Below are 56,635 nucleotides of genomic sequence, written 5' to 3'. Positions count from 1 at the left end.
AAGGTCATCTCCTTCACCGGCTCCGACAAGGTCGGCCGCCACGTCGCCACCGTGTGCGCCGCGCACTTCAAGCGCTCGGTCCTCGAACTGGGCGGCAACAGCGCGCTGGTGGTCCTCGACGACGCCGACGTCGACTACGCGGTCGACGCGGCGGTCTTCAGCCGCTACGTCCACCAGGGCCAGGTCTGCATGGCCGCCAACCGCGTCCTGGTGGACCGCGCGGTCGCCGACGAGTTCACCGAGAAGTTCGTCGCCAGGGTCCGGGGCCTGAAGGCCGGCGACCCGCGCGACCCGGAGACCGTCATCGGCCCGGTGATCAACTCCCAGCAGGCGGACGCCGTCTCGGGCGTCGTCGAGCAGGCGCTGGCCGAGGGCGCCACGGCCCTGCTGCGCGGCGGGCGGACCGACAACCTGGTCGAGCCGTCCGTGCTGACGGACCTGCCCGCCGACTCGGCCCTGCTGAGGCAGGAGGTCTTCGGCCCGGTCGCCTTCCTCGTCCCGTTCGACGGCGAGGAGGAGGCCGTGCGCATCGTCAACGACACCCCGTACGGCCTCAGCGGCGCCGTGCACACCGGCGACGTCGAGCGGGGCGTGCGGTTCGCCCAGCGGATCGACACCGGCATGTTCCACGTGAACGACGGCACCGTGCACGACGAGCCGATCGTCCCCTTCGGCGGCGAGAAGCACTCCGGCATCGGCCGGCTGAACGGCGACGCGATGCTGGACGCCTTCACCACCCTGAAGTGGATCTCGGTGCAGCACGGGCGGAGCGGGTTCCCCTTCTAGCGCCGCCTTCCAGGACCTCCCGGATCTCCCGGCCGCGACGGGCCATCGAGGACGGGAGCTGGCCCATATGGCCCGTAGCTTCGTCGGCACCGGGAAAGAGGTCCCCTCTTCCCGGAGCGATCCGACGAAAGGCGGCCGGTCATGGTCACCCACGTTCCCGTAGAGGCACCCGGCGACGAGCGCGGGGCGCTGCTGTCCTTCCTGGCCGAGCAGCGCGGCGGCATCCGGCGGGCGGTGCTCGGGCTGACGGAGGAGCAGGCGAGCTCCCGCTCCACCGCCGGCGAACTCACCCTGGCCGGGCTGATCAAGCACGTCGCCGAGGTCGAGCAGAGCTGGATCGCCCGCGCCAGGGGCGAGGAGCCGGCGGTGGCTCGGGACGAGTCGAACTGGCAGGAGTGCTTCCGGCTGGTGGGCGACGAGACCGTCGCCTCGCAGCTGGCGTACTGGGCGGAGGTCGCCGCCGGGACGGAGGAGTTCGTCCGCTCGGTGCCGAGCCTGGACGACACTTTCCCGCTGCCCGACCGGCCCTGGTTCCCGCCCGAGGGCCGGGTCTCGATGCGCTGGCTGTGCCTGCACCTGATCCGCGAGACGGCCCGGCACGCCGGCCACGCCGACATCCTCCGCGAGTCGCTGGACGGCGCCACCGCCTGGGACCTGGTGGCCCGGGAGCAGGCCGGCGCCCGGAGCTGATCCGGTCCGCCGCCGGACCCCGCCCTCGGGACCGGGCCGGCCGGGAGGCGCCGCGTCCCCGGCCGGCCCGAGCGGGGTCCGGCGTGCGCGGCCGCGGGGCGGGGGAGCGCCGCCGCGGACGCGCGCGCCGGGCACCGCGACGCGGGAGGAGCCGGACGGCAGGACCTAGGCTGGACGGCATGTCAGCGATCCGTCTCCTGGTGCTGGGCGCCGTCCGCCAGCACGGGCGGGCCCACGGCTACCAGGTGCGCAACGACCTGGAGTACTGGGGCGCGCACGAGTGGTCCAACGCCAAGCCCGGCTCCATCTACCACGCGCTGAAGCAGATGGCGAAGCAAGGGCTGCTGCACGCGCACGAGAGCGCCCCGTCCACCGCGGGCGGCCCGCCGCGCGTGGAGTACGAGATCACCGAGCGGGGCACCGCGGAGTACCTCCGGCTGGTCCGCGAGGCGCTCACCTCCTACGACCAGCGGACGGACGTCAAGTCGGCGGCCATCGGCTTCATCGTCGACCTGCCGCGCGACGAGGCGGTGGCCCTCCTGAAGGAGCGGATCCGGCGGATCGAACAGTGGCGCTCGGCCGTCACCGAGCACTACGTGCCCGAGGGCGGCCCCGGACAGCTCGGCCACATCGGCGAGATCATGAACCTCTGGATCCACACGGCCGACGCCGAGGCCGAGTGGACCCGGGGGCTGATCGGACGCATCGAGGGCGGGGCCTACACGTTCGCGGGGGAGGGCGAGCCGTTCGTCGGCGTCCTCGCGGAGGGCGAGGAGAACCCGTACGCGACGGGTGAGCGGCATCCCGGGGACGCGCATTAATCAAGTTTGACCAGACGGAGGAGCGGGGATACCGTCGTCTGTGTAGTCAAGTTTGACTAGCGAGGGGGTTCCTGTGGCAGGCGCGGCGATCACCGTCGAAGGCGCACGCAAGACGTACGGCGCACGGCGCGGCGAGGACGCCGCACCCGCACTGGACGGGCTCGACCTGACGGTCGCGCGCGGCACGGTGCACGCGGTGCTCGGGCCGAACGGCGCGGGCAAGAGCACCCTGGTCCGGATCCTGTCCACCCTGCTCCGGCCCGACGCGGGCCGCGTCGAGGTGGCCGGCCACGACGTGGTGCGCGAGGCGTACGCCGTCCGCCGGCGCATCGGCCTGCTCGGCCAGCACGCGGCCCTCGACGAGGAGCTCGGCGGCCGGCAGAACCTGGAGCTGTTCGGCCGCCTGCACCACCTGGGCGCCCGGCGGGCACGCGCCCGCGCCGGCGAACTGCTGGAGCGCTTCGGCCTCGCCGGCACCGGAGGCAAGGCGGTGCGGCAGTACAGCGGCGGCATGCGGCGCCGCCTGGACCTGGCCGCCTCCCTGATCACCGAACCGGAGGTGCTCTTCCTGGACGAGCCGACCACCGGCCTCGACCCCCGCGGCCGCGCCGAGGTGTGGGACGCGGTCCGCTCCCTGGCCGGCGGCGGCACGACGGTCCTGCTCACCACCCAGTACCTGGAGGAGGCCGACCGGCTCGCCGACCGCGTCTCGGTCGTCGACGCCGGGCGCGTGATCGCCGAGGGCACCGCGGACGAGCTGAAGGCGGCCGTCGGCGGCGACCGCATCGACGTCGTCCTGCGCGACGCGGACCGACTCGGCGCGGCCGCCGCCCTGCTGCCGCTGGCCGGCCTCTCGGCCGACCCCGGCCGCCGGCTGCTCAGCGCCCCGGTCACCGACCGGATGGCCGCCCTCGCCGGCGTCGTACGCGCCCTGGAGGAGGCCGGGATCGAGGCGGAGGACATCGCCCTGCGCCGCCCCACGCTGGACGAGGTGTTCCTGCACCTCACCGGCGACCACCGAGTGAAGGAGACCGCGTGAACACGACCGCCCACGCGCTGACCGACTCCTGGACCATGACCCGCCGCGAGCTCGCCCGCTGGGCGCGGCAGCCGGGCCAGCTCGTCGTCAACCTGGTCTTCCCCGTCATGCTGCTGCTGATGTTCGGCTACCTGGTCGGCGGCGGCCGGGGCGTGAACGGCGACTACCTCGACTACCTCATGCCCGGCCTGCTCGCGCTCACCATGGCCTTCGGCCTGGAGGGCACGCTGCTCGCCGTCACCCGGGACCTCGACAAGGGCGTCGTCGACCGATTCCGCTCGATGCCCATGGCCGACGGGGCGGTGCTGGCGGGCCGCTCGGCCGCCGACATGCTCCAGTCGGCGCTGGGCCTCGCCGTGCTGATCGCCGTGGGCCACGCGCTCGGCTGGCGCGTGCACGGCGGATTCCCGGCCTTCCTGGGCGCGCTCGGCCTGCTCCTGCTGCTCCGGTTCGCGATGCTGTGGATCGGCATCCACCTGGCGCTGGTGGCCGGCCGGCCCGAACTGGTCCAGGCCGTGCAGATCCTGGTCTGGCCGGTCGGCTTCCTGTCCAACGCCTTCGCCGCGCCCGGCTCGATGCCCGGCTGGCTGGGCACGGCCGTCGAGTGGAACCCGCTGTCCCACACGGCGACCGCCGTGCGCGACCTGCTCGGCGGCCCCGGCGGCGAGGCCGGCCACGTGGGGCCGGCCGTCGTCTGGCCGCTGGCCCTGCTCGCGGTGTTCCTCCCGCTGGCGGTACGACGGTTCGCACGCCTGAGCCGCTAGGCCCGGTCGTCACGGTCCCGTCGTCCGCCCGCGGGACGGACCGCGCGGGGTGCCGGACCCCGGCCCGGGCTTGCACCTCACGTGGCGTCAGGGAGCACCGTGGAGGGCGTACCGAGAAGGGAGCGGAAGTGAGCTACTCCGTGGGACAGGTCGCCGGTTTCGCCGGAGTGACGGTGCGCACCCTGCACCACTACGACGACATCGGCCTGCTCGTGCCCAGCGAGCGCAGCCGCGCGGGCCACCGGCGCTACAGCGACGCCGACCTCGACCGGCTCCAGCAGATCCTGTTCTACCGCGAGCTCGGCTTCCCGCTCGACGAGGTCGCCGTCCTGCTCGACGACCCGGCCGCGGACCCGCGCGCGCATCTGCGCCGCCAGCACGAGCTGCTGACCGCCCGGATCGAGAGGCTGCAGAAGATGGCGGCGGCCGTGGAACAGGCCATGGAGGCACGCACGATGGGAATCGACCTGACGCCCGAGGAGAAGTTCGAGGTCTTCGGCGACTTCGACCCCGACCAGTACCAGGAGGAGGTCCAGGAGCGCTGGGGCGACACCGACGCCTACCGCCAGTCGCGGGAGCGGACGGCCTCCTACACCAAGGAGGACTGGCAGCGGATCCAGAACGAGGCCGACGAGCTGACCCGGCGCTTCGTCGCCCTGATGGACGCGGGCGAGCCGGCGGACTCCGAGGCGGCGATGGACGTCGCCGAGGACCACCGGCGGGGCATCTCCCGCAACCACTACGACTGCGGGTACGAGATGCACACCTGCCTGGGGGAGATGTACGTCAACGACGAGCGGTTCACGCGCAACATCGACCAGGCCAGGCCGGGACTGGCCGCGTACATGCGGGACGCGATCCTCGCCAACGCCGTACGGCACACCGCCTGACCGGTCGTGGCCCGGCCGCACCGGGCCACGACCGGCGGCGATCCGTCTCCGGCGCCGGCTCGCGGCTTTCCCCGGGGCGGGGCACAGTGCATCCTGGGTACCCCCGCGGAACCTGGGCTTCGACGGCTGCGTTCATAATTTGGGCAGCCAGCCCCGCCCTTGACCCCCAGCTGCAGGAGCCACATCCCCGTGACCACGCTTGCGCTCGGCCCCGAGTGGCTGAGCCCGGACTACCTCATCGAGACCTTCAGCCTCCCCGGCATCCTGCTGATCGTCTTCGCGGAATCCGGACTCTTCGCGTTCCTGCCCGGCGACTCCCTGCTGTTCACGGCGGGTCTGTTCGTGGCCGAGGGGAACTACATCAGCCAGCCGCTGTGGCTGGTCTGCACGCTGATCGTGCTCGCCGCCGTCCTCGGCGACCAGGTCGGCTACATGATCGGCAAGTTCTTCGGCCCGAGGCTCTTCAGCCGGCCCGACTCCAAGCTCTTCAAGCAGGAGAACCTGGAGAAGGCCCACGAGTTCATGGAGAAGTACGGCCCCAAGGCGATCGTCCTGGCCCGCTTCGTGCCGATCGTGCGCACCTTCGCCCCCATCGTGGCGGGCGCCGGCCGGATGAAGTACCGCACGTTCTTCACGTTCAACGTCATCGGCGGCATCGCCTGGGGCACCGGCGTCACCGTCGCCGGTTACTGGCTCGGCCAGATCGAGTTCATCAAGACCAACGTCGAGGCGATCCTCATCCTGATCGTCATCGTCTCCGTGGTCCCGATCATCGTCGAGTACCTGCGCGAGCGCTCCCGCAAGAAGCGCGCCGCGGCCGAGGCCCCCGCCGCCCACCCCGGCTTCCCGGTGACGGACGACGCCACGACCCAGCTCCGCCGCGTCACCCCCGCCCAGCAGCCCCAGCAGGGCCCCGCCCAGGGCTACGGCGACCAGGGCTACGGCAACCAGGGGTACGGCGGCCAGGGCCACGGCAACCAGGGGTACGGCGGCCAGAGCTACGGCGGCCAGAGCTACGGCAACCAGGGATACGGCGGCCAGGGCCACCCGCAGCAGCCGTACCAGCCCCAGCAGCCGCAGCCGTACCAGCCCCAGCAGCCGTACGGCCACCAGGGCGGCGGCTACGGCCAGCAGCAGCACTACGGCCAGTACCCCCACCAGGGCCAGGGCCAGGGCTACGGCGGGCAGCAGCCCCATGACGCGCAGCAGGGCGGACCGCAGCAGGACCGGCAGCACCCCTACAACCAGGGGTACTGAGCCGATCCCCCCGGGCGGGGGCCGCCGCGCCCGGGGTCAGAACCCTCGCGTCCGCTTGGCGGCCCGGCGCTTCTCCGCGGAGCCGATCCGCAGGAACAGCCGCGAGATCTCCGACCCGAGGTTCACCCCGATGGCGATGGCCATGGCGAGCGCCACGGCCTTCGTCAGCGACACCAGCCCGGCGTCGACATCGCTCCGGGCGATCGCCAGCAGCCCGAAGTAGGTGGCCGAACCGGGCAGCAGCGGCCCGATCGCCGCGGTGGTGTACGGCAGCGCGGACGCGAACCGGTACCGGGACAGCAACTGCCCGAACAGCCCGACCAGGCCCGCCGCCACCGCCGTGGAGGCCACCGCCGAGAGGCCGCCGGCGTAGTGCAGGGCGCCGTACACCACCCACGCGACACCGCCGTTGAGGGTCACCCACAGCACGGTCGAGCGCTCCTGCTGGAGCAGCACCGCGAAGGTCAGCGACAGCAGCATCGACGCGCCGATCTGCCACAGCGGCCGCTCGGAGACGCCGAGGGCCACGTCGGGGTTGAGCTTGGCGCCCAGCTGCACGCCGAAGTACAGCACCACCAGCACGCCGGTGACGATGCCCACGAAGAAGTACAGGACCTCCAGCAGCCGTGCGGAGGCGGTGATGTAGAAACCGGTCAGACCGTCCTGCACGCCCGCCACCAGGGCCCGCCCCGGCAGCAGCGCGAACAGCCCGCCGGTGATGACCGCGGACGCCTTCACGTCCACGTGCGCCAGCGTCAGCGCGACCCCGAGCCCGGCCGGCGGCATCGCGGCCACCGTGAACTGGTAGAACTCCGGCAGCCCGCGCCCCGCGCACAGCCACGCCAGCCGGTCGCCGAGCATCGCGCCGAGCGCCGCCGCGACGAACACCACCAGGTCACCGCCGACCAGCACGGAGGCCGCGCCCGCGAGCAGCCCGCTCGCCGAGGTCAGCACCCAGGTGGGGTACGGGTGCCGGTTGCGGCGGATCTCCGCCAGCCGCCGGTAGGCCTCCTCCAGGGAGATCTGCGTCTCCGGGTCGCTGAGGTCGTCCACCAGCCGGAACACGGCCGCCAGGCGCGTGTAGTCGGTGCCCCGGCGGCGCACGGTCCGCGACGCCGTCACCGGGTCGTCGACCAGCGACGGCTGGTAGGAGATCGACAGCAGCGTGAAGGTGACGGTCGGCTCGCAGCGGTCCAGCCCGTAGGAGCGGCAGACGGCGAACATCGCCGCCTCCACGTCCTCCGCGCCCTCGCCGCCCGCGAGCAGCAGCTCGCCGATGCGCAGCGTCAGGTCGAGCACGCGCGGGACGGCCGGGCCGCCCTCCTCCGCGCGCTGCACCGGCTCCGGCGCGGGCCGCTCGGCCACCGGCATGCGCAGCATCGTGCGCATCCGGTCCTGCCAGGGCACGTCCTTGGTCAGGCTGACCGCCGGTGTGCCGTTCGGCGGGGTGAAGGCGGGCGGGGCCTGCCGGACGCCGTACGTGCTCGGCGGGCTGAACGCCGACCCCTCCGGCTCCGCCTGCGGCGGCTGCGGGGCGTCGAGCCCCTTCGGCAGGGCGAACTCCGACGTCGTCTCGGACTCCGTGCCGATCCGGGGGGCGGCCAGGCCCCGCGGGATCGCGAACTCGGACGTGGTCGACGACTCGGAGTCGGCCGGCGCCTGCCCCGCCGCCCCGGCGGGCGGCATCGGCGGGAAGGCGCTCCTCGCCTCGTCCGGCTGCGGCTTGCGGTCCTCCACGTCCGTCACTGCGTAGTGCTCTCTGTACGACACCGTCCGTAGGTCTCCGTATGCGCGCAGACGAAACGAACGGGCCGCACGCGCACGCGTGCGGCCCGCGGGTACTGCCGAGACCTCAGTGGCCGCCCTGCTCCTTGAAGCGCTTGTAGGACCGCTCGATCTCGGCCTCGGCGTCGACGCGGCCCACCCAGTTGGCGCCCTCGACCGACTTGCCGGGCTCCAGGTCCTTGTACACCTCGAAGAAGTGCTGGATCTCCAGGCGGTCGAACTCGGACACGTGGTGGATGTCCCGCAGGTGCTCCACGCGCGGGTCCGTGGCCGGCACGCACAGCAGCTTGTCGTCGCCACCGGCCTCGTCCGTCATGCGGAACATGCCGATCGCGCGGCAGCGGATCAGGCAGCCCGGGAACGTCGGCTCGTCGAGGATGACCAGCGCGTCCAGCGGGTCACCGTCCTCGCCGAGGGTGTTCTCGACGAAGCCGTAGTCGGTCGGGTAGGCGGTCGAGGTGAAGAGACGGCGGTCCAGGCGGATACGACCGGTCTCGTGGTCCACCTCGTACTTGTTGCGCGAACCCTTCGGGATCTCGATCGTGACGTCGAACTCCACCGGTGGCTCCTCCATGATCAGCACATAGTTCTGGTGATTAAGTGTCCCTCACGCAGGTGTGTGATCGCGAAAGGGGCTGGTGGTCGTGCCGGAGCTGAGGCCTTGGCGGGCCGCGGGACCGCATGTGGCGCGGATCGCGGACGCCGTACGACCGGGGCTGTCGCGGGCCGTGGGGGTCGTACGGCCGCGCGTCGCGCGGGCCGTGGCGGCCGCCCGGCCGCGGGTCGCGCGGTCGGCGCGGGCCATGGCACCGCGTCCTGCGTGGATCACCGGGCCGAGGACCTGGCGTTACACCGCGGGCGCCGCCACCGCCGGGCTGGCGCTCGCCGCCGGCCTGGTGGCCGTCGCCGGCCCCTGGGACTCCTCGGGCCAGCGTACGGCCGAGGCGGACCGGGCCGCGGCCCTGGAGCGCACGGGTGGCGCAGATCACGGTCCGGGCACCGCCGGCGCGCCGCGGCCCGCCCCCAGCGCGGGCGCCGTCCTGGCCGGCCTGGGCGGCGCCGTCGGCACCGTGCGGACGGCACCGGACGAGAAGGCCCTCGCGGACGTCCTGGACCCCCTCCTGGCCGATCCGGCGCTCGGCACCCGCCGCGCCGCGTCCGTCGTGGACGTCGCCACCGGCCGACGCCTGTACGGCCGCGACGCCGGCCGGGCCCTGGTCCCCGCCTCCACCACGAAGATCGCCACCGCCGTCGCCGCCCTCTCCGCGCTGGGCCCCGGCCACCGCCTCACCACCCGCACCGTCCTCGAGCCCGACACCGGGGAACTCGTCCTGGTCGGCGGCGGCGACCCCACCCTCACCGCCCGCGAGGACGCCGACGGCCTCGCGAGCCTGCGCACCCTGGCCGACCGGACCGCCGCGGCCCTGAAGAAGCGCGGCGTGCGCGAGGCGACCCTGTCGTACGACACCACCCTCTACCCCGGCTCCCAGAAACACCCGATCGGGGTCAACGACAACCTCGCCCCCCTCACCCCCCTGATGGCCGACGAGGCCCGCACCGACGACTCCACCAGCGGCCCGGCCCCACGCCTGAGCGACCCGGCGGCGGACGCCACCCGCGCCTTCGCCGGCTTCCTGGCGGACCACGGCATCAGGACGACCGCCCCGGGCCCCTCCAAGGCCACGGACCGCGCCCGGCCCCTGGCCGCCGTCTCCTCACCGCCGCTGGCCGCCCTGGTCGAGCGGATGCTGACCCACAGCGACAACGACATCGCCGAGGCGCTCGCCCGCCAGACGGCCCTGGCGGCGGGCGAGCGCGCCGACTCCGACGGCGTCGCGACCGCCGTCGCCGCCCAGCTGAGGAAGCTCGGCGCCCCCCTGGCGGGCTCCGCCTTCCACGACGGCAGCGGCCTCAACCGCGCCGACCGGATCACCGCCGGCCTCCTCACCCACCTGCTGGCCGCGGCCGGCGACCCGGCCCGCCCCGGCCTCCGCCCGGTCCTCACCGGCCTGCCCGTCGCCGGCTTCACCGGCACCCTCGCCAGCCGCTACACCGACGGCGCCGCCGGCCTCGTCCGGGCGAAGACGGGCACGCTGACGGGCGTGAACGCCCTGGCGGGCACGGTGGTCGACCAGGACGGGCGGCTGCTGGCCTTCGCCTTCCTGGCGTCGGACACGACCGACCCGGCGGCGGCCCAGTCCGCGCTGGACCGGACGGCGACGGCCCTGGCGGCGTGCGGCTGCCGCTGACGCCCGCCGCCCGCACGGCCTGCCCCGAGTGGCGGGGCTCACGTACGGTTGACACATGACGAGCATCGGTGGTCCCGAGATGGTCGACTGGAATCTCGCGGTCGCGACCGCGACCCGGCTGGTGCGGCCGGGGCCCGAGGTGAGCCGCGACGAGGCCCGGGCCGTCGTCGCGGAGCTGCGCCGGCACGCGAAAGCCTCCGAGGAGCACGTCCGGGGCTTCACCCGGCTGGGCGCCGACGAGGCCGACGACACCCCGGTCCTCGTCGTCGACCGGCCGGGCTGGGTCCGGGCCAACGTCGCCGGGTTCCGGGAGATCCTCAAACCGCTGCTCGACAAGATGCAGCAGCGGCGCGGCGGCACCCCCGGCGGCGCGGTCCTCGGAGCCGTCGGCGGCAAGGTCACCGGCGTCGAGCTCGGCGTGCTGCTGTCCTTCCTCTCCGCCCGCGTCCTCGGCCAGTACGAGACCTTCGCCCCGGCCACCCGGGAACTGCCGGCCGGCGAGAACGGCGGCGGCCGGCTGCTGCTCGTCGCCCCCAACGTCGTCCACGTCGAGCGCGAACTCGACGTCGAACCGCACGACTTCCGCCTCTGGGTGTGCCTGCACGAGGAGACCCACCGCACGCAGTTCACGGCCGTGCCCTGGCTGCGCGACCACCTGCAGAGCGAGATCCAGTCGTTCCTGGCGGAGACCGACGTCGACCCCATGACCGTCCTGGAACGCCTCCGGGACGCGGCCCAGGCCCTCGTCGGCGGCCGGCCCGAGGGCGAGGAGGGCGACGGCGGGCGGTCCCTGGTCGAACTGGTGCAGACGCCCGCCCAGCGGGAGATCCTCGGCCGCCTCACCGCCGTGATGTCCCTCCTGGAGGGCCACGCCGACTACGTCATGGACGGGGTCGGCCCGGACGTCGTGCCGTCCGTCGCGGAGATCCGCGAGAAGTTCCAGCAGCGCCGCGCCAAGGGCGCCTCCCGGCTGGACCTGGCCCTGCGCAAGCTGCTCGGCCTGGATGCCAAGCTCCGGCAGTACCGCGACGGCGAGCGCTTCGTCCGCGCGGTCGTCGACGAGGTCGGGATGGACGGCTTCAACCGCGTGTGGACCTCCCCCAACACCCTCCCCACCAAGGCGGAGATCGCCAAACCGGCGGACTGGGTCACGCGGGTGCACCGCAGGCCCGAGACGGGCACGCCGTGAAGAGGTCGTGAAGCGAATCCGGTCGTCGGCAGGCGAACGCCCCCTCAATCACCCGTCCGAGGGACCGTGAGGCATGGGTAGGCGTGCAATGCTCGGGGAACGGCCCGTTTCTGTCACCATTTACACACTCTGAGTGACCAACCTCGGGTTCACATCCCTGAAAACTTCATGAAGGGAACCGGACATGGGTCCCCATCCCGCGGTCGCGGCGATACGCCTGGCGGTCCGCCGCGTCCTCCACGACATCCTCACCGACCAGACCCCCCCGACCCCGCACGAGCGCCCCCCCTCCCCGCTCGTGCTCGTCGCCTGCTCCGGCGGGGCCGACTCCATGGCGCTCGCCTCCGCCCTCGCCTTCGAGGCCCCCAGGCTCGGCATCCGCGCCGGCGGTGTCACCGTCGACCACCAGCTGCAGACCGGCTCCGGCGCGCGCGCCGAGGAGGTCGTCCAGCGCCTGCGCGACCTCGGCCTCGACCCCGCCGAGTCCGTCCGGGTGACCGTCGGCCGCTCCGGCGGCCCCGAGGCCGCCGCCCGCGACGCCCGCTACGCCGCGCTCGACGCCGCGGCCGTGCGCCACGGCGCCACCGCCGTCCTGCTCGGCCACACCCGCGACGACCAGGCCGAGACCGTCCTGCTGGGCCTCGCCCGCGGCTCCGGCATCCGCTCCCTGTCCGGCATGGCCGCGGTCTCGGGGGCCGGCGGCCGGTACCGCCGCCCCTTCCTCCAGCTCGACCGGCAGACCGCCCGCAGGGCCTGCATGGCCCAGTCCCTCCCCGTCTGGGACGACCCCCACAACAGCGACCCGGCGTACACCCGCTCCCGCCTGCGCCACGAGGGCCTGCCCGCCCTGGAGAAGGCCCTCGGCAAGGGCGTCGTCGAGGCCCTCGCCCGTACGGCCCAGCTCTCCCGCGACGACGCCGACGCCCTCGACACCTGGGCCCGCCAGGCCGAGGAGACCGTCCGCGACGACGCCGGTCTCCTGGAGTGCGCCAAGCTCCGCGCCCTCCCGCCCGCCGTGCGCCGCCGCGTCCTGCGCCGCGCCGCCATCGAGGCCGGCGCCCCGGCCGGCTCGCTCTTCGCCCGGCACATCGAGGAAGTCGACCGGCTGATCACCGCCTGGCGAGGCCAGGGGGCCATCAACCTCCCGGGCAGAGTCGTCGCCCGGCGGCAGGGTGGCAGACTGGTGATTCGGCAAGGCTGACTCCGGACGCTCCCACCGGCCCGCGCGAGCGGGCCGCCGCGGCGGCCGGACCGGCCGCGAGTGAGCCGAAGGGACACGCCGCCGCCGACCGGGACGCGCGCGGGCCGCCGGGCCCGGCACCGCCGGCAGCGGCGCGGACGCCCCCAGGCACACGGGCCACGACATGCGGGACGACCGAAAGTGATGCGGGTGGACGCGAAAGACATGGGTGCCGACCTCCAGCAGGTGCTCATCACCAAGGAAGAGATCGACGCCAAGCTGGCCGAGCTGGCCGCGAAGATCGACGCGGAGTACGAGGGCGAGGACCTGCTGCTGGTCGGCGTCCTCAAGGGCGCGGTGATGGTCATGGCCGACCTCGCCCGGGCGCTGTCCACCCCCGTCACCATGGACTGGATGGCCGTATCCTCGTACGGGGCGGGCACCCAGTCCTCCGGTGTGGTGCGGATCCTCAAGGACCTCGACACCGACATCAAGGGCAAGCACGTCCTCATCGTCGAGGACATCATCGACTCCGGCCTGACCCTGTCCTGGCTGATCTCCAACCTCGGCTCGCGCGAGCCCGCCTCCCTCAAGGTGTGCACGCTGCTGCGCAAGCCCGAGGCCGCCAAGGTCGCCATCGACGTGGAATGGGTCGGGTTCGACATCCCCAACGAGTTCGTCGTCGGCTACGGCCTCGACTACGCCGAGAAGTACCGCAACCTGCCGTTCGTCGGTACGCTCGCGCCCCACGTCTACGGCGGCTGAGCCCCGCGAGGAGGCTCCGCGACGGAGATCGGGAACCCCGGCGGGCTCTGCGCCGTTGGAGCATGCGTAGACGGGATCGCCAGCCGTCCTGTGCGGCTTCAGGTGACAATGCTGGGGTACCGTCCGAAGAACAGCCTTTATCAAACTCACTATGGCAGGAGGGACGGGGCGGCACCGCTCCGTATGGATGGACGTGAAGCGATACTTCCGTGGGCCGGTCATGTGGATCGTGCTGGCCGTCCTTGCCGTGGTCGTGTTGATGCAGGTCGTCGGCTCGTCCGGCGGCTACAAGACGGTGGACACGGGCCAGGTCGTCCAGGCGATCAACCAGAACAGGGTCGAGTCGGCCAAGCTGACCACCGGCGACGAGCAGACCATCAAGGTCCAGCTCAAGGACGGTGAGAAGGTCGAGGGCAGCTCGAAGATCCAGGCGAGCTACATCGGCGACCAGGGCGTGGACATCGCCAACACCCTGCAGAACAAGTACCAGGACAAGCAGATCCCGGACGGCTACACCGTCTCGCCGTCCAAGCAGAACCCGTTCGTCGGCATTCTGCTCTCCCTGCTGCCCTTCGTCCTGATCGTGGTCGTCTTCCTGTTCCTGATGAACCAGATGCAGGGCGGCGGCTCCCGCGTCATGAACTTCGGCAAGTCCAAGGCGAAGCTCATCACCAAGGACACCCCGAAGACGACGTTCTCCGACGTCGCGGGCGCGGACGAGGCCGTCGAGGAGCTCCAGGAGATCAAGGAGTTCCTCCAGGAGCCGGCCAAGTTCCAGGCCGTCGGCGCCAAGATCCCCAAGGGTGTCCTGCTGTACGGGCCGCCCGGCACCGGCAAGACCCTGCTCGCGCGTGCCGTCGCGGGCGAGGCCGGCGTCCCCTTCTACTCGATCTCCGGTTCCGACTTCGTCGAGATGTTCGTCGGTGTCGGCGCCTCCCGGGTCCGCGACCTGTTCGAGCAGGCCAAGGCCAACGCCCCGGCGATCGTCTTCGTCGACGAGATCGACGCCGTCGGCCGCCACCGCGGCGCCGGCCTCGGCGGTGGTCACGACGAGCGCGAGCAGACCCTGAACCAGCTGCTCGTCGAGATGGACGGCTTCGACGTCAAGGGCGGCGTGATCCTCATCGCCGCCACCAACCGGCCCGACATCCTCGACCCGGCCCTGCTGCGCCCCGGCCGCTTCGACCGTCAGATCGCCGTCGACCGTCCCGACATGCAGGGCCGGCTGGAGATCCTCAAGGTCCACCAGAAGGGCAAGCCGGTCGCCCCCGACGTCGACCTGTCCGCCGTCGCCCGCCGTACGCCCGGCATGACCGGTGCCGATCTCGCCAACGTCCTGAACGAGGCCGCCCTGCTGACGGCCCGCAGCGACCAGAAGCTGATCGACAACAAGATGCTGGACGAGGCGATCGACCGCGTCGTCGCGGGCCCGCAGAAGCGGACCCGGATCATGTCGGACAAGGAGAAGAAGATCACCGCGTACCACGAGGGCGGCCACGCCCTGGTCGCGGCGGCCTCGCCGAACTCCGACCCCGTCCACAAGATCACGATCCTGTCCCGCGGCCGCGCCCTCGGCTACACGATGGTCCTGCCGGACGAGGACAAGTACTCGACCACGCGCAACGAGATGCTGGACCAGCTCGCCTACATGCTGGGCGGCCGCGCGGCCGAGGAGCTCGTCTTCCACGACCCGACCACGGGCGCCGCCAACGACATCGAGAAGGCCACCAACCTGGCCCGCGCGATGGTCACGCAGTACGGCATGACCGAGCGGCTCGGCGCGATCAAGTTCGGCGGCGACAACACCGAGCCGTTCCTCGGACGTGAGATGGCCCACCAGCGCGACTACTCGGAAGAGGTCGCGGCGCTCGTCGACGAAGAGGTCAAGAAGCTCATCGAGACCGCGCACAACGAGGCCTGGGAGATCCTGGTCGAGAACCGCGACGTCCTGGACAACCTCGTCCTGGCCCTCCTGGAGAAGGAGACCCTGGGCAAGGAGGAGATCGCCGAGATCTTCGCCCCGATCGTCAAGCGTCCGCCGCGGCCCGCCTGGACCGGCTCCTCGCGCCGCACGCCGTCCACCCGTCCGCCGGTGCTCTCCCCGAAGGAGCTGGCCCTGACGAACGGCGCCAACGGCGCGACGCCGGCGATCACCACCGCCAAGAGCACCACGGCGGAGACCTCCCCGGCGCCGGAGCGAGCCCCGGAGAACCGCCCGGAGAGCTGACCGGGGCTCTCCCGCCGGCCCCGCCGGGACCGGAATGGATGCCGCGTCCCCCAGGTTCTAGCCTGGGGGACGCGGCATCTCCGTATGCCCGCACGTCAGACACACAGGAACGAGGCACCGCACATGACCGACCCCGTGACGCTGGACGCCGAGGCGCCGATCGGCGAGTTCGACGAGAAGCGCGCCGAGAACGCCGTACGCGAACTGCTGATCGCGGTCGGCGAGGACCCCGACCGCGAGGGCCTGCGGGAGACGCCGGCGCGGGTGGCACGGGCCTATCGGGAACTCCTGGCCGGGCTCGGGCAGACGCCCGAGGAGGTCCTGACCACGACGTTCGACCTCGGCCACGACGAGATGGTCCTGGTCAAGGACATCGAGATCGTGAGCCTGTGCGAGCACCACATGCTGCCGTTCCACGGTGTGGCCCACGTCGGGTACATCCCGGCGGAGACCGGCAAGATCACGGGGCTGTCGAAGCTGGCGCGGCTGGTCGAGGTGTTCGCCCGCCGGCTGCAGGTGCAGGAACGGCTCACCACGCAGATAGCCGACTCCCTGATGCGGATCCTGGAGGCCCGGGGCGTGATCGTGGTCATCGAGGCCGAGCACATGTGCATGTCGGTGCGCGGGATCCGCAAGCCGGGCGCCAAGACCACGACGTCGGCCGTGCGCGGCCAGCTCCGCGACGCCACGACCCGCGCCGAGGCGATGAGCCTGATACTGGCGCGCTGACCCGGCGGCCGGCGGTGTCCGCCGCGGTCCTCGTCCCCTTCCCCGGGCGGCGGTCGCCGCGCCCGGGGGACGGCGGCCGTCAGGCCGCCGGCGCCGCTCCCGCCCCGTTGTGCTCGTCGTCCTCCGGGAGCCTGCAGACGCGTTCCAGGAAGAGGGCGGCCGCTATGACCGCGATGCCGGCCAGGACCGAGAAGCCGGCGTAGATCGCCTGGTCGCGGCGGGCCGGGATGTCGAGGGACTCCAGGAGGAAGACGCCCGTGCCGCCGTACATGCCGGCGACCAGGGCGGCGACCAGGGCGCTGGCCTGGCCGAAGACGACCGCGCGGGCGGCCATCAGAGGATCGACGCCCTTGGCGCCGGGCCGGCGCTCGCGCTGGGCCCTGAGGCGGGCGCGCAGCGAGAGCGCCGTCGCCAGCAGGACCACGGCGATCAGCGCCAGCACGACGGGGGCGGCCAGGGGGACGCTCGGGAGGGTCCCGATCGAGTTCCACAGGCGGGCGCCCGCCCAGGACAGGATCCCGGCGACGACGAAGACTCCGGCCAGCACCCTGATGCGCAGCTCTCTCACGGTGTCCCTTCGGATCCCTGGATGCCCGGATGCCCGGGCTGCGGTCGTCTCGACCTTAACGACTACTCGGGGAGCCGGAGTTCCAGGTCGCCGCGTGGCGTGACGCCCTCGCGGGTGACCGCGTCGAGCAGGTCGGCGACCGCGCCGCGGCCGGGCAGCAGGGCGCCGGGCTCCAGGTCGTGCCATGGGGCGAGGACGAAGGCGCGTTCGTGGGCGCGCGGGTGGGGCAGGGTGAGCCGCGGGTCGTCGGAGACGACGTCGGCGTAGGCGACGATGTCGATGTCGAGGGTGCGCGGGCCCCAGCGTTCGTCCCGGACCCGGCGGAAGGCCTCCTCGACGGCGTGGGCGCGCTCCAGGAGCGAGGAGGGGGGCAGGGTGGTCTTCAGCAGCACCACGGCGTTGAAGTACGACGGCTGGCTCCCGGGCTCCACGCCCCACGGCTCCGTCTCGTACACGGGGGAGACCGCCTTGACGCGCACGCCGGGGGTGTCCTCCAGGGCGTCGACGGCGCCCTGGAGGGTCTCCAGACGGTTGCCGAGGTTGGAGCCGAGGGAGATCACCGCCGGTCGCGGGTTGTGCAGGGTGGTGTCGGCGGCGTCGACCTTCTCGGTGACGGAGGCGGGTACCGGCTGTACGGTCGGGTCGCTGGGGCCCCCGGCGGAGAACGCGGTCATGCTCGGCTCCGGGTGATGGTGACGGTCACATCGTCGAAGGGGACGGTGATCGGCGCGTCCGGCTTGTGGACGCAGACCTCGACCTCCCGGACCCCCTCGTGCTTGAGGCAGACCTGGGCGATGCGTTCGGCGAGCGTCTCGATCAGGTTGACGGGCTCGCCCTCGACGACGGCCACGACCTCCTCGGCCACGATGCCGTAGTGCACGGTCTTCGCCAGGTCGTCGTCGGCCGCGGCCGGCCGGGTGTCCAGGCCGAGGACGAGGTCCACGACGAAGGTCTGGCCCTCCTCGCGCTCCTTGGGGAACACACCGTGGTGCCCGCGGGCCTTCAGGCCGCGCAGCGCGACACGATCCACGCGCATCACTCCTGCTGTCGTCGGTTCCGGCCGGTGCGCCCGGTGCGGGCGGTACGCCGGTCACGTCGAATCTACCCGCGGGTCCGGACGGTTCCGGGTCACGGGGGCGCGGCACCGGGCCGGGACGGGGAGGATTCACCGCGTGTTCTCCCCGGGGAACCCGGGGGATCACGGGCCGGTGGGCGGCCCGGCCCCGCGCCGGGTGATTCCCACCACTTCTCCCCTCCGCCGCCTCCCGGCCCCGCGGGCCCTCGCTTTTCCTTTCCTCCGGGCCGACTACCCACTTATGCGGAGGAGCCGTCGTCCTCCTCCTCGTCGGTTTCGGCCAGAACGGGCGAGGCGTGGTGCGCCCAGAGTTTCCAGCCGGAGGGCGTGCGCCGGAACACGTTGGTGGCGACCACGAGCTGGCCCACGAGGGGGCCGAGTTCCTCGTCGCCCTCGGGGGCGGGACCGCCGCTGAGGATGTTCTCGGTACAGGTCACGAGGGCGGTGTCACCGGTGACGGAGACGTGCACGTCGGTGAGGAAGAACTGGATGTAGTCGGTGTTCGCCATGATCAGCGCGTACGACCTCAGGACCTCGCCGCGGCCGGTGAGGACGGGCCAGCCGGGGTGCACGCAGGAGATCACGCCGGTGTCCGCCGGGTCGTGGTACGTCTCGTCGACGCCCAGGTCGGACGGGGCGAGCCAGAGCGCGGACAGCTCCTCGAAGTCGCCGCGCTCCACCGCCTCGTAGAAGGCGGTGTTGGCGGCCTCGACCTGCTCGACGTCGGTGTGGGGAGCGCTCACCGGGCTCCTTCTGCTCCGTCGCCCGCGCTCGCGGCGCGTGCCTCCGCGACGGCGCGCGCGACCCGTACGGCGTCGGCCGTCGCGCGGACCTCGTGCACGCGGACCGCCCACGCGCCGGCGTGCGCCGCGAGCGCGGACACGGCGGCGGTGGCCGCGTCCCGTTCCCGGGCGGGCGGCGGGGCGGCCTCCGGCCCGGCGAGGACGCGGCCGAGGAACCGCTTGCGGGAGGCGGCGACGAGCAGCGGACGGCCGAGGCCGAGCAGGCGGTCGAGGTGGGCGAGGAGTTCGAGGTCGTGCCGGGCGTCCTTGGAGAAGCCGAGGCCGGGGTCGACGACGACGCGGTCGGCGGCGACGCCGCCCGCCACGACGGCCTCCACGCGTGCCCGCAGCTCGTCGACGACCTCGGTGACGACGTCGGAGTAGACGCCCCTGACGTTGCCGCCCTGGAGGAAGCCGCGCCAGTGCATGACGACGAAGGGGGCGCCGGCGTCCGCGACGACCGGGATCATCCGGGGGTCGGCGAGGCCGCCGCTGACGTCGTTGACGAGGGCGGCGCCGGCCGCGAGCGCCTGTTCGGCGACGGAGGCGCGCATGGTGTCGACGGAGATCGTGACGCCCTCGGCGGCGAGACCGCGGACGACGGGGACGACGCGCCGGAGTTCCTCGGCCTCGTCGACGCGGGTGGCGCCGGGGCGGGTGGACTCGCCGCCGACGTCGACCAGGTCGGCGCCCTCGTCGACCAGGGCGAGGCCGTGCTTGACGGCGGCCGTCGTGTCGAACCAGCGGCCGCCGTCGGAGAAGGAGTCGGGGGTCACGTTCACGACCCCCATGACCGCGCAGCGGTCCCATGCGGGAAGGCCCGCCACGTGGCGGCGGCCGGTCTGATTGCTCATGTGTTCAGCGTAGGCCCAGGGGCGGCCGGGGGGCCGTGCGGGCCGGTACCGGTACGCGGGGTGCGTACCGGTACGCGGGGTGCGCCCGGACCGGGGCCTCGGGGCGGGGCGGCCTCCTCGAAGGGGCCGGGCGGAGGGGCCGGGGCCGGGGCCGGGCGTCCTGGGCCGGTGCGGTTCCGGGCGGCCGCCCCGCGCCGTTCCGGGGCGTCCACCGCGGGTCCGTCCGCGGGCCGGCCCGTCGCCGGCGGCCCTGTCCGCGGCGGCGGGGACGGGGAATCGCGCCGGCCGCCGCGGTGCTTTCGGCACCGGCCGGTTCCGGACACGCCCCGGTGCGTCGCCGGCGGCAAAGGCGGGGGTCCGGCGGCCGGGACGCGCCGAAGTCGGTAAAGCGCGTGAAGGCCGTGAGGTGGGTGCGGATCTCCCCGCTCGTCGCGGAAAGCGGTGGTCATCACTTCGGCACCCGGCGGCGGGGGATTCCGGCGGTGCCGCGGCGGATGAACGGGCGGATCCGCGGCCAGTGAAAATGATCTTGTTTATTTCGGACCCGGGTTGTTTCTGATGCAGTGTGAACACTTCAGAGATGGCTGTGTTTTTACGAGGCGGGGCGCCAGGATTCGCCTACGCGCGGTAAGTTTCTGGCCATGCCACGTGGACGTCACCGCCATTCCCCGCCCTTGCACAGGCTGTTGCCTCCGTCGGCGATCGCAGGCGTCTCCCTCGTCTGTGCTTTCGGCCCCTGGGTGTTCTCGGAGCCGACGGCGCTCCGGTCGCTGGCCGCCGCCGCCGCGGCGACCGCGGTCGGCGGCGCGGTCGTCATGCGCCGCTGGGACACGCAGGCCGGCAAACGCGTAGCCGAGCTGACGCGCGCGCGGGCGAGCGACGAGTGGCGCCATGAAGAGCGGGTCGCCGAACTGGAGGCGGACCTGGAGGAGGCGCGCGAGCTGCGCGCCAAGCTGGAGCAGCGGCTGCGGGCCAAGCGCGCGGAGCTGCAGGGCCTGCGCAACGAGCACGCGGCGCTGCTGCGGCGGTACGCCACGGCGGAGACCGAGCGGGCGAGCGCCCTGGAGGGGCGCCGGCTGCTGGAGACCGGGTCCGCCGCTCCGGCGCGGGAGCTGGAGGCGGCGCCGGAGCGGCGGGCGAAGGGCGCCACCGGGGCCGCCGAACAGCGGCCGAAGACGCCCTCGGTGTTCTCGCCGGAGGGCGCCCGGCTGTTCCTGCTGGCCGGCGCGGCGCTGTCCCGGCTCAACGGCGGCGGGGCCGCCGGGGAGGGCGCCGCGCGGGCGGTGCCCGGACAGCCCGGTGGCGGCACCGGGACCGGACCGGTGCGGGAGGACGAGGCGCAGGGGCGGCTCCCGGCGGCCGGCGGGCACCGGTCCGCGGCCGCCGACCCCGCGGACCGGCCCGCGCGGCGGCCGGCCGGGCACTTCACCGTGCCGACCGCGGCGGCCGTCGTGCCGCCCGCTCCCGCGCGGCGGCCGGCGGCCGAGGGCGGGTTCGACTTCTTCGGCACGAAGAACCAGAAGAAGCCGGCGCCCCGGCCCGCCCTGGACACCGTCCACAACGAGGACCTCGCGGACGTGGTCGGCCAGGAGGCCCTCACCCTCCACAAGGCCGAGGCGGAGGCCCGGTTCAAGCCGGCGGACGACGAGTCACCGCGCGCGGGCCAGGTCATCGACCTGACGGCGCACGACGAGACGGAGCCGATCGACGTCCAGGGGCTGCGCAGCGCGGCTTCCTGACGCGGGCCGGCTGCCCCGGCCCGCGCGCCGGACGCCTTGCGGCCACCGGACGCCCTGGGACCACCGGACGTCCCGCTCCCGCCGGGCCGGACGTCCCGCTCCCGCCGGACGCCGAGGGGCGGGTGGCGCGGCCCGGCCGCCGTGCCACCCGCCCCTCACGCCATCCACCGGTCCGGGCGCGCGTCCCGGCGCCCCGTGCGGGACCTCTCCGCCTGTCCCCGCAGCAGCTCCGCGGCCTCCCCGGCGTCCCGCAGCCGGGCCGTCACGGTCTTGCCGGCCCCGGTGTCCACGCGCACGTCGGCGAGTCCCCGGAACCGCTGCCACGGTCCCTGCGTCATCCGCACGCTCTGCACCTTGGCGTGCGGGACCAGCGCCAGGCGGCGCCGCAGCAGGCCGTGGCGGACCGCGAACACCGCGTCGGTGACGGCGACGCCGTGCCCGCGCCACCACACCGGCGCGCACCACCGGGCGCGCCGCGGCGGCCGGGACAGCGACGAGCGCGGCGGTACGGTCACGCCGGGCAGCACGCGCGCTATGACGGCCTCGGCGACCTCGCGCGGCGCGACCGGCACCAGCACGGAGTTCGACGACCCGGCCACGTCCAGCTCCACCCGCACCCAGCCGCCCCCGCCGCCGGCCTCGCCCGGGCCGGGGGTCCGCCACCACCGCCACAGCAGCGGCTCCACGATCCGCACGGTCTGCACCCGCCCCGGCGGCACCGTCTCGTGGGCCCGGTCCAGCAGCCCCCGGTCGATGCGCAGCCCGTCCGGGGACTCGCCCACGGTCCAGTCGTACTCGGTGACGAACCGTCCCGCGCTGCTCGCCCCCGCCGCGCCCAGCAGCGGCACGGCGGTCGCCAGGACCGTCCACGGGCTGTGGATGGCCGACCACAGCAGCGCCGGGACGACGAGCGCGGCGACCAGCGTGCCCCAGGTGGCGCCGGTCAGCAGCAGCGAGACGGCGAGCACGCGGGGCGGCACGCGCAGCAGCCGCGTCGACGGCGCCTCGCCGACCTCGCGCGCGGTCCCGGACGCGAAACCGGCCGCCCGCGCCAGGAGCTCGGCGCGCAGCGCACGGGCCTCGCCGGCGCCCAGGAAGGCCAGCTCGTCCTTCTTGTCGGTGCCTATGACGTCGAGTCTGAGCTTGGCGACGCCCGCGACCCGGGCCAGCAGCGGCTGGGTGACGTCGATGGCCTGGATCCGTTCCAGGCGGATGTGCGCGGTGCGCCGGAACACCAGGCCGGTCCGTATGCGCAGCTCCGTCTCGGTCACCGCGAAATGGGTGAACCACCAGGTCAGAAAGCCGTAGAGGGCGGCGGCCGGGACGAGTACGGCAAGGCCGGCCAGCAGCGTGGCCGGGGTCAGCCGGGTCAGCTGGCGCTGCGCCTGGTCGGGGTCGTGCACCGCCCATCCGATGAGGACGGCGACCGGCGCCCACGCCCGCCGCAGCGGCGTGACCGGGTGCAGCCGCCGCTCGGTCGCGCCGTCGCGGGCCTCGGGTGCCCGGGGCGCCGTCACAGTCCCGCCGATCGGGCCTCGCCCAGTTCGGCGAGCCGGTCGCGCAGCCGTTCCGCCTCGGCCGGGTCGAGGCCGGGGATGGTCGCGTCGGTCGCCGCGGCGGCGGTGTGCAGCTGCACGCTGGCCAGCCCGAAGTACCGTTCGACCGGGCCCGAGGTGACCTCGACCAGCTGCATCCGCCCGTACGGCACGACCGTCTGCTCGCGCCACAGCACGCCCCGGCTGATCAGCAGGTCGTCGGCGCGCTCGGCGTACCGCCAGGACCGCCAGTTGCGCTCCAGCAGCACCCAGCCCCACACCGCCGCCACCGCCGGCAGCAGCGCGAAGGCCGCCCACGCGGGACCGGCGAGCAGTCCGAGCAGCAGTCCCAGGCCGAGGGCGAGCAGCCCCAGCCACACCACCAGCAGCAGCCGCCGCATCCGCAGCAGTCCCGGCGGCAGCCCGGTCCACACCGGTTCCGCCGTGCCCGCGGGTCCCGCGGTCCCCGCCCTGTCCGTGTCGTCCGGGCTCCCCGTCTCCATGGGGCCAGCGTACGTAGGGGAGACTGGGTGCATGACGCCTACGACGGAGACCATGGTCGGGATCGGCGGCGCCGCGGAGAGCACCGACATGGTGCTCAACATCGGGCCGCAGCATCCGTCGACGCACGGTGTGCTGCGGCTGAGGCTGGTCCTGGACGGCGAGCGCATCACGCGCGCCGAGCCGGTGATCGGCTACATGCACCGCGGCGCGGAGAAGCTGTTCGAGGCGCGCGACTACCGCCAGATCATCGTGCTCGCCAACCGCCACGACTGGCTGTCGGCGTTCTCCAACGAGCTGGGCGTCGTCCTCGCCGTGGAGCGCATGCTCGGCATGGAGGTCCCCGAGCGGGCGGTGTGGACGCGGACGCTGCTCGCGGAGCTGAACCGGGTGCTCAACCACCTGATGTTCCTCGGCTCGTATCCGCTGGAGCTCGGCGGCATCACCCCGGTCTTCTACGCGTTCCGGGAGCGCGAGACGCTCCAGAACGTCATGGAGGAGGTCTCCGGCGGCCGGATCCACTACATGTTCAACCGCGTCGGCGGCCTCAAGGAGGACCTGCCGGCCGGCTGGGCCGCACGCGCGCGGGGCGCCGTCGCCGCCGTGCGCTCGCGCCTGGGCGACTTCGACGACCTGGTGCTCGGCAACGAGATCTTCCGGGGGCGCACGCGCGGGGTGGGCGTCCTCGCGTCGGAGACCGTGCACGCGTACGGCGTGAGCGGGCCGATCGCGCGCGCCTCGGGCGTCGACTTCGACCTGCGCCGCGACGAGCCGTACCTCGCGTACGGGGAGCTGCAGGACGTCCTGAAGGTGGTCACCCGGCAGGAGGGCGACTGCCTCGCCCGCTTCGAGTGCCTGCTGGAACAGACGCACAACGCCCTCGACCTCGCCGACGCCTGCCTGGACCGGCTCGCCGAGCTGCCGCCCGGGCCGATCAACCAGCGGCTGCCCAAGGTGCTGAAGGCGCCGGAGGGGCACACGTACGCGTGGACCGAGAACCCGCTCGGGATCAACGGCTACTACCTGGTCAGCAAGGGCGAGAAGACGCCGTACCGGCTGAAGCTGCGCTCGGCCTCGTACAACAACATCCAGGCGCTCACCGAGCTGCTGCCGGGGACGCTGGTGGCGGACATGGTGGCGATCCTGGGATCACTGTTCTTCGTCGTCGGCGACATCGACAAGTAGGGCGCCGACGGCCCCGGTACCGCCGGCGCCGGGGGCCGGCGGGCCGGGGATCCCGACCGGCTGCACCAGCCAGCCGAAGTCGCCCAGCCCGCCCGGCGCCGTCAGCTCGGCCGCCTCGCCGGCGCGCGCGAGGGCGCGCACATAGGCCGGGGGATCGGTGGTGGCGAGGGCCAGCGGGGGGCGTGCGCCGGTTACGCCGAGGGCGCGCAGGGCCTCGCGCTGGGACAGGAGGCGTGCGCCGGGCAGCGCGCACGCGTCCAGGGCGACGTGCGCGGTGATGTCGCACGACCCGTCCGGCACGGGCCGCGTCTCCCGCCCCTCGCGGTATCCGGTGAGCGTCCCGAAGGGCGGCCGGGCGTCCCGCGTGTGCGCGTAGTCGACGGCGACGGCGAGGCCGCGGTCGAGCGCGGCCACCGCGGACGCCCACGCGGCGTCCCGGGGCAGCCCGATCTCGGCCCGCAGCCCCTCCTCCGCCGGCAGCGGCCACCACCGCGCCAGCCACGCGGCCTGGTCCCCGGCGACCGGCTCCCCGAGCCGCTCGGCCCCGTCCGTGTCGACCAGCACCCGCCGCGGTACGCCCGCGGCGTCCACCTCCACGACGTCCACGGGCACGTTGTCCAGCCACTCGTTGGCGAACAGCAGCCCCGTGACGCTCCGCGGCGGTTCGGGCAGCCACGCGATCCGCTCGTCGAGGCCGTCGGGCCGGCCGGCGACCTCGACGGCGTACCCGCGCGTGCGGGCGGCCACCTCGGCCGGCAGCGCGGCCAGGACCCCGGCGACCAGCTCGCCCCGCCCGGCCGCCATGTCGACGAAGTCGAGCCGCGCGGGCCGCCCCAGCGCCGCGTCCACCCGGCACAGCAGCCGCGCCACGGCCCCGGCGAACAGCGGCGAGGCGTGCACGGACGTGCGGAAGTGCCCGGCCGGCCCCTCCGGCCTGCGGTAGAAGCCGCCCGGCCCGTACAGCGCGGCCTGCGCCGCCGCCCGCCAACCCCGCCACCGGCCCGTCGTCGCTGCTGTCACCGGCCCAGGCTAAACGCACGCAAGGAACGGAACTCCACCTTGCGGAGTACGCGCGACCGGCGCGGATCGGCCCTCCGGTTGACTCCCGCACACACGCGGCCTCCCTACGCTGGGTTACGTGCAGCGCCTCTATGACTTCCTCCGCAGGCACCCGACGTGGGTCGACAGCGCCTGGGCCGTCGTCCTGTTCGGGATCTCCGTGCTGGGTGAGGCCGCCCGGCAGGAGACCAGGGGCACCGACGCGCCGATGATCGTCCTGCCCGTCGCCGGCCTGCTGTGCCTGGTGATCGCGCTGCGCCGGCGGGCGCCGGAGAGGATGCTGCTGCTGGCCTTCGGGCTGGGCGTGGTCCAGCTGGTGCTGGACGTCGAGACGACGGCGGCCGACTTCGCCCTGCTGGTGATCGTCTACACGGTCGCCGCGACGGGCGCCCGCTGGGCGTCCCGGTTCGCGCTGGCCGCGGGCCTGTGCGCGGCCCCCCTGGCCCAGCTGCGCTGGCCGAGCGACCAGACGGGCGTCGCGGGCAACGTCGCGCTGACGGTCTTCCAGGCGGTGCCGTTCGCGCTCGCCTGGGTGCTCGGCGACTCCGTCCGCACCCGCCGCGCCTACTTCGCGCAGCTGGAGGAGCGCGCCGCCCGGCTGGAGAAGGAGCGCGAGGCGCAGGCCAAGGTCGCGGTCGCCGCCGAACGCGCCCGCATCGCGCGCGAGCTGCACGACGTCGTCGCGCACAACGTCTCGGTGATGGTGGTGCAGGCCGACGGCGCCGCCTACGTCCTGGACGCCGCGCCCGACCAGGCGAGGAAGGCCCTGGAGACCATATCCTCCACCGGCCGGCAGGCCCTCGCCGAGATGCGCCGCCTGCTGGGCGTGCTGCGCACCGGCGAGCACCAGGAGGCCGGCGAGTACGTGCCGCAGCCCGACGTGCGGCAGATCGAGGACCTCGTCGAGCAGTGCCGCGGTTCCGGCCTGCCGGTCGACTTCAGGATCGAGGGCACCCCGCGCCCGCTGCCCAGCGGCGTCGAGCTGACCGCCTACCGCATCGTGCAGGAGGCGCTCACCAACACCCGCAAGCACGGCGGGCCGAACGCGGGCGCGAGCGTGCGCCTGGTCTACTTCGACGACGGGCTCGGCCTGCTGGTCGAGGACGACGGCAAGGGCGCCCCGCACGAGCTGTACGAGGAGGGCGGCCTCGACGGTCGGGGCCACGGCCTGATCGGCATGCGCGAGCGGGTCGGCATGGTCGGCGGCACCCTGGACGCGGGACCGCGCCCCGGCGGGGGATTCCGCATCAGCGCCCTGCTCCCGCTCAAACCCGCGCACTGACGCCGGCGCACGCCCCTTGTTGACACCTGTAACGCCCCTCGCGCCCCCAGCCGGGGAACACGACACGGAAGAGGACCCGATGGCGATCCGCGTGATGCTCGTCGACGACCAGGCGCTGCTGCGCACCGGGTTCCGGATGGTGCTCGCCGCCCAGCCGGACATGGAGGTCGTCGCGGAGGCGGGCGACGGCGTCGAGGCCCTCCAGGCGCTGCGCTCCACCGACGTGGACGTCGTCCTGATGGACGTCCGCATGCCCAAGCTGGACGGGGTGGAGGCCACCCGCCGGATCCGCGCCGCGGCCGACCCGCCGAAGGTGCTGATCCTGACCACCTTCGACCTCGACGAGTACGCCTTCTCCGCGCTGAAGGCGGGCGCCTCCGGGTTCATGCTCAAGGACGTGCCGCCGGGCGAGCTGCTGGCCGCGATCCGGGCCGTGCACAGCGGCGACGCGGTGGTCGCGCCCTCCACCACCCGCCGGCTGCTGGACCGCTTCGCGCCGATGCTGCCGGGCACCGGCGGGCAGCCGCAGCACAAGGAGCTGGAGCGGCTCACCGGCCGCGAGCGCGAGGTGATGGTGCTGGTCGCGCAGGGCCTGTCCAACGGGGAGATCGCGGCCCGGCTGGTGCTGTCCGAGGCGACCGTGAAGACGCACGTGGGGCGCATCCTGACCAAGCTGGGGCTGCGCGACCGGGTGCAGGTGGTGGTCCTGGCGTACGAGACGGGGCTGGTGCGGGCCGGCGGACACGGCTGACCGGGGCGCGGGGTGCCGGTAGGGTCGGCGCATGCTCCTGTGGATCAACGGCCCCTTCGGGGGCGGGAAGACACAGACCGCGTACGAGATACGGCGCCGGCTGCCCGGCAGCGTCGTCTGCGACCCCGAGCACGTCGGCTTCGGCCTGCGCCGTATGCTCCCGCCGCGACTCCGCGGGGGCTTCCGGGAGCTGGCCGCCTGGCGGCAGGGCGTCGTCGAGGTCCTCGACCTCGCCCTCACCGAGCACCCCGGCGTGGTGATCGCGCCCATGACGGTCACCGACCCCGGCCACTTCGCCGAGACCGTCGGCCGGCTCCGCGACATGGGCCACGACGTACGGCACTTCACGCTGCTCGCCGAACGCGAGACCGTCCTGAGGCGGCTGCGCGAACGCGGTCCCGGGCACGTCCTGCGGTACCTGGCGGGGAGGAACCCCGGGCCGCGCGGGGACAGTTGGGCCGTGCGGCAGCTCGACCACTGCCTGGAGCGGCTGCGCGAGCCGGAGTTCGCCGAGCACCTGTGGACGGACCGCGCGACGGTGCCGGGGACCGCGGACCGGATCGCCGCCCTGGCCGGGCTGACGCTGCGGCCCGACGACGGGGGCCCGGTACGGACCCGGCTGCGGCAGGCGCGGGTCGGGCTGCGGCACATCCGGTTCGACTGACCCCGCTAGCGGGCACGGCCGGCGCGAGGCGCCCGGGGGTCAGCGCAGGAGGCCCTGGATGAAGTCGCCGCCCAGGCGGGCCACCACCGCGAGGTCCAGCTGGTGCTGCGCGTAGCGGCCGCGCCGGCGGGTGGTGACGAGACCGGCCTTCTTCAGCACGCTCAGGTGCCGGGACACCTCCGGCGCCGTCATGCCGTGCGCGTCGGCCAGCTCGCCGGTGGTGAACGCGCCGCGCGCGAGGTGGCGGCACAGCCGCGCCCGCGCCGGGTGCGCGAGCGCGGTCAGCCGCAGGGTGATCTGCTCGACGGAGGGCGGGTCGACGGCGTCGGGCACGCCCACCGGGTACTGCACCACGGGCTGCCAGTCGCGGCGGTGCAGCACGAGCAGGTGGGGCCACCCCAGGCTGGTGGGGACGAACAGCAGGCCGCCGTCGCCCGTGGTGGTGCGCCCCACGATCATCTTGTCGACGGTGATGAGCGCCGCCTCCTCGTCCAGGGCGATCGCGGGGGACACCGCGGTCAGCATGTCCGAGAGGCCCTTGCGGCGCAGCAGCTCGGTCTTGTGGCGGGCGTCGGCGGCGAGCCGGCCCCGCACGCGCGCCCAGGTGTCCGCGAAGAACGCCTCCTCGCAGTCCAGGACGAGCTGCCGGAACCAGGCGCGGACCGCGGGCGGGTCGTCGAGCAGCCGGCGGGTGAAGCGCGCCTGGCGGGGGCCGCGCGCGGCGGCCAGCTCCAGCGCCCGCTCCCGCAGCCCGGGATCGCCCAGCAGCTCCGGTTCGGGGCCCGGACACGGCCCGCCGCAGGTGAACTCCAGCGCCGCGGCCACGAACTGCTCGTCGGACAGCTTGTCCAGCAGGTCCAGCTCCTCGGCGAGCGTGGCGCCCGGCCGCGTCCGGCGGCCCGGTACGCCGGCGTACGGCATGAAGACGTCCGTGAACGCCGCCGTCCACAGGAAGTCCGCCTCGCACAGCCGGTCGGCGAGGTCCGGCTCCAGGCGCGCGGACACCGCGGTCGCCCAGCCCCTGACGCCCGGGTGGTGGACCGGCTCCGCGAGCACGTGCAGCGCCGAGCCCAGCTCGGCCAGGGGGGAGAGCGCGACGACCACCTCCTCCGGCCGCAGGCCCGCGATGTCGATGCGCACACTCATGCCCTCATGGTGCACCCCGCCGCCGACGGCGCGGCCGTCGACCGACGGCCGCGCCGGACGAGGCGACCTCACCGGGCGCCGGCGGCTCCGGGACCACCGGAGCCACCGGCGCCACCCGTCGAGCCGGCACCACCCGGACTACCCGTCGAGCCGGGAGGCGAACTCCGCCACCGCCGCCCGTACGTCGTCCGCCGTCCAGTCGAGGCCGGCGGCCCGTACGTAGACCTCGGTGCAGGCGATGTCCGGGCCCTTGCGGGACCAGGCGTTGGCGAACAGCAGGGTGCCGGTCTCCTCGGCGGTGCGGACCGCCGCCTCGGCGAGGACCTCGGCGTCGTACGGCAGCCAGACCTGGAAGTCGTGGGTGTGCGGCACCCGCGGGTGCACGCGCGCCCACGGCACGCCGGCCGCCGCGAAGCCCTCCCGCAGCGCGGCGGCCACCACGCGCGCGTGCCGCACGTACCCGGGCAGCCGGGGCAGCTCCCGCTCCAGGCCCACCAGCGCCGACAGCGCCGCCGGGAACTGCTGGAACACGGTGCCGCCGTAGCGGTGCCGCCAGCTCCGCGCCTCCTCCACCAGCGTCCGCGGGCCGGCGAGGGCGGCCCCGCCGTAGCCGTCGAGGGACTTGTAGAACGACACGTAGACGCTGTCCGCCAGGCCCGCGATCTCGTCCAGGGACCGGCCGAGGTGGACGGTGGACTCCCACAGGCGGGCGCCGTCGAAGTGCACCACCGCGTCGCGCTCCCGCGCCGCCGCCACGACCTCGGTGAGCTCCTCCCAGGAGGGCAGCACGAAACCGGCGTCCCTCAGGGGGAGTTCCAGCATCAGCGCCCCGAAGGGCTCCTCGAGGTCGCGTACCTCCGCGGCGGTCGGCGGCCGGGGCGCGTCCGTCACCCGCACCGGGCGCAGACCGCTGACCTGGCTGAGCGCGTTCCGCTCGTGCACCTCGGGGTGGGCCAGCGCGTGCAGGGCGACGGCCGGGCTGCCGGTGCGGGCCGCCCAGCAGCGCAGGGCGACCTGCTGGGCCATGGTGCCCGTCGGGAAGAAGACGGCCGCCTCCTGGCCGAGCAGCCCGGCGGTCCGCTCCTCCAGGGCCTCGACGACACCGTCGCCGTAGACGTCGGCCGGCTCGTCCAGGTCGTACACGTCCCGCGCCGCGTCCAGCAGCGCCAGGCGCTCCCGCAGGGTGCCCCGGAACCCGAGGCGCGCGAGCACCCGCTCCGCGTTCCGCGCGGCGGCCAGGCGCCGCTCGCGCAGCCGTGTGCGGTGCTCCTCGTCCGGCATCCGCTCGCCGGTGTCTGCCGTGTCGCTCATTCCCGTGATCATGCCGTGTGCCGCCCCGCGCGTACACCCGCCGTCTCCGCACCCGCGTGCCACCGCTCCGTCTCCCGCGCGCGACCGCTCCGCGTCCCGTGCCCGCGTACCCGCGCCCCGTGCTCGCGTGCCCGCGCCCCGCCCTCCGCGCCGGCGCGCGACCGCTCCGCCTCCCGCGCCCCGCGTGCCGGCGCTCCGCGCGGAAACCCACAGCCTGTGGACAGTCGAACACCCCTCGAACCGATCGCGTTAACATGACGAGAAATCGTCCGGTACCCGGAGCGGACTGGAACGGGAAGGCCGTCGTCGCGTGAACACACCCCCTCAGCCCGACCCCAGGGACCGTCCCGCGCGGCTCACCGTCGGCGTCGTCGGCGCCGGCCGCGTGGGCCCCGCCCTGGCGGCCTCCCTGCAACTCGCCGGGCACCGCCCGGTGGCCGTCTCCGGCGTCTCCGACGCCTCCCGGCGGCGCGCCGCCGCGCTGCTGCCCGACGTGCCGCTCGTTCCGCCCGCCGAGGTCCTGGCCCGCGCCGAGCTGGTGCTGCTGACCGTTCCGGACGACGCCCTGCCCGGGCTCGTCACCGGGCTCGCCGACACCGGCGCGGTGCGGCCGGGCCAGCTGCTCGTGCACACCTCGGGCCGGTACGGCACGCAGGTCCTGGACCCCGCCCTGCGCGCGGGCGCCCTGCCGCTCGCCCTGCACCCGGCGATGACCTTCACCGGCACCCCCGTCGACGTGCAGCGGCTGGCCGGGTGCTCCTTCGGCGTCACCGCCCCCGAGGAGCTGCGGCTGGCCGCCGAGGCCCTGGTCATCGAGATGGGCGGCGAGCCGGAGTGGATCGCCGAGGAGCGGCGCCCGCTGTACCACGCGGCCCTCGCGCTCGGCGCCAACCACCTGGTCACCCTGGTCGCCCAGTCGATGGAGCTGCTGCGCGCGGCCGGTGTCGAGGCCCCCGACCGGATGCTCGGCCCGCTGCTGGGCGCCGCCCTCGACAACGCCCTGCGCTCCGGCGACGCTGCCCTGACCGGCCCCGTCGCGCGCGGGGACGCGGGCACGGTCGCCGCGCATGTCGCCGAGTTGCGCCGGCACGCCCCGCAGGCCGTCGCCGGCTACCTGGCGATGGCGCGCGCCACCGCGGACCGGGCGCTCGCCCACGGGCTGCTCAGGCCCGAACTCGCCGAGGACCTCCTCGGCGTACTCGCCCACGGGACCGACGGCACCGAAGGGGACGCCCGATGACCACCACCCTGCTGCGCACCGCCGACGAGCTGCACGCGCGCGTGCGCCACGGCCGCCGGGCCGTCGTGATGACGATGGGCGCCCTGCACGAGGGCCACGCCACCCTCGTCCGCACCGCCCGCGAGACCGTCGGGCCGGACGGCGAGGTCGTCGTCACCGTCTTCGTCAACCCGCTGCAGTTCGGCGCGGGCGAGGACCTCGACCGCTATCCGCGCACCCTGGAGGCCGACGTCGAGCTGGCCGGCCGGTCGGGCGCGGACGTCGTGTTCGCCCCGTCCGTGGAGGAGGTCTACCCGGGCGGCGAGCCCCAGGTCCGCGTCAGCGCCGGTCCCATGGGCCGGCGTCTGGAGGGCGCCTCGCGGCCCGGCCACTTCGACGGCATGCTCACGGTCGTCGCCAAGCTGCTGCACCTCACCCGCCCGGACGTCGCGCTGTACGGCCAGAAGGACGCCCAGCAGCTCGCCCTGATCCGCCGCATGGTGCGGGATTTGAACTTCGGCGTCGAGATCGTCGGCGTGCCCACCGTGCGCGAGGCGGACGGCCTGGCCCTGTCCAGCCGCAACCGCTACCTCTCGCCCGCCGAGCGCCGCACCGCCCTCGCCCTGTCGCGGGCCCTGTTCGCGGGCCGGGACCGGCACGCCGCCCAAGAGGCGCTGCGCGCACGGGCCCGCGAAGTGCCCGCCTCGCACGCGCGGGCCGAGGCGCTCAGCGCCCTGGGGGAGTCCCGCGCCGCCGCCGACGCGCACGCCGTGGCCAAGGCCACCCCGGCCGGTCCGGCCGCCGTCCGCGCCGCCGCCCGCCTGGTCCTGGACGAGGCCGCCCGCCTCGACCCGCCGCTCGAACTGGACTACCTCGCCCTCGTCGACCCGTCCGACTTCACCGAGATCGGGGACGACCACACCGGCGAGGCCGTCCTCGCCGTCGCCGCCCGGGTCGGCACGACCCGGCTGATCGACAACATCCCCCTGACCTTCGGAGCCACCTCGTGACCCGCACCGGCATACGACTGCACGCGCCCGCCCCAGGGTGGTCCATCCCGGCGGACGTGGTGGTCGTCGGCTCCGGCGTCGCCGGCCTCACCGCGGCCCTGCGCTGCGAGGCCGCCGGCCTGGACACGGTCGTCGTCACCAAGGCCCGTCTCGACGACGGCTCCACCCGCTGGGCGCAGGGCGGCATCGCCGCCGCCCTCGGCGAGGGCGACACCCCCGAGCAGCACCTCGACGACACCCTGGTCGCGGGCGCGGGCCTGTGCGACGAGGAGGCGGTCCGCATCCTCGTCACCGAGGGCCCCGACGCCGTACGCCGCCTCATCGACACCGGCGCCCGGTTCGACGAGGCGGCCGGGGGCGGCCTGGAACTCACCCGCGAGGGCGGCCACCACCGCCGCCGCATCGCCCACGCCGGCGGCGACGCGACCGGCGCGGAGATCTCCCGCGCGCTCGTCGCGGCGGTCCGCGCGGCCGGGCGGGACGAGCGCGGAGCGCTCTCGGGCAAGGGGGGCGGCGGGCGGCGGGCAGGTGCGGGGGGCGAGCGCGGAGCGCTCTCGCACAAGGGTGGCGGCGGGCGACGGGCGGGCATCCGCACGATCGAGAACGCCCTGGTCCTGGACCTGCTCACGGACGCCGACGGCCGCACCGCGGGCGTCACCCTGCACGTGATGGGCGAGGGCCGGCACGACGGCGTGGGCGCCGTCCACGCGCCCGCCGTGGTCCTCGCCACCGGCGGCATGGGCCAGGTCTTCTCCGCGACCACCAACCCCGCCGTCTCCACCGGCGACGGCGTGGCCCTCGCGCTGCGCGCGGGCGCCGAGGTCAGCGACCTGGAGTTCGTCCAGTTCCACCCCACCGTCCTCTTCCTCGGCCCGGACGCGGAGGGCCAGCAGCCGCTGGTCTCCGAGGCGGTGCGCGGCGAGGGCGCCCACCTGGTGGACGCCGACGGCGTGCGCTTCATGCAGGGGCAGCACGAACTGGCCGAGCTCGCCCCCCGCGACATCGTCGCCAAGGGCATCATGCGGCGCATGCGGGAGCAGGGCGCCGAGCACATGTACCTCGACGCGCGGCACTTCGGCGCCGCCATGTGGGAGCACCGCTTCCCCACGATCCTCGCCGCCTGCCGCGCCCACGGCATCGACCCGGTCACCGAGCCCGTCCCGGTCGCCCCGGCCGCCCACTACGCCTCCGGCGGCGTCCGCACCGACTCCCACGGCCGCACCACCGTCCCCGGCCTGTACGCGTGCGGCGAGGTCGCCTGCACCGGCGTGCACGGCGCCAACCGCCTGGCCTCCAACTCCCTCCTCGAGGGCCTGGTCTACGCCGAGCGCATCGCCGCCGACATCGCCGCGAACCGGACCGGGAACGGCCCGCACGCGCGCGTGCCGGAACCGGTGGAGCGCCCCGGCGGGCCGGCCCACCCCCTCCTCGCCCCGGAGGCCCGCCTCACCATCCAGCGGATCATGACGCGGGGCGCCGGAGTCCTGCGCTCCGCCGACTCCCTCGCCCGGGCCGCCGACCGGCTGGAGCAGCTGCACGCCGACGCCCTCGACGCCCTGGCCGAGAACGGCAAGACGGCCGAGCCCGGCGTCGACGCCTGGGAGGCCACCAACCTCCTGTGCGTGGCCCGCGTCCTGGTGGCCGCGGCCCGGCTCCGCGAGGAGACCCGGGGCTGCCACTGGCGCGAGGACCGCCCCGACCGCGACGACACGGCGTGGCGCCGCCACATCGTCGTATCCCTGAACCCGGACCGCACGCTGGCCGTGCGCACCACCGATACCGCAGACTTCCCCCCGACCCTCCCCCAGGATCCCGGCGCTTCCGACCGCGCCCGGGCAGGGGGGACCACCGTGCCTCTCCAGGAGCAGTGACCGACGTGACCCACCCCGACCTTCCCCTCGCCCAGGGCGGCTGCGGCGACGGCTGCGCCTGCGGCGCGGACACCGACGAGGAATACCTGGAGTGCGGCCTGGACCCCGCCCTCGCCCAGCTGCTGGCCGACGCCGGACTCGACCCCGTGGAGGTCGAGGACATCGCCAACGTGGCCGTGCAGGAGGACCTGGCGCACGGCGTGGACGTGACGACGGTCGCGACGATCCCCGAGGACGCCGTCGCCACCGCCGACTTCACCGCGCGCGAGGCGGGCGTCGTCGCGGGCCTGAGGATCGCCGAGGCGGTCGTCTCCGTGGTCTGCGAGGACGAGCTGACCGTCGAGCGCCACGCCGAGGACGGCGACCGCGTCGAAGCGGGCCAGAAGCTCCTGTCGATCACCACCCGCACCCGTGACCTGCTCACCGCCGAGCGCAGCGCCCTGAACATCCTGTGCCGTCTGTCGGGCATCGCCACCGCCACCCGCGCGTGGGCGGACGCCCTGGACGGCACCGGGGCGAAGGTCCGCGACACCCGCAAGACGACCCCCGGCCTGCGCTCGCTGGAGAAGTACGCGGTCCGCTGCGGCGGCGGCGTCAACCACCGCATGTCCCTCTCCGACGCGGCCCTGGTCAAGGACAACCACGTGGTCGCCGCGGGCGGCGTCGCCCAGGCGTTCCAGGCGGTCCGCGAGCGCTTCCCCGACGTCCCCGTCGAGGTCGAGGTCGACACCCTGCACCAGCTGCGCGAGGTCGTGGACGCCGGCGCCGACCTGATCCTGCTGGACAACTTCACGCCCGGCGAGTGCGCGGAGGCCGTCGCCGTCGTCGGCGGCCGGGCGAAGCTGGAGGCGTCGGGCCGCCTGACCCTGGAGAACGCCAAGGCGTACGCGGACACGGGCGTCGACTACCTGGCCGTGGGGGCCCTGACCCACTCCTCCCCCGTCCTGGACATCGGCCTGGATCTGCGAGCGGCGGAGTAGGGGTACGGGACATGCTGCTGACGATCGACGTAGGCAACACGCACACCGTCCTGGGCCTCTTCGACGGCGAGGACATCGTCGAGCACTGGCGCATCTCCACCGACGCGCGCCGCACCGCCGACGAGCTCGCGGTCCTCCTCCAGGGCCTGATGGGCATGCACCCCCTCCTCGGCGACGACCTGGGCGACGGCATCGACGGCATCGCCGTCTGCGCCACCGTCCCCTCGGTCCTGCACGAGCTGCGCGAGGTCACCCGCCGCCACTACGGCGACGTCCCCGCGGTCCTCGTCGAACCCGGCGTGAAGACGGGCGTGCCGATCCTCTTCGACAACCCCAAGGAGGTCGGCGCCGACCGCATCATCAACGCGGTCGCCGCCAACGAGCTGTACGGCGGCCCGGCGATCGTCGTCGACTTCGGCACGGCGACGACGTTCGACGCGGTGTCCGCGCGCGGGGAGTACGTCGGCGGGGTCATCGCCCCGGGCATCGAGATCTCCGTCGAGGCGCTCGGCGTCAAGGCGGCGCAGCTGCGCAAGATCGAGGTGGCCCGCCCGCGGAGCGTCATCGGCAAGAACACGGTCGAGGCCATGCAGGCGGGCATCGTCTACGGCTTCGCCGGGCAGGTCGACGGCGTCGTCAACCGCATGGCCCGCGAGCTGGCCGACGACCCGGACGACGTCACCGTCATCGCGACCGGCGGCCTGGCGCCCATGGTGCTGGGCGAGTCCTCGGTCATCGACGAGCACGAACCGTGGCTGACCCTGATCGGCCTGCGCCTGGTGTACGAACGGAACGTCTCCCGCCTGTGACCCGGCCGGCGCCCCGGCGGACCGGGCCGGACGCACCCGCTCCCGGCCCGGGAGCCCCCTGCCCCGGCCGGTCCGCTGCCGCGGGCTGAGAAGGCCCCGCCCCGGCCGGACCGCCGTCACCGGCCGGGGCGGGTCCCTCCCCGGCCACCCGGGTGGCTCCGCACGCCACACCCGCCCGGTGGGCGAAGTCCGTCCGGCCGGCGCGTACTGTCGCCGCATGCCCACGCCCTACGGATCCCGCGGCGGCATGGCGTTCGGCGCGGAGGAGCTGCGGGTGCTCCGCCGCGCCCTCGCCCTCGCTCTGCACCACGGCCCCGCCTGTGCCGGGGACGTCCAGGACTGCCTCCGCCTCGCGGAGTCGCTCGACGAGGCGCTGCGGGAGGGGGCCCGGCTGCGCGCCTTCCTCGTGGCCGACCTCGCGCGCTACCGCGCCGCCCTCCCGGGCGCCGCCGCCGGCTACCTCGCGCTCCTGGACGAGGCGCTGGGCGCCGGACACCGCCCGGGCCCCGACGACCTCGCCGCGCTCCGCGCCCTGCGCGGCCACCCCGGGGCGGCGGCCCTCCTGCGCCGCTGCCGGGTCCCCGCCGGACCCGGCCCGGCCCGCGCGCCCGGCGCGGCCGCGCCCGCCCCCCGCACCCGCCTCCTCTCCCTCCCCGGCGGCCTGGCCGGCTCCGCCGAGGACCCCGCCGGAGCGTCCGGGCGGAGCCCCGCGGAGAAACCGGCCCCCCGCCCGGTTCCCGCCGCCGGGCGCCCCGCCCCCGCGCCGGGCGAGGCCTGCCCCCGGCGCGAACCGGCCGCACCCGCGAGCCGGCCCCCGCGGCGGCTGGCCGCGGGCTGACCCACCCGATCCCGGCGATTCCCCGCCCCGTGGCTACCCTGGACGCATGGACTACGTCTCCGCGCTCCTGCCCCCGGTCGTCATGGCCGCGCTGTTCATCGCCGTGATCAGGGTGATCGTGAAGACCCAGGGCGGCACCAACAAGGCCAAGGAGGATGAGGCCGTCGACGCCGCCCTGGCGCGCGCGGAGGGCCCCCGCCGGGCCTCCGCCGAGCCCGACGCCTGACCGCGCCCCGGCGGCGCGCCCCCGGCGTACGGCTCCGCGCTCCCGCACATCCGAGCCGTACGCCCTTTTTGTTCGCGTATGTGGATGAAGGTGCACGTCCGCCACGCCATTCCCTGGATCTCCCACTATCGTCGGAGATGTGCCTCGCCCATTGGGAGAACTCGAAGACGCGGTCATGACGCGGGTGTGGAAGTGGAACCGCCCGGTGACCGTTCGAGAAGTCCTGGAAGATCTCCAGCGGGAACGGTCGATCGCCTACACCACGGTGATGACCGTTTTGGACAATCTCCATCAGAAGGGCTGGGTGCGCCGCGAGGCGGAAGGCCGCGCCTATCGATATGAGGCGGTCTCCACCCGGGCCGCCTACGCCGCCGCCCTGATGAACGACGCCTGGTCCCAGAGCGACAACCCCGCCGCGGCCCTTGTCGCCTTCTTCGCGATGATGAGCGACGAACAGCGACAGGCACTCCGGGACGCCCTGCGCGTCGTCCAGGGACCGGAAACATCCGAAGTCGAACAGAACCCGCGTCCCGCGCCCCCGCCGAATGTCCCGCCCGGCGCCGAAGCGGCCCCCGATACCCCCGCGCAGAACCCCGGTTCGGCAGCGGAGGGCGGCGGGCGATAGCGTCCGCTCATGTCAGCAGAGAGCCCCGAAGTCACCGCGAAAGCCATCACCGTCCGGCGGGCCCGCACCAGCGATGTCCCGGCCGTACGCCGTCTCCTCGACGTGTACGTCCGGGACGGGATCCTGCTCGACAAAGCGACGGTGACGCTTTACGAGGACATCCAGGAGTTCTGGGTCGCGGAACGGGACGACAACGCCGAGGTGGTCGGCTGCGGCGCCCTGCACGTGATGTGGGAGGATCTCGCGGAAGTCCGCACTCTCGCCGTGCAGCCCGGCCTGAAGGGCGCCGGCGTCGGCCATCGCGTGCTGGAGAAGTTGCTGCAGACCGCCCGCTGGCTCGGCGTTCGCCGCGTTTTCTGTCTGACCTTCGAAGTGGACTTCTTCGGCAAGCACGGCTTCGTGGAGATCGGGGAGACCCCGGTCGACACCGATGTCTACGCGGAGCTCCTGCGTTCCTATGACGAGGGCGTCGCGGAGTTCCTCGGTCTCGAACGAGTGAAACCGAACACCTTGGGCAACAGCCGGATGCTTCTGCATCTGTGATCGCCGAGCATCCGCAACCGACCCGGGGATCCGCGACGAACCTTCGGGGATCCGCGACGAACCTTCGGGGATCCGCGACGAACCCCGGGGATCCGCATGGGATCCCCGCGCAAGGATCGCGGATCCGCCACCCCTATTCCGCCCGGGCGACCGCACTCGGGTTCCCTATGTCCGAAACGCGCATGTTTCCGGGCCGGGTCCGGACCGTCGGCCTCTCCAGGGGTTTGTGTTTTTCCGGCAAAAGCGGTTTGCTTTCCGACGTACTGCAGTACTGCATATAACAGGGGACGGAGATACGGCGGACGCCGGCGGACCCCGGCCCTCACGTTATCGATGAAAGGAAATCCGGTGGCACAGAAGGTTCAGGTCCTTCTTGTCGACGACCTCGACGGTGGCGAGGCGGACGAGACCGTGACGTTCGCGCTGGACGGCAAGACATACGAGATCGATCTCACCACCGCCAACGCGGACAAGCTCCGCAGTCTTCTGGAGCCTTACGTGAAGAGCGGCCGGCGTACCGGTGGCCGCGCCTCCGGCGGACGCGGAAAGGCGCGTGCCTCCTCCGGCGGCAGCCAGGACACCGCGGCCATCCGCGCGTGGGCCAAGGCGAACGGTTACGAGGTCAACGACCGGGGCCGTGTCCCCGCGTCCATCCGCGAGGAGTACGAGAAGGCCAACGGCTGAGCCGCGGCCTGCTGGTACGGACGCGGGACCTGCGGGCAGGCCGGCGGCCGGGCGCACGCGCGCCGCAGCCGGACCCGGTGACACTGCGCCGCCACCGTGTCGACCAGCCGTACGAGATCAGGGGCGCCCTCACCGCTCCCCACGGCCGACAGCGTCGGCAGCGAGGCCTCGACCTCGCACCCAGGCCCGGGGGGCCGCAGCCATGCGGCGGCCCCCTGTGAACCGCGCCGGTCCAGGGGAAGCGGCCGCGTGCCGGTGGGGCCGGGGCCGGGGGGCGGCGGGGCGGCCATGACACCCCCCGCGCCGATCGCCGTCAGATCGAGCGCCAGCGCACCCCACTCCAGCCAGTCCAGCAGCCCGGGCAGTTCCTCCGCGCTGCCCGCGGCCACCAGCAGTCGCATCCGGTCGCCCTGCACGGCCACCGGGGAGCCCGGCCCCAGCCGCCACAGCGCCGCGTGGCCCGCCTCCGCCGGAACGTCCAGCACGTCGAACCGGACACCCACCCGAAGCCGTACGGGCGCCCCGGGCGCCGTCGGCCAGCCCAGCTCGTCCTCGTACCACCGCCGGACCCGGCCGCACCGGCCGCACCGGCCGCTCCGGTCCGCCGGCTCCCCGACGCCCGCCGGCTCCCGGAGGCCCTCCGGCTCCCCGACGCCCCCCGGTCCCTCCTGCCCCACGGAATCCCCCGGCTCCCCTTGCTCGCTCCGTTTCCCGCGCTCGCCCGGTCCCGCCCGCTCACCCGGTCCCGCCTGCCCGCGCGCGCAGGCCGGCCGACGGGAAGCGGGTGCCGTCACGGCCGGAGGCGGGTCGCCAACCATGCCAAGGGCAACTGCCGGAGGAGCACGAGGGTTACGCTGGGTGCTCCGATGAGTGCGCAGAGTGCCGAAAGAGGGGGCGCTTAGGGGTGTGGGGTGGCGCAAGGTTGTTCGCCCGTAGCGGAGGGAACCGGCGCACTCGGCATGGACTGTCAGTGACAGCGGGTAAGACATGCCTAGTGGGAGGGGGCGACGCGCAGGAGAGGCCGTCTCACGTTCGCCATCGGCGTACTGGCGACTGGGGTATCTGCCTGGCCTGCGGGAACATCGTCTCGCACCATCGGGTTGGAGCAGATGTCGGCGTTCGGGGTCAGGAGGCAGTGCTGGTTCTCGGTCCGGTGTCGGCAGTTGGAATGAGCGGTCCCCGCTTGCGGGACTAAGCTGCGGAAGGACAGGGAGGGGAAGTTCCCCCCACTGCCTGACCGCTCTGAGGAGCGATTAACGATGTTCGAGAGGTTCACCGACCGCGCGCGGCGGGTTGTCGTCCTGGCTCAGGAAGAGGCCCGGATGCTCAACCACAACTACATCGGCACCGAGCACATCCTCCTGGGCCTGATCCACGAGGGTGAGGGTGTCGCCGCAAAGGCCCTGGAGAGCCTCGGCATTTCGCTTGAGGCGGTCCGCCAGCAGGTGGAGGAGATCATCGGCCAGGGGCAGCAGGCGCCGTCCGGCCACATCCCCTTCACCCCCCGTGCCAAGAAGGTGCTGGAGCTGTCGCTGCGCGAGGCGCTTCAGCTGGGCCACAACTACATCGGCACGGAACACATCCTGCTCGGCCTGATCCGCGAGGGCGAGGGCGTCGCCGCCCAGGTCCTGGTCAAGCTGGGCGCCGATCTCAACCGCGTGCGGCAGCAGGTGATCCAGCTGCTCTCCGGTTACCAGGGCAAGGAGGCCGCCACCGCCGGCGGTCCTGCCGAGGGCACGCCCTCCACGTCCCTGGTGCTCGACCAGTTCGGCCGGAACCTCACCCAGGCCGCCCGTGAGTCCAAGCTCGACCCGGTCATCGGGCGCGAGAAGGAGATCGAGCGGGTCATGCAGGTGCTGTCCCGCCGGACCAAGAACAACCCGGTCCTGATCGGTGAGCCCGGCGTCGGCAAGACCGCCGTCGTCGAGGGCCTCGCCCAGGCCATCGTCAAGGGCGAGGTGCCCGAGACGCTCAAGGACAAGCACCTCTACACGCTGGACCTCGGCGCGCTGGTCGCCGGCTCCCGCTACCGCGGTGACTTCGAGGAGCGCCTGAAGAAGGTGCTCAAGGAGATCCGCACCCGCGGCGACATCATCCTGTTCATCGACGAGCTGCACACGCTGGTCGGTGCGGGCGCCGCCGAGGGCGCCATCGACGCGGCGAGCATCCTCAAGCCGATGCTGGCCCGCGGCGAGCTGCAGACCATCGGTGCGACCACGCTGGACGAGTACCGCAAGCACCTGGAGAAGGACGCGGCCCTGGAGCGCCGCTTCCAGCCCATCCAGGTCGCCGAGCCGTCCCTGCCGCACACCATCGAGATCCTCAAGGGCCTGCGCGACCGGTACGAGGCGCACCACCGCGTCTCCATCACCGACGAGGCGCTGGTCCAGGCCGCCACCCTGGCCGACCGGTACATCTCGGACCGCTTCCTGCCGGACAAGGCGATCGACCTGATCGACGAGGCCGGTTCCCGGATGCGGATCCGCCGGATGACCGCGCCGCCGGACCTGCGCGAGTTCGACGAGAAGATCGCCGCCGTCCGCCGGGACAAGGAGTCCGCGATCGACTCGCAGGACTTCGAGAAGGCCGCCTCCCTGCGCGACAAGGAGAAGCAGCTCCTGGCCGCCAAGGCGAAGCGGGAGAAGGAGTGGAAGGCCGGCGACATGGACGTCGTCGCCGAGGTCGACGGCGACCTGATCGCCGAGGTCCTCGCCACGGCCACCGGCATCCCGGTCTTCAAGCTGACCGAGGAGGAGTCCAGCCGCCTGCTCCGCATGGAGGAGGAGCTGCACAAGCGGGTCATCGGCCAGGACGACGCCGTCAAGGCGCTGTCGAAGGCGATCCGCCGTACGCGTGCGGGCCTGAAGGACCCGAAGCGTCCGGGTGGTTCGTTCATCTTCGCGGGCCCGTCCGGTGTCGGTAAGACCGAGCTGTCCAAGGCGCTGGCCGAGTTCCTGTTCGGCGACGAGGACGCGCTGATCTCCCTCGACATGTCGGAGTTCAGCGAGAAGCACACGGTCTCGCGTCTGTTCGGTTCGCCCCCCGGCTACGTGGGCTACGAGGAGGGCGGCCAGCTGACGGAGAAGGTGCGCCGCAAGCCGTTCTCGGTCGTCCTCTTCGACGAGGTCGAGAAGGCCCACCCGGACATCTTCAACTCGCTGCTGCAGATCCTGGAGGACGGTCGCCTGACCGACTCCCAGGGCCGGGTCGTGGACTTCAAGAACACGGTCATCATCATGACGACCAACCTCGGCACCCGGGACATCTCCAAGGGCTTCAACCTCGGCTTCGCCGCTGCGGGCGACACGAAGACCAACTACGAGCGCATGAAGAACAAGGTGTCGGACGAGCTCAAGCAGCACTTCCGGCCCGAGTTCCTCAACCGCGTCGACGACGTGGTCGTCTTCCCGCAGCTGACGCAGGAGGACATCCTGCGGATCGTCGATCTGATGATCAGCAAGGTGGACGAGCGCCTGAAGGACCGGGACATGGGCATCGAGCTCTCCCAGTCCGCCAAGGAACTGCTGTCCAAGAAGGGCTACGACCCGGTGCTGGGCGCGCGTCCGCTGCGGCGCACCATCCAGCGCGAGATCGAGGACACGCTGTCGGAGAAGATCCTCTTCGGCGAGCTGCGCCCCGGTCACATCGTGGTCGTGGACACCGAGGGCGAGGGCGAGTCGAAGACCTTCACCTTCCGGGGTGAGGAGAAGTCGGCGCTGCCCGACGTCCCGCCGATCGAGCAGGCGGCCGGTGGCGGGCCGAACCTGAGCAAGGAGGCGTAGCCCTCCGGGCACGTCGGGAAAGGGGCTGCCCCGGGACTCCGGTCCCGGGGCAGCCCCTTTCGCGAGCCGTGTCACTGTGCGCGCGAGGCCGCCTCGGTGACCACTTCGGCGCCCGGGAAGAGCGGACGGAACTCGGACAGGGGGAAGGAGTGGCCGGGGCGTTCGAACAGGGTCACGCGGCGCACGCCCGGCAGCCGGGACGCGAGCGCCGCGAGATGTTCGGCGCCCTCCATACGGTCCACCGCCAGCACCTCGACACCCGGCAGCTCGGGCATGCGGCCGATGGAGGCCGGCGTCTCCCGGAGGAGCGCCGCGTGCAGATAGAGGCCGGTGAGCGCGGGCAGGGCGGCGACCTCCCGCCAGTCGTCCTCGGTCAGCTCCGTGGTCAGCGCGCCGAGGCCGAGCGTGCGCAGGGTCTTCCAGTGCCTCAGCCCGCGCAGCCCGGTCGAGCCCGTGCACTCGCCGCTCAGGTGGAGAAACCCCAGCGGGGCGTCGGTGGGCAGGGACTCGGTGAGAGCGGCGCCCGGCAGCTCCGTGAACAGGGAGAGCTGGGTCAGGGAGGCGAGGGACCGGATCCCTGACGGGTCGGTGCCGGGGCCGAGGACGAGGCTGGTCAGGGGGAGCCCCGCCAGCCGGTCCAGGCCGTGTGCGTTCGGGCAACGGTGGTACGACAGCCGTGTCAGCGAGGTGAAGCGGCGCAGGGGGGCCAGGTCTGTCAGCAGCGGGTTGTCGGTGACGGTCAGGTCGGTCACCACCGGGGGCTCGGGCACCCGGGCCGCGACGTCCTCGGCGGAGTACCGCCCTCTGATACTCAGCCCGTCCCAGGGGCGCATGCCGGCGAGCGCCGAGAACTGCTCGGGCGAGGTGCATTCGAGGAAGAGACCGGTCCGGTCCAGGTGGTCCAGGACCTCGGCCGCGTACTCCTCGGCGTCGAAGCGGTGCCAGGTGCCCACGAGCTGCCGCCGTACGCCGAGGTCGGGGTGGTTCCGGAAGCGGCGCAGGACGGCGAGCGCCCCTTCGGGTTCCTCCCGGCCCAGGAGGGAGGCGGTGACCGTGACGCCCCGCGCCTCCTCGTCCGACAGGCCCTCCGGCCCCGGCAGCAGCTCCAGCACCAGCGGGCCGGCCGCCGCCAGCTCCCGCGCGGCCTCGGTCGTACGGGGCGGGATCAGCTCGGCGGCCCGCTCCTCCACCTCCGCCCGTACCGCCGGGTCCAGCGCCGCGGCGTGCTCCAGGCAGGCCAGAGCCAGCAGCGTGAGCCGGGGATCGCCCCTGCCCAGCAGCTCCCTGAGCACGAGGACGCGTTCGCGGGGCCGGGCGTGGGCCACGGCCATGCGGATGACGTCCTCCCACTCGGTGTCCTCGGCGCGGCCGGTGAGGACACCGAGGTGGCCCTCCTCCACCGCGTACCGGGCCGCCAGGTAGTCCTGGAACGTGCGGTGGACGAAGTCCAGGACGCCCTCGGCCGGGCGGCGCAGTACGCCGCTGCGCAGCAGCAGGGTCCGCAGCACCGCGGCGGCGTCGCCCTGCCCGGGAACCGGTCCGAGGGCGGGCAGGGCCCGGTCCACGATGCCCTCGGCCGTCTCCAGCGCCATCTCCTGCCGGCCGCTGAGGACCAGGGCGTAGGCGATGCGCTGCAGCAGTTCGAGCCGGCTCTCCTCGCCCAGCTCCGGGCCGTCCACCGCGCCCATGCCCCGTTCCCGGTCCCGGCGGGCCAGGAGCATGGCCAGGGCCGCCTCGTACAGCTCCTTGCGGCCGGTGGGCAGATAGCCGCGGCGTTCGCGGTGCAGGGCGCAGACCAGGCCGCACATCAGCGGGTTGGTGACGAGGCGGGACAGATCGCGCTTGGTGCGCAGGGAGTCCAGCAGGGGCTGTTCGAACTCCGGCGCGCCGGCGGCCCGGTGCCAGCGGTGGACGAAGGTGGCGACCTCCGCCCGGCCCATCGGCGCGAGGGAGAGTTCCAGGAAGCCCTCCCGCGCCAGCCAGTCGGCGCGTACGGCGGTGGGGCGGGTGGTCAGCAGCCAGCGGTTGCCGGGGAAGGCGCCGAGGAGGCCGCGCAGCCAGTCCCGGGTCGCCCGGCGGTCGGCTTCCGGGATCTCGTCCAGGCCGTCGACCAGGACCAGCCCCCGGCCCGCGGTCAGGACGCGTTCCGCCCAGCCGTCGGGCGGCGTCAGCGGGCAGCCGACGGCGCTCAGGAACGCGGCCGGGGCGGGCAGCGGGCCGGTGCGGACCAGGGTGCGCAGGGGCAGGAGGAAGGGGACGCGGGTGCCCTCGCGTGCCGCGCTCACCGCGAGCCACTGGGCCAGGGTCGTCTTGCCGGAGCCCGCGTCGCCGCGCAGCAGCACCCTGGGCTCCCGCTCCAGCACCTCGTCGGCGGGCATGCGCGCGGTGCGGGCCCGCGGGTCCTCCCCGGGGACGGCGTCGGGGCCGGGAGCGGTGTCGGGGCCGGGGTCGGCGACGGCCTCCAGGGTCAGGTAGGCGACCTCCAGCGGCCACCTGTCCGGGGCGTCCCGCAGGTCGACGCCGTAGAGGGTGAGGTGGTCGTGGCGTTCGGCGACGTAGGGCAGGTACCGGCGCTCGAAGGCGGTGTCGCGGGCGTCCGGGCGGGGGACGCGGGTGATCAGCTCGTCGACCTTCTCGATCAGCTCCGCCTGGCCCCGGGCCTGCTCCACCAGCGTCCGGGCCACGAAGGCCGAGCGGCGGGTGAAGAACTCCAGGACGTGCAGGCAGGCCCACTCCGTCGCGGAGTCGAGGAAGTGGCGGGCGTCGGCGGACAGCCCGTCCCCGGCCCCGGGGGCCTGGCGGCGCAGCCGGTCGGCCAGGGCGCGGTGGCCGAGCCGGACGGCCTGCACGTCGTCCATGTCCAGGTCGCCGAGGGCGAGCAGCCGCGCGGCGAGGGCCTCGGCGACGGCGGTCTCCTCGTCGCGCGGGAAGGGCGGCTCGCCGGGGGAGCCGAGCGATTCCCCGACCAGCCGCCCCGCGAGCCTGCGCACCTCCTTCTCGCCGAGGGTGCGCTTCTCGCCCCGGAAGGACACCAGGTCCGTCAGCCGGACCGGCCGGTCGACCAGTCCGGCGCCGGGGCCGCCCGTCACGAACAGCTTCCGCACGAGGGGGCCGATCAGTGCCGACGCCAGTCTTCCGCCGAGCACCGTCGGTTCCATGCCCCACCCCCCGTGGTCGATCGTTCAGGGGAGTTTATCGAGCGTCAGGACAACTGCCCGTCGTAGTCCGGCAGTTTGAACGTCTTCTCGGCGTGGCCGCCCGACAGGTCGGTGGCGCTGTTGCCGATGTTCGCGATGATCGTGTAGCCCTTCGCCTCGATGGCGGCGCGCTGGGCGGTCTTGTAGTCGGCGACGTTCCTGAACAGGTCGGCGAGACCGCGGACATGGAGGCCGGAGACCCGGTAACCGACGTGCTCGAGGTTGTAGTCGGTCACCGAGGCGATGATGCCCGGGCGGGCGGTGACGAAGAACAGGGCGACACCGCGCTCCTGGGCGTACCGGGCGACCTCCAGGACCGGCTTGTTGGCCGGCTGGGGGTAGCTGAAGCCGAAGTCCGTCTCCAGGGCGGTGTTGTCGACGTCGAGGACGATCGCCTGCTTCTCGCCGGGCCTGGGGGCGGCGATGCGCTGCTTGAGATACGGCAGGGCCTGGTCCATCACGGCCTGGCAGTCCTTCTGCCAGGTGGCGTAGTCGACGTCCGCCGCGGCCCGCGCGGTGCTCACGGCCTGCGCGGTGCTCACGGCCTGCGCGGTGTTCGTGACCTGCGCGGTGTTCGTGACCTGCGCGGTGTCCGCGGCCGCCGCCGCCTCGGCGGGGGCCGCCAGGGCGACGAGGGCGGCCGCGGAGACGGCGGTCACCGAGGCGCGGCGCGACCAGGAGCGTCTGCTGCTCATGTGGGGGTCCTCTCACGTCCTGCTGCTGCGAACATGTCGTGTGCATGCTTGTGGGTGAGGGTGGCGCGAGGGCAACCGTAGGGTTACCGGACGGTAGGCCAGCAGAGGCGTGCGTCACACCGCCACGAGTCCCTGACGGTTCGTCACCAGCCTGATGCGCTCCGGACGGTCGGGTCGCGCGGACGCCGGACCGGCGTAGTCCCCGTCACATTCGGGAGCTTTTCGATCTCTCTGTCCGGTGAGATGACGCACAGGCGATTTGTCCGTTACTACCGGGAATAGTGGGTGGCCGGGCGAGGGAGAGGTGAGCTCTTCGCCTGCGACTTCACGGCTTACTGTGCCTATGTGGGTGGATTTGCGGGCGATGAGACTTCTGTCGTGAAGTTGAAACTTGTGAGGAAATACTAGGGCGAGTCGTAGAAGAGGCGTTTGAGCGGGTCCGTCCCCCGGGGTTACCAAGGGATGGCCCATCCGGCGACCGACTGTGCGCCGGGTGTCTTCGTGTCCCCGTCCTCATGAGGTTCAGATGTCCCAGCGCGTCACGTCCCGTTCTTCCCGTACGTCCCTGCTCCGCACCCGGGCTGCCGTACTGGCCGCCGGCCTGGGGGCTTCGGCCGTACTGGGGGCCGGGGTCGCGGTCGCCGTCGACACCGCGGCGGTCTCCGGCCTCGCCACCGCCGTCGAGGCCACGGCGGCCCCCGGCGTCGCGGCGGCCGTCCAGGAGCAGGCCACCGCCCAGGCCGAGGCCGCCGAGGCCGCGAAGGCGGCGCAGGCCGCGAAGGCGGCACAGGCGGTGAAGGCCGCGAAGGCCGCCACGACGGTGAAGAAGGCGGTTGCGGTGAAGGCCGCCGCGCAGGCCGCCTCCTGGGTGGACCCGGTGAAGAACTACCGTCTCTCCGCCGGCTTCGCCCAGTCCGGCGCCATGTGGCAGTCCACCCACAGCGGCCAGGACTTCGCCGTGCCGACCGGCACCAGCGTCGTCGCCGCGCACGGCGGCACCGTCGTCAAGGCCGGCCCCAACGGCGCCGGTGACGGTCCCGCGTACGGCAACGCCGTCGTCATCAAGCACGGCAACGGCACGTACTCCCAGTACGCCCACCTGTCGCGGATCGACGTGAAGGTCGGTCAGGTCGTCGCCACCGGCCAGCACATAGCCCGGTCCGGCAACACCGGCAACTCCAGCGGTCCGCACCTGCACTTCGAGATCCGCACGACCGCGAACTACGGCTCGGCCGTCGACCCGGTCGCCTTCCTGCGCGCCAGGGGCGTCACGGTCTGACGGCGGGCGGCTCCCCGCGGCCGGCCCCGCTCAGCCGCCCCGGTGCGCCTGCGCGACCAGGTCGACCGCGACCTCCAGAACGGCCTTGCGCCTGGCCTCGGGATCGGCGCCGAGGTCGTGGAGGGCGAACATCCCGGCGTGCAGCGTGAAGAGGGCGCTGACGCAGCGGACCTGGTCGACCAGGTCGGCCTCCGGGTCGACCAGGATGTCCCGCAGGCCGAGCGCGCGGTTCTTGAACATCTCGCCGATGCGCAGTTCGCGCACGGTCGCCTGGTTGTCGTGCATGAAGCGGAACAGCGGGGCCGCGCCCGCCAGCACGTCGCTGTAGCGGCGGACGACCTCCTGCCTCGTCTCCAGGGTCGGGGGCTGCGCGCGGCCCCACTCGACCAGGTCCTCGATCGGCCGGGAGAGATCCTCGAAGATGCTGACGAGGATCTCTTCCTTCGTCTTGAAGTGGTAGTACAGGGCGGCCTTGGTGACCTGCAGGCGCTCGGCGATCTCGCGCAGCGAGGTCTTCTCGTAGCCCTGCTCCGCGAACAGTTCGAGCGCCACGTCCTGGATGCGCTGGCGGGTGTCCCCGCGACGCCGCTGTCTGGTGCCGTCCATCGTGCCGCCCATCCTCCTACGCCGCGCCCCTCCCCGAAAACTTACTTGACGCCCGGCTAGTTGCGCGTCTACCTTCCCGAGTGTAGCCACTAGCCGGTCGACAAGTAAGTAGCGTGACCTGGGGGAGCGGGAGCGATGACGGAGACGACGGCGGCCGCGGCGGCCGAAGCGGGGGCGGAGAAACAGGGAAAGCAGCCGAGGAGCGTGCGGGTCGTCCTGCTCGCCCTGATGATCGCGATGATGCTCGCGATGCTCGACAACATGATCATCGGCACCGCGATGCCGACGATCGTCGGCGAACTGGGCGGTCTGGAGCACCTGTCGTGGGTGGTGACCTCCTACACCCTGGCGACCGCGGCCTCCACCCCGATCTGGGGCAAGCTCGGCGACCTGTTCGGGCGCAAGGGCTCGTTCCTGGCGTCGATCGTGATCTTCCTGATCGGCTCGGCGCTCAGCGGCATGGCCCAGGACATGGGCCAGCTCATCGGCTTCCGGGCGGTGCAGGGCCTCGGCGCGGGCGGTCTGATGGTCGGGGTCATGGCGATCATCGGCGATCTGATCCCGCCCCGGGAGCGCGGCCGGTACCAGGGCATGATGGCCGCCGTCATGGCGCTGGCGATGATCGGCGGCCCGCTGGTCGGCGGCACCATCACCGACAACTGGGGCTGGCGCTGGGCGTTCTACATCAACCTGCCGCTCGGCGCGGTCGCGCTGGCCGCCGTCGGCGCCGTCCTGCACCTGCCGAAGAAGCGGACCGAGGCGCGGATCGACTACCTGGGCGCCGTGCTGCTGACCGTCGGCATCACCGCGATCGTGCTCGTCACCACCTGGGGCGGCACAGAGTACGCCTGGACCTCCGTACGGATCATGGAGCTTATCGGCATCGGGACGGCCGCGCTCGTCGGGTTCGTGTTCTGGCAGGCCAGGGCCGCCGAGCCGATCCTGCCGCTGCACATCTTCCGCAGCCGCAACTTCACCCTGATGTCCGTGATCGGCTTCCTCACCGGTTTCGTGATGTTCGGCGCCACGCTCTTCCTGCCGCTGTACCAGCAGGCGGTGCAGGGCGCCTCCGCGACCAACTCCGGGCTGCTGCTCCTGCCGATGCTCGGCGCGATGCTCGTCACCTCGATGATCGCGGGGCGGGTGACCACGAGCACCGGCCGGTACAAGGTCTTCCCCATCGCCGGCGGCGCACTGATGATCGCCGGGCTGTACCTGCTGTCGCTGATGGACACGGGCACCTCGCGGTTCACGTCCGGCGTGTACATGGCCGTGCTCGGCCTCGGCATGGGCTGCCTGATGCAGATCACCATGCTGGTCGCGCAGAACAGCGTGGAGACGAAGGACATGGGCGTCGCGTCCTCCTCCACCACCCTCTTCCGCACGCTCGGCTCCTCCTTCGGCGTGGCGATCATGGGCGCGCTGTTCAACCACCGCGTCCAGGACGTCATGGCCGAGCGGGCCGGGGCGCTGGGCTCGAAGGTGACCGAGCGGTCCGCGCAGCTGGACGCGGCGAGCCTGGCCGAGCTGCCGGCGGCGGCGCGGGAGGCGTACCAGTACGCGGTGTCCGCCGGCGTCCACGGGGCGTTCCTGCTGGGCGCCGCGGTGTCGGTGCCGGCGCTGGCGGCGGCGGTGTTCGTGAAGGAGACGCCGCTGAAGGGCGCGGGGCCGGCGGGGAAGGACCCGGCGGACACCGGTACGGCGGCGAAGGCGCCGGTGGCCGAGGCCGTCTGAGCCCGCCGGCCGGCCGTCCCGCCGGCCGGCGGCACCCGAGGGGAACGCCGCCGGGAGTGCCCGCGGGGATGCCGCCGGAACGCCACCGGGAGTGCCGTCGGGAAAGCCGCCGGGACGTCACGGGGAACGCTGCGGGGAGAGCCCGGGACGTCACCGGGAGCGCCGCAAGGAGGGCCGCCGGGGGCCCCGCTCCTCCGGCACCGGCAGCACCGGATAGCTGCCGGTGTTCGTCGGCGCGTGCTCCGGCAGCCACAGCACCGCGACGGCGCCCTCGGCCGGCCCCCGCGCCGGCGCCCCCGGCGGCCGCACGTTGCGGAACGTCAGGCGGGCGCCCAGCACCCGCGCCTGCCCGGCCGCGATGGTCAGGCCCAGGCCGTGGCCGTGGCCGGAGCGGTCCTCGCTGCCGGTGCGGAAGCGGCTCGGGCCCTCCGCGAGCAGGTCCTCGGGGAAACCGGGGCCGTGGTCGCGGACCCGGACGACCCGGCCCTCGACGGTGACCCGGACGGGCGGCCTGCCGTGTCGGGCGGCGTTGGCGAGCAGGTTGAACAGCACGCGCTCCAGGCGGCGCGGATCGGTCGTCACCTCCGACTCGTGCACCACCCGCACCTCCGCGTCCGGGTCCTTGGCCGCGACCCGCCGGGCGACGAACTCGCCGAGCATGATGTCCTGCAGCTCGGCCCGCTCCGAGGCCCCGTCGAGCCGGGCCACCTCCAGCACGTCCTCCACCAGCGTGCGCATCGCCTTGGCCCGGTCCAGCACCAGTTCCGTCGGCCGTCCCGGCGGCAGCAGTTCGGCCGCGGTCAGCAGCCCGGTCACCGGGGTGCGCAGCTCGTGCGCGATGTCGGCGGTGACCCGCCGCTCGGCCTCCAGCCGCTGCCGCAGCGCGTCCGCCATCGCGTCGACCGCGCTGGCCAGGTCGTCGGTCTCGTCCCGCACGACACCGCCGATGGCCTCCCGCACCCGTACGTCCGTCTCGCCCTTCGCGACCCGGTTCGCCGCGGCCGCCGCCTTGCGCAGCCGGCGCGACAGCTGCCCGCCGACGAGCACGCCGAGCGCGCTGCCGCCGAACACGACCGCGGTGGAGCCGATCACCAGGACCTGGTCGAGGTCCTCCAGGATGCCCGAGCTGCGGTCGGTGAACCCGGTGCGCAGGGACAGCACGTGCCCGTCCGTCAGCGGCACCGCCGCCCATATGTCCGGCGCGCCGCCCGGCGGGTCGGCCACGTACGTCGCCCGCCGCCCCTGCGCGACCTTCCGGCGCAGCTCCTGCGGCAGATCGGGGTCGTCGATCCGCGTGTCGGGGAAGTTCGCCCGCCCGGACAGCTCGTAGTTCCGCTGGGCGATCGTGATGCGCTCGTCGGCGAGGTCGCGGGCGCTGTCCAGCATCGACACCCGGGCCGCGTTGTGCACCACCAGGCTCAGCACGATCGCGACCAGCGCCCCCACCAGGGCGATGGCCGCGCTGAGCTTCCACCTCAGGCCCGTGCGGATGCCCGCGCGCTCCCTCCACGGGACGAGCGGGCGTCGCAGGCAGCCTCGCGCCACCGCGCTCAGGCCTTCAGCTTGTAGCCGAAGCCGCGGACCGTCTCGATGCGGTCCTGGCCGATCTTCGTCCGCAGCCGCTGCACATGGACGTCGACGACCCGGGTGTCACCGCCCCAGCCGTAGTCCCACACGCGTTCGAGCAGCTTGTCGCGGGACAGGACCGTGCCCGGCGCCGCGGAGAACTCCAGCAGCAGCCGCATCTCGGTCGGGGTGAGCGCCACCGGCCGCCCGGCCCGGCGCACCTCCATGCCGTCCGTGTCGACCTCCAGGTCGCCGAAGGCCAGCACGCCGCCGGTGGCGGGGGCGGACCGGTCCTCGCCCTGGGCGCCGCTCGCGTGGCCGAAGCGGCGCAGCACCGCGCGGATCCGGGCGACCAGGACGGCCCCGTCGAACGGCTTGGTCACGTAGTCGTCGGCGCCCGCCTCCAGGCCCAGCACCACGTCGATGGAGTCGGCCCGCGCCGACAGCATGATCACCGGAACGGTGGACTCGTCCCGGATGCGCCGGCACAGGCTGACGCCGTCGAGGCCGGGCACCATGACGTCCAGCAGCGCGATGTCGGGGCGGTCGGCCCGGAACGCCTCCAGGCCCGACAGCCCGTCGGGCATCGCGGTGACGGCGAAGCCGTTCCGCTCCAGGGCGAGCTGGGTCGCCTCGCGGATGACGTCGTCGTCCTCGACGAACAGGACGTGGGTCTGGTCTGCCATCCCGGTGCTCTCAGTCCTCGTGCGGTCTCGTGCGGTTGCGTGCGGTTCGGGTGGGCGGTGGTCCCCCTTGAGCGGACGCGGGAAGCGTGTGCCGGGTTCACCGGGGTCCCGGACCGGTCCGCGCGGCCCCTCAGCCGCCGGGGGCCGGCGTGGGCCCCCCGCCGGTGACCTTGCCGTAGTCGTTGTGCGTGCGGAACTTCTCGGCGAACCGGTCCGAGGTCCAGCGGTAGGTGATCACGTTCTCGCCGGACGGACTCGACACCGGGTCGCCCTTCTCGTAGACCTGCTTGGTCACCACCAGGTCGCCGCGGTCGATCTCCGCGTAGACCGGCGGCTCCTCGGCCCTGAACACGCTCGCGTAGGAGCCGTTCTCCCCGCGGTACACGTACGACCCGACACCCACCGCGTCACCGCAGGTCAGCACGTTGACGACGACGTCGTCGGCCGGGCCGCCGGTCAGGTTCCCGTACGACACGTCGACGGGGTACTCGTCGGCGACGCACGGCTTCAGGTCCCGTTTGACCTCCGCCGAGACCGCCGGGTCGTCCTTGACCAGCCGGACCGCGTCCACCCGCTCCGGGGTCCCGGCGGGGGAGTCCGGCGCGGCGCCGGAGGAGGGGGCGGCGCCGGTCGCCGAGGCGGCGCGCGCCGGGCCCTCGTCGCGGGCGCCGGTGCCGCCGGCGGCGCAGGCGGAGGCGAACAGGGCGAGGGCGGCGAGCGCGGCCGTCCCCGTGGCCGCCGCCGGACGGATGCCCCGGGCCCGGGCGGGCCCCGCGCCGGTCAGGCCGCGCAACGCTCCCGCTCCTCACGCTCCGGCGCGCGTGCGTCCAGATCGCGGGCCTGGAGCTCCTCGCGGAGCCGGGCGAGCGCCCGATGCAGCGTACTCTTGACCGTTCCGGCCGACATGCCGAGGGCGGCGGCCGTCTCCTCCGTGGACATCTGCTCCCAGTGTCGCAGCACGACGACGCTGCGCTGCTTCGGGGCGAGCACCTGCAGCACGTCCATCAGCAGCGCGCGGTCCGCGTGCTGCTCGGTGGAGTCCGCCACGGACGCGTCCGGGAGCTGCTCGGTCGGGACCTCCTCCAGCTTCCGGGCCCGCCACCACTCCGTCCGCGTGTTGATCATGACCCGGCGCAGATAGGCGTCGGCCAGCCGCTTGTCGGCGATGTCCTCCCAGTGGCCGTACGTCCGCGCCAGCGCGGTCTGCAGCAGGTCCTGGGCGTCGACCGGGTCCGGGACCAGCCGGCGGGCGCTGCGCAGCAGCGCGTCCTGCCGGGTGCGGACGTACTCCTCGAACGCGAGCACCTCACCCTGCGCCATGACCAACCGCCTCCGTTCCCCGTCTTCCTCGGCCGCCCGCTCAGCCGGGCACGGAAAGGAAACTACGGAGGCGTTGTCACGGCGCTGTCCGAAGCAGCCTGCGGCCGGCGCTCAGCTGTCCGTCGGTTGTGTAACGGGCAGCGGAACGAAGGAGGGCGGCGGCCCGATGGATGACCGTACGGGGTGATTTGTCGATGCTGGGGTGTCGTCGCGGACACCCGTGCGGCGGTGCGCTTCCCGTGCGGCGACCGCGCGTCAGGTCAGCGGCAGCCGGTACAGCCCGCCCGGCAGCGGCTCGACCAGACCGTCGGCGACGAGGCCGTCCAGGGCGCGGGCGCGCTGCACCGGCTCGTGCCACACCCGGTCCAGGGCGGTCTGCGGCACCGGCCCGTGCGCCTCCCGCAGCACGGCGAGGAGCCGGCCGCGCACCTGGCGGTCCGTGCCCGCGTACGTCTGGCCGCGGCGCGGCGGCCCCTGGTGCTCCGGCTTGCCCGCCAGCCGCCAGGCGCACTGCGCGGCGATCGGGCAGCGGTGGCACGCCTCGTTCTTCGCCGTGCACACCAGCGCGCCCAGCTCCATCGAGGCGGCGGCCCAGCGCGCGGCGGTCTTCTCGTCGTCCGGCAGCAGCGCGCGGGCGAGCCTGCGCTCGGCGGCGGTGGTGGCGTTCGGCGGGTACTGCACACCGGTGACCGCGCGGGCGAACACCCGGCGGACGTTGGTGTCGAGCACCGGGTGCCGCCGCCCGTAGGCGAAGGAGGCGACGGCCGCGGCCGTGTACTCGCCGATGCCGGGCAGCGCGAGCAGCTGGGCGTGGTCGGACGGCACGTCGCCGCCGTGCCGCTCCGTTATGGCGGCGGCCGCGCCGTGCAGGCGCAGGGCGCGGCGCGGGTAGCCGAGTCGGCCCCAGGCGCGCACGGCCTCGCCGGGGGACTCCGCGGCCAGGTCGGCGGGGCGGGGCCAGCGGGCCATCCACTGCTCGTAGACGGGCAGGACGCGGCTGACCGGGGTCTGCTGGAGCATGAACTCGCTGACCATCACCCCCCAGGGGCCGGCCTCGGGACGCCGCCACGGCAGGTCGCGGGCGTTCTCGTCGAACCAGTCGATGACGGGGGCGTGCAGCGGCGCTCCGGGCGACGGCTCGGGCGCGGTGTCGGCGGTACCGGTGTGCGGGGGCTTCGTGGGAGCAGTCATGGCCTTTCGATCCTGCCATGCCGACCCGCCTCGGCGGGGGAACCGCCACCCCAGGAGACTAGGGGCATCTGCCGATCGGCGGCGGCGCCGCCCCGCCGCCCGCTTGCAGCGCGGGCCGGTGGATTCCTCTCGCATCCGGCGCGGCGCGCTGCGGGACTGCCTGCTCCGGGCGGCCCTCGCGCTCACCGCCGACCGGCTCGGGCTGAACGAGCCGCGCCCCGCCCGGCAGCAGCCGGCCGGGCCGGGGGTGCCCGCCGCGGCGGTGGCCGGCGCCCGGCGGTGACCGCCGTCGGCGGCGCCTTCGCGCCCCGCGCCCCGTCGGCCCCCACACCCGTGCCCGCCGCCGCGCCGCCGGCGGCATCGGCGTCGCCGCCTGCGCGGGGACCGTCCTGACCGGCGCGCGGTCTTCGCCTGGTACGCCTGCCGGGAGACGCACGCGGTGCTGGCGTCCGCCGCGTACACCGGGCTGAGCCCGGGCGTCCCGGCCGGCGAGGTCGCGCGGGCGCTGCCGGACCGGGCCGTCGCCGACCCGCCCACGGGACGCGCGCCCGCGCCTCCCGAGGACGCCGGCTGCCGCTCCTACCGCGCCGGCGGCGAACTCCTCGCCTCCGTCGACCACTTCAGGTTCTGCTTCGACCGGGGGCGGCTCGTCGCCAAGGGCGCGATCCCGCGCGTCGGCCCCACCGGCGAAGGACACGAGGAACACGAGGAGTTCGCACAGTGATCGCAGTCCTGCCGGCCCGCGCGCTCGGCGGCGGCGCCGCCGGGTTCCTGCCCAAGTCCGGCGACCCGTACGGACTCGTCGCGAACGCGCGGGCGCCGCGGTGGCGGGGGGGCCCCCCCCCCCGGGGGGGGGGGGCGGCCGGGCGCGGCCCCCCCCCCCCGCCCCCCCGCCGGGGGGGGGGGGGGGGGCGGCCCCCGCCGCGGGGGGCGGGGGGGGGGGCGGGGCGG

The 56,635-nt window shown here is 73.9% G+C and carries 54 protein-coding genes (1 of these 54 only partly in view); 33 read left to right on the top strand and 21 right to left on the bottom strand.

The features are described from left to right. The 7 genes from ACIBAI_RS23295 to ACIBAI_RS23265 form a co-directional block, all read left to right on the top strand. On the top strand, positions 1-786 hold the 3' portion of the coding sequence (locus ACIBAI_RS23295; protein ID WP_399037040.1) for an aldehyde dehydrogenase family protein. 678 nt of this gene lie to the left of the window's left edge; only the last 786 of its 1,464 coding nucleotides appear in the window; its start codon lies beyond the left edge, outside the window; its stop codon occupies positions 784-786. Between the two features lie 141 nt (positions 787-927). Then, complete coding sequence (locus ACIBAI_RS23290; protein WP_399037037.1) at positions 928-1,476, top strand: DinB family protein; 549 nt, start codon at positions 928-930, stop codon at positions 1,474-1,476. A gap of 179 nt (positions 1,477-1,655) precedes the next feature. Beyond that, a complete protein-coding gene (locus tag ACIBAI_RS23285) occupies positions 1,656-2,297 on the top strand; it encodes a PadR family transcriptional regulator (protein WP_399037035.1) in 642 nt (213 codons plus the stop codon). Between the two features lie 73 nt (positions 2,298-2,370). Continuing rightward, positions 2,371-3,336, top strand: a complete 966-nt coding sequence (locus tag ACIBAI_RS23280) for an ATP-binding cassette domain-containing protein (RefSeq protein WP_399037033.1) — start codon at positions 2,371-2,373, stop codon at positions 3,334-3,336. 35 nt (positions 3,337-3,371) lie between these two features. Continuing rightward, on the top strand, positions 3,372-4,100 hold the full coding sequence (locus ACIBAI_RS23275; RefSeq protein ID WP_399037127.1) for an ABC transporter permease: 729 nt from the start codon (positions 3,372-3,374) through the stop codon (positions 4,098-4,100). Positions 4,101-4,228: 128 nt separating this feature from the next. Then, positions 4,229-4,990: a MerR family transcriptional regulator gene (locus tag ACIBAI_RS23270; protein WP_399037031.1), complete on the top strand. Its 762-nt coding sequence runs from the start codon at positions 4,229-4,231 to the stop codon at positions 4,988-4,990. A 189-nt stretch (positions 4,991-5,179) separates the two neighbouring features. Further along, positions 5,180-6,247 carry a DedA family protein gene (locus ACIBAI_RS23265; RefSeq protein ID WP_399037028.1) on the top strand — a complete coding sequence of 356 codons (1,068 nt, stop codon included), beginning with the start codon at positions 5,180-5,182 and terminating at the stop codon, positions 6,245-6,247. Positions 6,248-6,283: 36 nt separating this feature from the next. Here ACIBAI_RS23265 and ACIBAI_RS23260 read toward each other — a convergent pair whose 3' ends face one another. Both ACIBAI_RS23260 and ACIBAI_RS23255 read right to left on the bottom strand, forming a co-directional pair. Further along, complete coding sequence (locus tag ACIBAI_RS23260) at positions 6,284-7,993, bottom strand: threonine/serine exporter ThrE family protein (RefSeq protein ID WP_399037125.1); 1,710 nt, start codon at positions 7,991-7,993, stop codon at positions 6,284-6,286. Between the two features lie 106 nt (positions 7,994-8,099). Next, on the bottom strand, positions 8,100-8,591 hold the full coding sequence (locus tag ACIBAI_RS23255; protein ID WP_247461842.1) for an inorganic diphosphatase: 492 nt from the start codon (positions 8,589-8,591) through the stop codon (positions 8,100-8,102). 79 nt (positions 8,592-8,670) lie between these two features. Between ACIBAI_RS23255 and dacB the strand changes: the two genes are divergently transcribed. The 6 genes from dacB to folE all read left to right on the top strand — a co-directional run bounded on the left by dacB (position 8,671) and on the right by folE (position 16,371). After that, positions 8,671-10,281: a D-alanyl-D-alanine carboxypeptidase/D-alanyl-D-alanine-endopeptidase gene (dacB, locus tag ACIBAI_RS23250; protein ID WP_399037026.1), complete on the top strand. Its 1,611-nt coding sequence runs from the start codon at positions 8,671-8,673 to the stop codon at positions 10,279-10,281. Positions 10,282-10,336: 55 nt separating this feature from the next. Beyond that, a complete protein-coding gene (locus ACIBAI_RS23245) occupies positions 10,337-11,470 on the top strand; it encodes a zinc-dependent metalloprotease (RefSeq protein ID WP_399037024.1) in 1,134 nt (377 codons plus the stop codon). Positions 11,471-11,654: 184 nt separating this feature from the next. Further along, positions 11,655-12,671 (top strand): tRNA lysidine(34) synthetase TilS, encoded by a 1,017-nt coding sequence (gene tilS, locus ACIBAI_RS23240; RefSeq protein ID WP_399037022.1) that lies wholly within the window; start codon positions 11,655-11,657, stop codon positions 12,669-12,671. A 183-nt stretch (positions 12,672-12,854) separates the two neighbouring features. Further along, on the top strand, positions 12,855-13,415 hold the full coding sequence (hpt, locus tag ACIBAI_RS23235; protein ID WP_399037020.1) for a hypoxanthine phosphoribosyltransferase: 561 nt from the start codon (positions 12,855-12,857) through the stop codon (positions 13,413-13,415). A gap of 187 nt (positions 13,416-13,602) precedes the next feature. Continuing rightward, positions 13,603-15,642, top strand: coding sequence for an ATP-dependent zinc metalloprotease FtsH (gene ftsH, locus ACIBAI_RS23230; RefSeq protein WP_399037019.1), 2,040 nt, complete (start codon positions 13,603-13,605; stop codon positions 15,640-15,642). 123 nt (positions 15,643-15,765) lie between these two features. Beyond that, positions 15,766-16,371 (top strand): GTP cyclohydrolase I FolE, encoded by a 606-nt coding sequence (folE, locus tag ACIBAI_RS23225; protein ID WP_344609151.1) that lies wholly within the window; start codon positions 15,766-15,768, stop codon positions 16,369-16,371. Between the two features lie 79 nt (positions 16,372-16,450). Here folE and ACIBAI_RS23220 read toward each other — a convergent pair whose 3' ends face one another. From ACIBAI_RS23220 to folP, 5 genes are all read right to left on the bottom strand, one after another. Continuing rightward, positions 16,451-16,939 (bottom strand): DUF3180 domain-containing protein, encoded by a 489-nt coding sequence (locus ACIBAI_RS23220; RefSeq protein ID WP_399037017.1) that lies wholly within the window; start codon positions 16,937-16,939, stop codon positions 16,451-16,453. 62 nt (positions 16,940-17,001) lie between these two features. Further along, positions 17,002-17,613, bottom strand: a complete 612-nt coding sequence (folK, locus tag ACIBAI_RS23215) for a 2-amino-4-hydroxy-6-hydroxymethyldihydropteridine diphosphokinase (protein WP_399037015.1) — start codon at positions 17,611-17,613, stop codon at positions 17,002-17,004. After that, positions 17,610-17,969 carry a dihydroneopterin aldolase gene (gene folB / locus ACIBAI_RS23210; protein WP_344609145.1) on the bottom strand — a complete coding sequence of 120 codons (360 nt, stop codon included), beginning with the start codon at positions 17,967-17,969 and terminating at the stop codon, positions 17,610-17,612. Before folB ends, folK begins: the two co-directional genes overlap by 4 nt. Before the next feature lie 284 nt (positions 17,970-18,253). Beyond that, positions 18,254-18,757, bottom strand: coding sequence for a nuclear transport factor 2 family protein (locus ACIBAI_RS23205; RefSeq protein ID WP_399037013.1), 504 nt, complete (start codon positions 18,755-18,757; stop codon positions 18,254-18,256). Then, positions 18,754-19,650 carry a dihydropteroate synthase gene (gene folP, locus ACIBAI_RS23200; protein ID WP_399037011.1) on the bottom strand — a complete coding sequence of 299 codons (897 nt, stop codon included), beginning with the start codon at positions 19,648-19,650 and terminating at the stop codon, positions 18,754-18,756. Before folP ends, ACIBAI_RS23205 begins: the two co-directional genes overlap by 4 nt. A 641-nt stretch (positions 19,651-20,291) precedes the next feature. On the opposite strand from folP, the gene ACIBAI_RS23195 reads away from it, so the two are divergent. Further along, positions 20,292-21,389: a hypothetical protein gene (locus ACIBAI_RS23195; RefSeq protein ID WP_399037009.1), complete on the top strand. Its 1,098-nt coding sequence runs from the start codon at positions 20,292-20,294 to the stop codon at positions 21,387-21,389. 155 nt (positions 21,390-21,544) lie between these two features. Here the strand turns inward: ACIBAI_RS23195 and ACIBAI_RS23190 are convergent, their stop codons facing one another. Further along, the gene (locus ACIBAI_RS23190) at positions 21,545-22,906 is read right to left on the bottom strand and encodes a PH domain-containing protein (RefSeq protein ID WP_399037005.1); all 1,362 of its coding nucleotides are present in this window, start codon (positions 22,904-22,906) and stop codon (positions 21,545-21,547) included. Next, the gene (locus tag ACIBAI_RS23185) at positions 22,903-23,427 is read right to left on the bottom strand and encodes a PH domain-containing protein (RefSeq protein WP_399037003.1); all 525 of its coding nucleotides are present in this window, start codon (positions 23,425-23,427) and stop codon (positions 22,903-22,905) included. Before ACIBAI_RS23185 ends, ACIBAI_RS23190 begins: the two co-directional genes overlap by 4 nt. 31 nt (positions 23,428-23,458) lie before the next feature. On the opposite strand from ACIBAI_RS23185, the gene ACIBAI_RS23180 reads away from it, so the two are divergent. Beyond that, entirely contained in the window at positions 23,459-24,610 is a 1,152-nt protein-coding gene (locus tag ACIBAI_RS23180; RefSeq protein ID WP_399037002.1) for an NADH-quinone oxidoreductase subunit D, read from the top strand. Here ACIBAI_RS23180 and ACIBAI_RS23175 read toward each other — a convergent pair. Continuing rightward, entirely contained in the window at positions 24,575-25,630 is a 1,056-nt protein-coding gene (locus ACIBAI_RS23175; protein WP_399037001.1) for an SAM-dependent methyltransferase, read from the bottom strand. The genes ACIBAI_RS23180 and ACIBAI_RS23175 overlap by 36 nt on opposite strands. 118 nt (positions 25,631-25,748) lie before the next feature. Between ACIBAI_RS23175 and ACIBAI_RS23170 the strand changes: the two genes are divergently transcribed. The 3 genes from ACIBAI_RS23170 (at position 25,749) to ACIBAI_RS23160 (ending at position 28,366) form a co-directional block, all read left to right on the top strand. Then, positions 25,749-26,951: a sensor histidine kinase gene (locus tag ACIBAI_RS23170; protein WP_399036999.1), complete on the top strand. Its 1,203-nt coding sequence runs from the start codon at positions 25,749-25,751 to the stop codon at positions 26,949-26,951. 79 nt (positions 26,952-27,030) lie between these two features. Next, positions 27,031-27,702 (top strand): response regulator, encoded by a 672-nt coding sequence (locus ACIBAI_RS23165; RefSeq protein ID WP_399036997.1) that lies wholly within the window; start codon positions 27,031-27,033, stop codon positions 27,700-27,702. Positions 27,703-27,733: 31 nt separating this feature from the next. Next, positions 27,734-28,366 (top strand): AAA family ATPase, encoded by a 633-nt coding sequence (locus ACIBAI_RS23160; protein ID WP_399036995.1) that lies wholly within the window; start codon positions 27,734-27,736, stop codon positions 28,364-28,366. Between the two features lie 39 nt (positions 28,367-28,405). Here the strand turns inward: ACIBAI_RS23160 and ACIBAI_RS23155 are convergent, their stop codons facing one another. Then, complete coding sequence (locus ACIBAI_RS23155; protein WP_399036993.1) at positions 28,406-29,512, bottom strand: DUF5937 family protein; 1,107 nt, start codon at positions 29,510-29,512, stop codon at positions 28,406-28,408. A gap of 138 nt (positions 29,513-29,650) precedes the next feature. Beyond that, the gene (locus ACIBAI_RS23150) at positions 29,651-30,823 is read right to left on the bottom strand and encodes a threonine aldolase family protein (protein ID WP_399036991.1); all 1,173 of its coding nucleotides are present in this window, start codon (positions 30,821-30,823) and stop codon (positions 29,651-29,653) included. A gap of 310 nt (positions 30,824-31,133) precedes the next feature. Here ACIBAI_RS23150 and ACIBAI_RS23145 point away from each other — a divergent pair, with 310 nt between their 5' ends. The 10 genes from ACIBAI_RS23145 to ACIBAI_RS23100 all read left to right on the top strand — a co-directional run bounded on the left by ACIBAI_RS23145 (position 31,134) and on the right by ACIBAI_RS23100 (position 39,628). Further along, entirely contained in the window at positions 31,134-32,063 is a 930-nt protein-coding gene (locus tag ACIBAI_RS23145) for a Rossmann-like and DUF2520 domain-containing protein (RefSeq protein WP_399036990.1), read from the top strand. Continuing rightward, a complete protein-coding gene (gene panC, locus ACIBAI_RS23140) occupies positions 32,060-33,052 on the top strand; it encodes a pantoate--beta-alanine ligase (protein ID WP_399036988.1) in 993 nt (330 codons plus the stop codon). The genes ACIBAI_RS23145 and panC overlap by 4 nt, the downstream gene beginning before the upstream one ends. Further along, a complete protein-coding gene (locus ACIBAI_RS23135; RefSeq protein WP_399036986.1) occupies positions 33,049-34,923 on the top strand; it encodes an L-aspartate oxidase in 1,875 nt (624 codons plus the stop codon). The genes panC and ACIBAI_RS23135 overlap by 4 nt, the downstream gene beginning before the upstream one ends. A gap of 5 nt (positions 34,924-34,928) precedes the next feature. Further along, a complete protein-coding gene (nadC, locus tag ACIBAI_RS23130; RefSeq protein WP_399037123.1) occupies positions 34,929-35,903 on the top strand; it encodes a carboxylating nicotinate-nucleotide diphosphorylase in 975 nt (324 codons plus the stop codon). A gap of 11 nt (positions 35,904-35,914) precedes the next feature. Then, complete coding sequence (locus ACIBAI_RS23125; protein ID WP_399036984.1) at positions 35,915-36,712, top strand: type III pantothenate kinase; 798 nt, start codon at positions 35,915-35,917, stop codon at positions 36,710-36,712. A gap of 217 nt (positions 36,713-36,929) precedes the next feature. Further along, positions 36,930-37,550, top strand: a complete 621-nt coding sequence (locus ACIBAI_RS23120) for a hypothetical protein (protein WP_399036982.1) — start codon at positions 36,930-36,932, stop codon at positions 37,548-37,550. 46 nt (positions 37,551-37,596) lie between these two features. Further along, positions 37,597-37,776, top strand: coding sequence for a hypothetical protein (locus ACIBAI_RS23115; protein ID WP_344608784.1), 180 nt, complete (start codon positions 37,597-37,599; stop codon positions 37,774-37,776). A gap of 175 nt (positions 37,777-37,951) precedes the next feature. Then, positions 37,952-38,401 (top strand): BlaI/MecI/CopY family transcriptional regulator, encoded by a 450-nt coding sequence (locus ACIBAI_RS23110; RefSeq protein WP_399037121.1) that lies wholly within the window; start codon positions 37,952-37,954, stop codon positions 38,399-38,401. Positions 38,402-38,410: 9 nt separating this feature from the next. Next, a complete protein-coding gene (locus ACIBAI_RS23105) occupies positions 38,411-38,944 on the top strand; it encodes an amino-acid N-acetyltransferase (RefSeq protein ID WP_344608788.1) in 534 nt (177 codons plus the stop codon). Between the two features lie 348 nt (positions 38,945-39,292). Further along, positions 39,293-39,628, top strand: coding sequence for an Lsr2 family protein (locus ACIBAI_RS23100; RefSeq protein ID WP_344608790.1), 336 nt, complete (start codon positions 39,293-39,295; stop codon positions 39,626-39,628). On the opposite strand, the gene ACIBAI_RS23095 is transcribed toward ACIBAI_RS23100, so the two are convergent. Beyond that, entirely contained in the window at positions 39,559-40,305 is a 747-nt protein-coding gene (locus tag ACIBAI_RS23095) for an SCO3374 family protein (protein ID WP_399036980.1), read from the bottom strand. The genes ACIBAI_RS23100 and ACIBAI_RS23095 overlap by 70 nt on opposite strands. A gap of 582 nt (positions 40,306-40,887) precedes the next feature. Between ACIBAI_RS23095 and ACIBAI_RS23090 the strand changes: the two genes are divergently transcribed. Then, the gene (locus tag ACIBAI_RS23090; protein WP_344608794.1) at positions 40,888-43,410 is read left to right on the top strand and encodes an ATP-dependent Clp protease ATP-binding subunit; all 2,523 of its coding nucleotides are present in this window, start codon (positions 40,888-40,890) and stop codon (positions 43,408-43,410) included. A 71-nt stretch (positions 43,411-43,481) separates the two neighbouring features. On the opposite strand, the gene ACIBAI_RS23085 is transcribed toward ACIBAI_RS23090, so the two are convergent. Together ACIBAI_RS23085 and ACIBAI_RS23080 are read right to left on the bottom strand one after the other, a co-directional pair. Then, complete coding sequence (locus ACIBAI_RS23085; RefSeq protein WP_399036978.1) at positions 43,482-46,568, bottom strand: NACHT domain-containing protein; 3,087 nt, start codon at positions 46,566-46,568, stop codon at positions 43,482-43,484. Between the two features lie 44 nt (positions 46,569-46,612). Continuing rightward, positions 46,613-47,302, bottom strand: coding sequence for an HAD family acid phosphatase (locus ACIBAI_RS23080; protein ID WP_399036976.1), 690 nt, complete (start codon positions 47,300-47,302; stop codon positions 46,613-46,615). Between the two features lie 526 nt (positions 47,303-47,828). Here ACIBAI_RS23080 and ACIBAI_RS23075 point away from each other — a divergent pair. Further along, on the top strand, positions 47,829-48,581 hold the full coding sequence (locus tag ACIBAI_RS23075) for a M23 family metallopeptidase (protein WP_399036975.1): 753 nt from the start codon (positions 47,829-47,831) through the stop codon (positions 48,579-48,581). Positions 48,582-48,611: 30 nt separating this feature from the next. On the opposite strand, the gene ACIBAI_RS23070 is transcribed toward ACIBAI_RS23075, so the two are convergent. Next, on the bottom strand, positions 48,612-49,187 hold the full coding sequence (locus ACIBAI_RS23070) for a TetR/AcrR family transcriptional regulator (protein ID WP_399036973.1): 576 nt from the start codon (positions 49,185-49,187) through the stop codon (positions 48,612-48,614). A 135-nt stretch (positions 49,188-49,322) separates the two neighbouring features. Here ACIBAI_RS23070 and ACIBAI_RS23065 point away from each other — a divergent pair, with 135 nt between their 5' ends. Continuing rightward, positions 49,323-50,921 (top strand): MDR family MFS transporter, encoded by a 1,599-nt coding sequence (locus tag ACIBAI_RS23065; protein ID WP_399036968.1) that lies wholly within the window; start codon positions 49,323-49,325, stop codon positions 50,919-50,921. A 150-nt stretch (positions 50,922-51,071) separates the two neighbouring features. Here the strand turns inward: ACIBAI_RS23065 and cseC are convergent, their stop codons facing one another. From cseC to ACIBAI_RS23040, 5 genes are all read right to left on the bottom strand, one after another. Beyond that, positions 51,072-52,466, bottom strand: a complete 1,395-nt coding sequence (cseC, locus tag ACIBAI_RS23060; RefSeq protein ID WP_399036967.1) for a two-component system sensor histidine kinase CseC — start codon at positions 52,464-52,466, stop codon at positions 51,072-51,074. Between the two features lie 5 nt (positions 52,467-52,471). Continuing rightward, complete coding sequence (gene cseB, locus ACIBAI_RS23055; RefSeq protein WP_399036964.1) at positions 52,472-53,173, bottom strand: two-component system response regulator CseB; 702 nt, start codon at positions 53,171-53,173, stop codon at positions 52,472-52,474. A gap of 130 nt (positions 53,174-53,303) precedes the next feature. Next, positions 53,304-53,966, bottom strand: a complete 663-nt coding sequence (locus tag ACIBAI_RS23050) for a hypothetical protein (protein ID WP_399036962.1) — start codon at positions 53,964-53,966, stop codon at positions 53,304-53,306. Further along, positions 53,954-54,493 carry a SigE family RNA polymerase sigma factor gene (locus ACIBAI_RS23045; RefSeq protein WP_399036960.1) on the bottom strand — a complete coding sequence of 180 codons (540 nt, stop codon included), beginning with the start codon at positions 54,491-54,493 and terminating at the stop codon, positions 53,954-53,956. The genes ACIBAI_RS23050 and ACIBAI_RS23045 overlap by 13 nt, the downstream gene beginning before the upstream one ends. Positions 54,494-54,748: 255 nt before the next feature. Next, on the bottom strand, positions 54,749-55,684 hold the full coding sequence (locus tag ACIBAI_RS23040; RefSeq protein WP_399036959.1) for an A/G-specific adenine glycosylase: 936 nt from the start codon (positions 55,682-55,684) through the stop codon (positions 54,749-54,751). 118 nt (positions 55,685-55,802) lie between these two features. Here ACIBAI_RS23040 and ACIBAI_RS23035 point away from each other — a divergent pair, with 118 nt between their 5' ends. Continuing rightward, a complete protein-coding gene (locus ACIBAI_RS23035) occupies positions 55,803-55,967 on the top strand; it encodes a hypothetical protein (protein WP_399036956.1) in 165 nt (54 codons plus the stop codon). A 156-nt stretch (positions 55,968-56,123) separates the two neighbouring features. Continuing rightward, positions 56,124-56,408 (top strand): hypothetical protein, encoded by a 285-nt coding sequence (locus tag ACIBAI_RS23030; RefSeq protein WP_399036955.1) that lies wholly within the window; start codon positions 56,124-56,126, stop codon positions 56,406-56,408. Positions 56,409-56,635: the final 227 nt, after the last annotated feature.

Source organism: Streptomyces sp. NPDC051041 (assembly GCF_044456065.1).
GTDB lineage: Bacteria > Actinomycetota > Actinomycetes > Streptomycetales > Streptomycetaceae > Streptomyces > Streptomyces glaucus.
Note: the sequence above shows the minus strand (reverse complement) of the source record. Positions and strands in the feature narration are given on the sequence as shown.

Coding starts and splice junctions, on each gene's coding strand:
- hpt (WP_399037020.1), top strand. CDS start 12,855: ATGCGGGTGGACGCGAAAGACATGGGTGCCGACCTCCAGCAGGTGCTC.
- ACIBAI_RS23125 (WP_399036984.1), top strand. CDS start 35,915: ATGCTGCTGACGATCGACGTAGGCAACACGCACACCGTCCTGGGCCTC.
- folP (WP_399037011.1), bottom strand. CDS start 19,650: ATGAGCAATCAGACCGGCCGCCGCCACGTGGCGGGCCTTCCCGCATGG.
- ACIBAI_RS23195 (WP_399037009.1), top strand. CDS start 20,292: ATGCCACGTGGACGTCACCGCCATTCCCCGCCCTTGCACAGGCTGTTG.
- ACIBAI_RS23155 (WP_399036993.1), bottom strand. CDS start 29,512: ATGAGTGTGCGCATCGACATCGCGGGCCTGCGGCCGGAGGAGGTGGTC.
- ACIBAI_RS23090 (WP_344608794.1), top strand. CDS start 40,888: ATGTTCGAGAGGTTCACCGACCGCGCGCGGCGGGTTGTCGTCCTGGCT.
- tilS (WP_399037022.1), top strand. CDS start 11,655: ATGGGTCCCCATCCCGCGGTCGCGGCGATACGCCTGGCGGTCCGCCGC.
- ACIBAI_RS23180 (WP_399037002.1), top strand. CDS start 23,459: ATGACGCCTACGACGGAGACCATGGTCGGGATCGGCGGCGCCGCGGAG.
- ACIBAI_RS23070 (WP_399036973.1), bottom strand. CDS start 49,187: ATGGACGGCACCAGACAGCGGCGTCGCGGGGACACCCGCCAGCGCATC.
- panC (WP_399036988.1), top strand. CDS start 32,060: ATGACCACCACCCTGCTGCGCACCGCCGACGAGCTGCACGCGCGCGTG.
- ACIBAI_RS23285 (WP_399037035.1), top strand. CDS start 1,656: ATGTCAGCGATCCGTCTCCTGGTGCTGGGCGCCGTCCGCCAGCACGGG.
- ACIBAI_RS23080 (WP_399036976.1), bottom strand. CDS start 47,302: ATGAGCAGCAGACGCTCCTGGTCGCGCCGCGCCTCGGTGACCGCCGTC.
- ACIBAI_RS23275 (WP_399037127.1), top strand. CDS start 3,372: ATGACCCGCCGCGAGCTCGCCCGCTGGGCGCGGCAGCCGGGCCAGCTC.
- folE (WP_344609151.1), top strand. CDS start 15,766: ATGACCGACCCCGTGACGCTGGACGCCGAGGCGCCGATCGGCGAGTTC.
- ACIBAI_RS23115 (WP_344608784.1), top strand. CDS start 37,597: ATGGACTACGTCTCCGCGCTCCTGCCCCCGGTCGTCATGGCCGCGCTG.
- ACIBAI_RS23120 (WP_399036982.1), top strand. CDS start 36,930: ATGCCCACGCCCTACGGATCCCGCGGCGGCATGGCGTTCGGCGCGGAG.
- ACIBAI_RS23110 (WP_399037121.1), top strand. CDS start 37,952: ATGACGCGGGTGTGGAAGTGGAACCGCCCGGTGACCGTTCGAGAAGTC.
- ACIBAI_RS23065 (WP_399036968.1), top strand. CDS start 49,323: ATGACGGAGACGACGGCGGCCGCGGCGGCCGAAGCGGGGGCGGAGAAA.
- ACIBAI_RS23085 (WP_399036978.1), bottom strand. CDS start 46,568: ATGGAACCGACGGTGCTCGGCGGAAGACTGGCGTCGGCACTGATCGGC.
- ftsH (WP_399037019.1), top strand. CDS start 13,603: ATGGACGTGAAGCGATACTTCCGTGGGCCGGTCATGTGGATCGTGCTG.
- ACIBAI_RS23290 (WP_399037037.1), top strand. CDS start 928: ATGGTCACCCACGTTCCCGTAGAGGCACCCGGCGACGAGCGCGGGGCG.
- ACIBAI_RS23160 (WP_399036995.1), top strand. CDS start 27,734: ATGCTCCTGTGGATCAACGGCCCCTTCGGGGGCGGGAAGACACAGACC.
- ACIBAI_RS23150 (WP_399036991.1), bottom strand. CDS start 30,823: ATGAGCGACACGGCAGACACCGGCGAGCGGATGCCGGACGAGGAGCAC.
- ACIBAI_RS23245 (WP_399037024.1), top strand. CDS start 10,337: ATGACGAGCATCGGTGGTCCCGAGATGGTCGACTGGAATCTCGCGGTC.
- ACIBAI_RS23040 (WP_399036959.1), bottom strand. CDS start 55,684: ATGACTGCTCCCACGAAGCCCCCGCACACCGGTACCGCCGACACCGCG.
- ACIBAI_RS23165 (WP_399036997.1), top strand. CDS start 27,031: ATGGCGATCCGCGTGATGCTCGTCGACGACCAGGCGCTGCTGCGCACC.
- ACIBAI_RS23075 (WP_399036975.1), top strand. CDS start 47,829: ATGTCCCAGCGCGTCACGTCCCGTTCTTCCCGTACGTCCCTGCTCCGC.
- folK (WP_399037015.1), bottom strand. CDS start 17,613: ATGACCGCGTTCTCCGCCGGGGGCCCCAGCGACCCGACCGTACAGCCG.
- ACIBAI_RS23185 (WP_399037003.1), bottom strand. CDS start 23,427: ATGGAGACGGGGAGCCCGGACGACACGGACAGGGCGGGGACCGCGGGA.
- ACIBAI_RS23045 (WP_399036960.1), bottom strand. CDS start 54,493: ATGGCGCAGGGTGAGGTGCTCGCGTTCGAGGAGTACGTCCGCACCCGG.
- ACIBAI_RS23105 (WP_344608788.1), top strand. CDS start 38,411: ATGTCAGCAGAGAGCCCCGAAGTCACCGCGAAAGCCATCACCGTCCGG.
- cseB (WP_399036964.1), bottom strand. CDS start 53,173: ATGGCAGACCAGACCCACGTCCTGTTCGTCGAGGACGACGACGTCATC.